A 40,385-nucleotide genomic window follows, 5' to 3' on the forward strand; every position below is an offset into this window, starting at 1 on the left:
GGCGACCGATGCACAGCGGCAGCCTGGTTCCACGATTAAGCCGATCGGCGTTTATGCGCCCGCGATCGAACTGGGGGCCATCAATTATTCAACGATCGTAGAAGATGCGCCATTGGAAAATTGGAACGGTGATAAGCCGGGTCCCAACAACTTTGACAACCGGTATTTAGGAAATATGACGGTGGAATTTGCGCTGGAGAACTCCAGAAACGCACCGGCGGCGCGTATCTGTAAGGAGATTACGCCAGAAGTTGGGTATACGTTCCTAAAGGATAAGCTCCATTTCACGAGCCTACAACCAGCGGATAACAACATCGCGCCGATCGCCATAGGCGGAATGAGCGAAGGCGTCACCGTGCGTGAGATGACGGCGGCGTTCCAGATTTTTGCGAACGGCGGGAAGTTTACAGAACCGTATACGTACTATTATGTAGAAGACCATGATGGAAACGTGATTCTGGACAACCGGAACAAGGAGCCTGTACAGGCGATTTCTTCCACAACATCGTCGATTATGCATCACTTGCTGAACCGCGTAATCACCGGTTCGCAGGGCAGCGGCCGCCGGGCGGCGATCTCCGGTTGGGAAGTGTTTGGTAAAACCGGCACGACAAACGACCAGAAGGATAGCTGGTTCATCGGCGGTACGCCCTATGCCCTTGCGGGCATCTGGACGGGGTATCGCGATACGCCGACAGCGATGAACAACACGGAAACCAAGTATGCCATCTCCATTTGGCAGGGAATCATGTCGCAGTACTTGGAGAATAAAGAGCCACTGGAATTTACCTATGACGAAAATGTTGTTTCGGCGACGTTCTGCCAGCAGAGCGGCAAACTGGCGACGGGGAGCTGTCCCAGAACGGGGACCGGTTGGTACAAAAAAGACGAAATGCCAGAAAGATGTGATATGGAACATCCTGTTGAAGGGGATGAGACCTCGTCGGCCGGGGACGAAGGTGAGACGCCGGAGGGAACAACGCCGACAGATCCCGCAACCTCCTCGCAGGTGACAGAACCATCAACGGATTCCAGTCTGCCGGAGGAAACAGAACCCGTGCCGGAAGCCCCCTCGCAGCCTGCCCAGGTTCCGTCCCAGGAACCGGAAGAGAATATGGACAATAATGTTGTGGTGACGCCCGGGGACGACACTTTACCGCCGGGAATTGTGCCTGTGGGCTGATGGAATGTTTGAGAAATCTGTGGGGATGCGGAAACGCATCCCCTCTTTTCGTTGCATTTTTGACAACAGTTTTATAAATTACTCTGTTAAAGCAAAGATTGTTGTGTTTTTTGATATTGAATGTCCGTTTAAAAAATGGTAAACTGTAAACATGTTTCTGTGCTCTTGGAGCGGGGAATCTGTTTTTGTATGTTTGCAGAACATCCCTTGAGGATAGCAAATGCCGGTGGCCTTTTTGAAGGGCGGTCGGGGAAAGAGCAGTAAAAATTTGCCCATTTACAAGTTGGTAAAGTTGGGCGAGAGTGACGAACATAGAGAATAGGGAGTGCTGGTGAAAAATGGTTCAGATAGCAGTTATGGGCTACGGTGTAGTCGGTTCCGGCGTGGTAGAGGTCCTTACGACGCATACGGAACACATTGCAAAGCGTGCAAAAGAAGAGATTGGGATCAAATATATTCTGGATTTACGGGAATTTCCGGACAGCCCCTTTGCGGATAAATTCACCAAATCGTTTGACGATATCATAAACGATCCAGAAGTCCGCGTGGTAGTGGAAGTGATGGGCGGCTTGCATCCGGCGTTTGAATATTCGATGCGCTGCATGGAAGCCGGCAAGAGCGTTGTGACGTCCAACAAGGAGCTGGTGGCAACGAAGGGCGCGGAGCTTTTGAAGGTAGCGCAGGAAAAGAACGTGAACTTCCTCTTTGAGGCCAGTGTGGGCGGCGGCATCCCGATCATCCGTCCGATCAGCCAGTGCCTGGCAGCCAACGACGTTATTGAAATCGCGGGTATTTTGAACGGTACGACGAATTTCATTTTGACCAAGATGATCCATGATTCAATGGATTTCCAGGATGCATTGGCTTTGGCGCAGAAGCTGGGCTACGCGGAGCGCAATCCCGCTGCGGATGTCGAGGGCGCCGATGCATGTCGGAAGATTTGTATTTTGGCTTCTCTGGCGTTCGGACGCCATGTGTATCCGGAGCAAGTCCACACGGAGGGCATTACCAATATTTCGCTCGCCGATGTCGAGTATGCTGAGCAGTGGGGCGGCGTGGTAAAGTTGATTGGCCGTGTGAAGCAGATGGAGAGCGGAAAGCTTCAGATTATTGTATGCCCGATGTTCATTCCGCGCGAAAGCCAGCTTGCCAATGTGGACGACGTATTTAACGGTATCATGGTACGCGGGGACTCCACCGGCGACGTGGTGTTCTACGGCAAGGGCGCAGGAAAACTGCCCACGGCTAGCGCGGTTGTGGCCGACGTGATCGATTGCGTCAAACATTTTAAGGCGAGAAAGTACCTCTTCTGGGGAGAAGGAAGCCCGGATTATGTGGAGGATTATCTCGACGACAAGGTAAGCATGTACGTGCGCGCACATACGGACAACGAGGCACTTGCCCTTGGCAATGCCAACCATCTCTTGGGGAAGATCAACCATTTGACGCGCAAGAATGCACCTGCTGGCGAAATCGCCTTTGTCACGGAAACCATGCCGGAGCGTGCCATTGTGGAGAAGCTGAAGAAGCTTTCCGAGCTGGGCGTGACCATCGAGAATACCATCCGCATCGGAGAACTGTAAATGACATATAGAATATAGGAGAGTCGTAGAGCATGATAAGAATACAGATTCCGGCAACCAGCGCCAACTTGGGCTCTGGCTTTGATTCCCTTGGGATCGCACTGACGATGTACAATCAGGTCTGGATGGAGGAGTCCGATACCCTGGATATTTCCTCCAAAGATGACGTAAAGATCCCCACGGATGAGAACAACCTCATCTTTTGGGCGGCGAGGCAGGTCTATGAGAAATGTGGGCGCAAGCTTCCCGGCCTGAAATTGATTCAACAAAACGACATCCCCATGGCGCGCGGCCTGGGGAGCAGCTCCGCCTGCATTGTGGCAGGTATTTTAGGAGCGAACCGCCTGCTGGGAAGTCCCCTCAGCACCACAGAATTGATCAACCTGGCGGCGGAAATTGAAGGCCATCCGGACAACACGACCCCTGCCATTGAGGGAGGTCTGGTTGCTTCTGCCATTGAGGCGGGCCGCGTCTACAGCGTGAGCGTCCCAGTCTCCGAAAAGATTCGCTTTGCCCTGTTTATCCCGCCGTTTGAACTCAAAACGGAGAAGGCCCGTTCGGTGCTTCCGGAGACATACGCCCGTGCGGACGCCGTATATAACCTTTCGCGTTCCGCGTTGATGACGGCATCCTTGTTCTCCGGTAAATTGGAAAATTTGCGTGTGGCGGTGCAGGATAAGATCCATCAGCCGTATCGTTCCGGCTTGATCGACCATTTGGACAGCGTATTCCGCTTGAGCTATGAATTGGGTTCCCTTGGCACCTATGTCAGCGGCGCCGGCCCCACGATTATCTCCATGATTGATGTGGCGGATACGGACAATTTTGTCAAATATGCGGCCAGCCATCTGGAAGAAAAAGGGATCACCGGTTGGCAGATCCGTATTTTGAATGCGGATTCCAAAGGGGCGCAAATTTCAATCGAATAAAAGCTTTGTTCGGGAGAATCGTGTGCCTTTTTCCGGCTTCTCTCGAGGAAGCTCTTTGCTTTTGCTTTGAGACGTTATCCTGAACGGGATGGCGCTTCACGTACTTTTATTGATAGAGAGATGGAGGATAAACCAATGAGCCTTATCGTTCAAAAATTCGGCGGCACTTCCGTTGCAAACGCCGAACGCCTGTTCAATGTGGCCAACATCGTTACCCAAACATATAAGCAGGGCAATGACGTGGTCGTGGTGGTTTCTGCACAAGGCGATACTACGGACGACCTGATTGCCAAAGCAAATGAAATCAATCCCAATGCCTCGAAGCGTGAGATGGATATGCTGCTGACCTCTGGCGAACAGATCTCTGCTTCCCTGCTGGCGATGGCGATTGAGAAATTGGGCTTCCCGGTGGTTTCCCTGCTGGGATGGCAGGCCGGCTTTTATACCAGCTCCGCCTATGGGACGGCGCGGATTAAGCGCGTGACGCCGGACCGCATTAAAAAGGAGATTGACAAGAGAAATATCGTGGTCGTGACAGGATTCCAGGGGGTCAACCGCTACGACGATATGACGACCTTGGGACGCGGCGGTTCGGATACCAGTGCGGTGGCGATTGCAGCGGTCATGAATGCCGACCTCTGCCAGATTTACACCGATGTGGAAGGCGTATTCACAGCCGATCCGCGCAAAGTGAAGGGTGCGCGGAAGTTGAGCGTAATCTCTTACGACGAAATGCTGGAGCTTGCTTCTTTGGGCGCGCAGGTTTTGAACAATCGTTCCGTAGAGATGGCGAAGAAATACAATATTGAGCTTGAGGTACTTTCCAGCCTGACAAAGGCGAAGGGCACCATTGTGAAGGAGGCAACCAAAGTGGAAAAAATGATGATTAGCGGAATTGCAAAGGACGAGGATGTCGCACGTGTATCGATCATTGGCGTGCCGGACCGTCCGGGCCTTGCCTTTAAAATTTTCTCAAAGTTGGCCGCTAAGAATATCAATGTCGATATTATTTTGCAGTCCATCGGCAGAAACGGAACGAAGGACATCAGCTTCACCGTCAGCCATGACAATCTCAAGGAGACTATTGATCTGCTGAACCCCTATGTGGATCTGATCGGCGCCACCAGCGTGGTCTATGACGAAAATGTTGCCAAGGTTTCCGCGGTTGGCGCGGGGATGGAAACCCATCCGGGCATCGCCGCAGAGATGTTTGAGGCCCTCTATGAGGCAAATATCAACATCAAGATGATCTCTACCAGTGAAATCAAGATCTCCGTCCTGATCGACAGCAAGGATGCGGATAAAGCGGTTGCTGCGGTGCATGACAAATTCTTTGGAAACGCTCTGGATGCTTAATTGAGAAGCAGGTCTTTTACATATTCGGGATTTTAGGAATACGTTTTTCCTGAGACTTCTATGGGAGGTTGAGGGCAAAAGCAATGTATCTTCGGATGGATTGCATAGATATAAAGTGTCTTCTTATCGTTCGGATAGGAAGGCACTTTTTGATTTGGGTGGAAGGCCCTACTCGTTCTGGAGATTTTCAAAAGCAAGGGAGGCATGAACCCGGTAATTCGCGCATATCTATAAAATGACAGATATGGAAATAGGAATGACAGGCTTCCTATTGGGATGCGGCTTTTCCGTCCTCAATTGCCGCATCCCATTCCATTTGTGCGCCGGTTGTAAGGCGAATGATCGATTTCAAGAATGGCGGTGGAAGATATGGTCATTGTGCTTCGGAAAAAATGGATTCTGGCTGGGCTGCTCTGCCTGCTGCTCTTGGCAGCGGTGCCAGGGATTTTTCATCATGTTACAGATGCAAGCGTCGCGGCATCCGCCTCGGCGAATACCAACTGGGGATTGAGCTTTCAGGAGGAGGGGAAAACGCCGGTCGGCAATGCCTCTGCTGCATCTTTAAAGCAATACGACGCTTACTATGCAGGGGACCCTTCACAGAAAACGATTTACCTCACCTTTGATGCAGGATATGAAAACGGGTATACCCCGGCAATTTTGGATACCTTAAAAAAGCACAACGTGAAAGCCGCCTTTTTTGTGGTTGGAAATTATATTGAGACCAGCCCCGACCTGGTCAAACGGATGGTCGCAGAGGGGCACATTGTTGGAAACCATACGTACCATCATCCGGATATGTCGAAGATTTCTGCAATGGAAGATTTTAAGAAAGAAATAACCTCCTTAGAGGCGCTGTATAAAGAGACCACGGGTCAGGAGATGGAAAAATTCTATCGCCCACCCCAGGGGAAATACAGCGAAAGCAATTTGAAACAGGCCCAGGAACTGGGCTATAAGACCGTTTTCTGGAGCCTGGCCTATGTGGACTGGTATGTGGATCAGCAGCCAAGCAAAGAGGAGGCGTTCAGTAAATTGCTCCCACGCATCCATCCGGGAGCGGTCGTCCTGTTGCACAGCACTTCCAAGACAAACGCGGAGATTCTCGATGAACTCTTGTGCAAATGGGAAGCAGAAGGGTATACGTTTGGGACATTGCACGATTTGTGCGTTTAAAGCGACGCCCCCGCTTCGCTATGAAAGCGTCGCGGGGGCAGTTCGTCTTTTATAGCTAGGTGTACAGTAAGAGGCGATTATAAACAAAAAGACCGGGCACTGAAACAATTCCTTTTTCAGTGCCCGGTTCGTTTATGCGGAAAGCAATGCCACGCAGATGCCCAATAGCGCGCCGCATAACACTTCAAACGGCGTATGCCCTAAGGAAACTTCCAAGGTTCCAATGGATTCTTTGATTTCTGCCATTTTTCCCGTTTTGTCTGTTTCTCCCAGATATTCTGTGATCTGGTTGATCGCTTTTGCCTGTTCTCCCGCTGCGCGCCGCACGCCCATTGCATCGTATAGGACGACGGCGGCGAACGATAGGGCAAGCGCGGCGATGGGGGAGGCAAAGCCGACCTCCTGTACCGTAGCGATTGCCACAGAGCACCCCAACGCAGAATGAGCGCTGGGCATCCCACCCGATTCAGACAACCGTTTTAGGTTGATTTTCTTGTTTTGCAATAAGAATATGCCCGTTTTAATCAATTGGGAGAGCATCCAGGAAATAAACCCCACATTGATAATCCGGTTGCTGATCAGGAGCTGCCAATTCATTGATTTTCCCTCTTTCCAGCTGAATGTATAGTAATTTTCCGATAGATTAAAAGGCCAATTCCACTGATGGCCGCGGTAAGGATAAAGACGGCAATTGCAAAGGTATAGTTTTGCAGGCCGAGCGCCTCTCCGCCGATGGTGGAGGAAATGACGGACGGAATGCGGGCGATGCTCGAAAGGATCAAAAAGGTGCGCAATTTCATCGGGGTCAGTCCGATGAAATAGGTAAAGAGATCCTTCGGCGTACCGGGTATAAAAAATAATATAAAAATAAGGATATTTAACTTTTTTGTGTTCTGAAGAAATTTCAAGGACTGGATCTTTTCACGCGAAACGAAGGCCTCTACCATCCGGATGCCGAACTGTTTCGTCAAACCATAGATGATCACGGAACCCAACGCCGCGCCTACCAAACAGAGAAGCATGCCGGGGATTGCGCCAAAAGCATACCCAGCGCCGATTTCCACGGCTTCCCCGGGGATGATCGCAATTACAACCTGTAACACCATGATTCCGACCAGCGTAAGCGGGCCTAGAATCCCTTGCTGCTCCACCCATGCGCGAAAAGCCTTGCCGTCCGCCAAGAATTCAATCAGTTTTTGCCCGATTGTAGCGGCAAATACGATGGAAAAGATCACAAACCCAATGAGAGATATAAGGCTGACAATACGCCTGCGCCGCAGATACGCAGCATCTTCCGCCTGTTGGACAGGCTTTTCCGGCTTGTCCTTGGAATGGGAAAACGAAGTATTGCAACAAAGTGGTCCTTCTTTCGTCATATTGATACGCCCCTTGCACTTTTTGATTCTGCGTGCTATTCTACAAGTAAAATCTTACAAGTCTACCCACGAATTTCTTAAAGAAATCTTACATGTGGAGAGGTTGCAAAGATATTTTGAGTGCAAAGAGGGAAAGAAATGGAGCATCCATTTCCGTATGCGGATGACAATAAACGGTATCACACGCTCGCATATCACCTGAAAAAGCGATTCGGAAGGCGGGTTTTTAAAGCTTCGATCGACGCCGGTTTTACGTGTCCGAATTTAGACGGGACGCGGGGAACCGGCGGCTGTACCTATTGCCAGGGTGGAAGCGGTGCATTTGCACCAGGGCCGTCGCTCTCCGTTTCCGATCAGGTACGGCAGGAGCAGGCCCGTATCCATTTAAAATGGAAAGACGCCCCTGTGATTGCCTATTTTCAAGCGCACACCAACACCTATGCGCCGTTGGATACCCTGAAAAGGAAGTACGAGGAGGCGCTTTCGGTGGACGGCGTGTGCGGGCTGAGCATTGCAACGCGCGCGGATGCCCTTCCAAAAGAAACGGTCGCGTATCTCGCGCAGCTCTCCCAGCAGACTTACCTCACCGTTGAGCTTGGCCTACAGACCATCCACGACGGGACAGCGGAGAGGATCCACCGGGGGCACTCCTATGCAGAGTTCCTTCACGCCTACCAAATTCTAAAAGGCCATGGGATCCGCGTTTGTGTCCATCTGATCGACGGCCTTCCGGGGGAGACGCAATCCATGATGTTGGAGACAGCGCGTGCGGTCGGCCGATTGAGGCCGGACGCCGTAAAGCTGCATCTCTTGCACATCCTGCGCGGAACGCCTCTTGCAGAGGAATTCACCGCCGGGAAACTGGAGCCCATGACGCGGGAAGCCTACATTTGCACGGTCTGTTCCCAGCTGGAGCGTTTGCCACCGGAGACGGTGATCGAGCGCGTGACCGGGGACGGGCAGCGCGAAATGCTGCTGGCGCCCTTGTGGAGCCTGGATAAAATCGCCGTATTGGGCGGCATCGACCAGGAGATGGCGCGCCGTGATACAATCCAAGGGACCCTTTTCTAAAGAAAAGGACTCCCCTCCAATATACGAGGGTTGGGAAAAAAAGTCAAGCAAATCGAGAGGAAAAGATGTAATTCAATGAAGAAAATGGAAAGTGAATGGGAGGGAGTGGACCATGGAACAAATTCGCCCGGGAAAATACCGCCATTTTAAGGGCGGCGAATATCGAGTGTTTTGTATGGCACGTCATTCTGAGACCGGCGAGGAAATGGTGGTCTATCAGGCGCTCTATGGGGAGCGGGGAATCTGGGTACGCCCGGCCTCCATGTGGAATGAAACTGTGGAGCGGGATGGAAAGACGTTTCAGCGATTTACTTATACAGGAGAATAGGAGGAGCATCATGCAAAAGACCATGTTGGCGGCAGTTTATCACGGGTTGGGCGACCTGCGTTTGGAGGAGCGCCCCGTCCCCGTGTTGAAAGAGCCGGGCGATGCAATAGTAAAAGTGACCCTTTCGACGATTTGCACCAGCGACCTGCACATCTTGAACGGAGCGGTCCCGCGGGCCGTACCGGGAACAGTGTTGGGGCATGAGTTTGTCGGAGAGATTGTCTCCGTTGGGGAAGGCGTAAAAAAGCGCAAGGTGGGCGAGCGTGTTGCGGCCAACTGCATCACCTTTTGCGGGGACTGTTGGTTTTGCCGCAAAGGGTTTATCAACAACTGTACGCATGGCGGCTGGGAACTCGGCTGCCGGATCGACGGCTGCCAAGCGGAATATGTCCGCGTGCCATATGCGGATACAGGGCTTACCCCAATCCCAGACCATGTGACCGACGACAATGCGTTGTTTTTGGGAGATATTCTATCCAGCGGGTATTTCGGCGCGGAGCTGGCGGAAATTCAGCCGGGGGATACGGTCGCCGTGATCGGCGCTGGACCGGTAGGGCTTTGTGCCGCCATGTGTGCGGGTTTGTTTGGCGCGGGGGATGTCATCCTATTGGACATTGACGCGCACCGGCTAGAGCTTGCAAAGCGGTTGGGGCTCGCTACATATACGATCAATCCTTCCACAGAATCCGCAGAGGAGGCGGTGCGCGCTTTGACGCAGGGGCGCGGCGCGGACGCTGTGATCGAAGCGGCGGGCGGTGCGGATACCTTCCAGACGGCGTGGCAGATCGCCAGGCCGAATTCCGTCGTGGCCCTGGTCGCCATGTACGAGCGGGCGCAGCCGTTTCCGCTCCCAAACATGTATGGAAAAAATTTGATCTTTAAGACGGGCGGCGTGGACGCTGTCCATTGCGACCGGCTGATGAAGCTCATCGCGTGTGGAAAATTGAACACGGATTTCCTGATTACCCACCGCGCCCCACTGAACGATCTTATGGAAGGGTACCGTGTGTTCGGCGGCAAACAGGAACATTGTTTGAAATGGGCGGTCACTCCGCCAGTAAACAAATAGAAAGGATGGAAAAACCATGATACCAACACTGGAACAGGCGCAAGCGCTATTGGAACAATATAACCAGGATGCCTTCCATCTCCGGCACGGGAAAATCGTATCGGGGGTAATGGGATGGTTTGCAAAGGAGTTGGCCCCGGACGAAGTGGACTTTTGGAAAGTGGTCGGCCTGCTGCACGACCTCGATTTTGAGAAGTACCCGGAGCAGCATTGTATCAAAAGCCAGGAGATCATGCGGGAAAACGGTATCGACGAGCGCATCATCCGCGCAACAGCCAGCCATGCATATCCGGCGGTGGACATCCGGCCGGAGCACATCATGGAAAAGGTCCTCTATGCGACCGATGAGCTCACCGGGTTGATCGGCGCAGTGGCGTTGATGCGCCCTTCGAAGAGCGTTTCCGACCTGGAAGTGAAATCGGTCAAGAAGAAGTTTAAGACCCTCAATTTTGCCGCAGGCTGTTCGCGTGAAGTGATCCAAGCGGGCGCGGATATGCTCGGTTGGCCGCTGGAAGAGTTGATCCAAAAGACGATCCTGGCTATGCGCAGCCTGATGGACGAAATGGAAATCTGAGGAGGAAAACCGCAATGGAAACAATGCCGACGCAGCGGCTTTATTATGAGGACGCCTATTTACAGCAGTTTACAGCGGTTGTCACCAGCTGTGAAGCGCAAAAAGATAGCTATGTTGTCACGCTCGACCGGACCGCGTTTTATCCGGAGGGCGGCGGGCAGCCTGCGGACCACGGCACACTTGGCGATGCCAAGGTGTTGGATGTCCAAGAAAAGGATGGAAATTTGTTACATACTACGGACCGCCCGCTTGCGGTGGGAACGAATGTGGAAGGGACAATCGACTGGCCGCGGCGCTTTTTGTTTATGCAGCAGCATACCGGGGAGCATATCGTTTCCGGGATCACGCATCGCCTGTTCCATTTGGACAATGTGGGGTTCCACATGGGGGCGCAGGCCGTTACGGTCGATTTTAATGGGGAGCTCTCTGCGGAGCAGATGGCCCAGGTGGAACGTTTGGCCAACCAAGCAATTTACGAAAATCTGCCGATTCTGGCGGAATGCCCGCCCAAAGAGAAGCTGGCGCAGATCGATTACCGCAGCAAAAAGGAGCTGACCGGGGAGGTCCGGATCGTGACGGTGCCTGGGTACGATTGTTGCGCCTGCTGCGGCCTGCACACGGCGCACACCGGGGAGGTGGGCGCGATCAAAGTGCTTTCCGTGCAGCGCTATAAGGGCGGCGTCCGCGTGACGCTTCAATTCGGCAGTCGGGCGATTCAAGACTACGATGAAAAGCTCAAGAGCGTCACGGCGATTTCGGTCCTGCTCTCCGCAAAGCCGGAGGAAGTAGTTGATGCGGTCGAGCGCTTACTCGCTGAGCGGGACGGCCTGCGCCAACAGGTCTACCAGCTGCAACAGGAGATTTTTACGCAAAAAGCCGCGGCTGTACCGGAGGGGCAGGAGCGTGTTTGCTTCTTTGAAGAGGGATTGTCCCCGGACAGCCTGCGCCATTTTTGCCTGGCCCTTGCGGAGCGCGCTGGGCTGGCGGCGGTGTTCTCTGGAAGCGATGCAGAAGGCTGGAAATATGCCGTTGCAGGCCAGGAGGACGTCCGGCCGTTGGGAAAAGCGCTCAACCAGGCGTTTGCTGGCCGCGGCGGTGGAAAGGCCGCGCTGGTCCAAGGGTCGGTGCAGGGGACGCGCGAGGCGATCGAATCGTTTGTTTTGCATACGGCGATTTGACCAATAGAAAGAACAGAATGATAAAGTGTTTGGGTTGTGCCCTCGGAGGGATTTTCCTTCCGAGGGCCTTTTTTGTTCTAAGAAGTGGCCCTTGTCCATAGATATGTATGGAAAGGAGGACAAGAGATGGAAAACAACTATGAAAGCAGATTCGATTCGGCGGCGCGTGCGGTCTGCGACCGTCTGCGGAACTATCTGTTCCTGCTGCCGACCGACATGAAGGAGCAGGCGCAGGAGATCCGCTTCCGGGTCAACCAGCCGGTCTCCATCTGTTGTACGGGCGGCGTATATTTTTTGAATCGGAACGGACGGCCTTCCTGCCGGCCAGAGCCGGACGGGATGCGGGCAACCCGCGAGGACATCGATGAGACCTTCCGGGGAATCTGTAGCTATTCGGTATACAGCCACCAAAATGAGATCAAGAACGGCTTTATCACCCTCAGCGGCGGGCATCGCGTGGGCCTTTGCGGGACGGCGGTGATCTCCAACGGAAGCATCGGCAGCCTGCGGGACATCAGCTCCATCAATATCCGCATTGCGCGCCAGGTGTATGGATGCGCCAGCGCCGTGCTGCAAGCGGTGGGGAAGAATCTGCGGGAAGGGGTGCTGATTGCCGGGGCGCCTGCCAGCGGAAAAACAACCATTCTGCGCGACATGGCCAGGCAGCTGTCCTCCGGCCTGTGCGGAGATGTGCGAAAGGTGGCGGTGGTGGATGAACGCGGGGAACTGGCGGGGACGTATCGCGGGGTGCCGCAAAACGATTTGGGGCCTTGCTGTGATGTACTGGACGGTTATCCAAAGGGGGAAGGGATTCTTCAAGCCATCCGGTCACTTTCCCCGGAGTTTATCATCTGTGACGAGCTGGGAGGTCTGGCCGATGTGGAAGCCGCCGCCCAGGGCCTGAATGCGGGCGTCGGCATGATTTCAAGCGTCCATGCGGGAAATGTGCGGGAACTTCTGCGCCGGCAGCAGGCGGTCAGCCTCCTTCATACCGGGGCGTTTGGCTATGTGGTGCTCCTGGAAGGAAGCCGGGAACCCGGCCGTGTGGCGGAGGTATACAAGGCAGGTGAGTTGCTTGCTCAAGGTTCTGGGAATTCTGTTGCTGATCGCGGCCGGGACCATAGCGGGATATGTACAGTCGCATAGGCTCTCGCAGAGGGTTGCACAGCTTGAGGAGATGCTGCGTTTCCTGAACGCGGCGCAGACGGAGATCCGCTATTCAGCGGCGTCCGTTGTGGAGATTCTCCAGAGGCACGGGAGTAGTCTTGCCTGTTTGCAGCAGTGTTTGGCCTATTGCAGAGCGGGAGAGGATTTCCACACCGCCTGGGAAGAGGGGGTGCGCACAGGGGCGAAGGGGACGGGCCTGACCGAGGAGGACCAGACCTTGTTGCGCGACTTTGGGAGCGGCTTTGGGGCCAGCGACGTGGAAGGGCAGCTTTCTCATTGCCGCCTGTACGCGGAGCTGTTCCAAGACCGGTTGGAGCGTGCGCGGCAGGAAAAGGCACGCAAAGGAAAGCTCTACCTGATGCTGGGATCGTTTTCAGGCATTGCCGTCGCTTTATTCCTATGCTGAACGGCGGAATATCAAACACAGCCCTGGTTCGAACCAGGGCGATGGGGAGGAAAAGAAAATGGATGTGGATCTGATCTTTCGAATTGCCGCGATTGGCATCATCGTCGCCGTGCTCAACCAGCTTTTGGTTCGCTCCGGAAGGGAGGAACAGGCCATGATGACGACGCTGGCCGGGTTGATTGTCGTACTGATGATGATTATCCAGCAGATCGACGTGCTGTTCCAGTCCATCAAATCCATTTTCGGGCTGTGACGGTGCAATGGATCTGCCCCAGTGGGGAGGTGCGGGGATGAACATCATCGGCATTGTGGGCACGGCGCTGATTGCAGCAATCTTCGCGGTGACACTCAAGCGGTATAACCAGGAATATGCGGTCATCATCAGCATCATCGCCGGGGTGGTGATCCTGGTGGAGATCCTGCGGAATATCTCTCCGGCGGTTCGGGAGATCACGACCCTTCTTTCGGGGGTGGGGCTCACACAGGAGTATGGATTGATTCTGTTTAAGACGCTGGGCATCTGTTTCTTGGCGCAGTTTGCGGCCGATTCCTGCCGGGACGCCGGGGAGAGCGCCCTGGCGTCCAAGGTGGAGCTTGCAGGGAAGATCTCCATTCTTGTGCTCTCCCTGCCGCTGTTTGAGGATATTGCGCAGACGGCCCTTGGGCTGATCGGCGGATAGAAAAAGGATGGATGTCGATTGAAACGGATGGTTTGCCTGGCGTTGGCGCTCGTCCTAACGGTGTTGTTTGCGCCCATTGCGTGGGCGGAATCGACGGAGGACTACTATACGGAACAATTGGAAGAGAGCGGTGCGGCCGACTTGCCGGAGCAGCTTCCGCAGGAGACGCAACATACGCTTGAGGAACTCGGAATTGACGGGACGGATTGGCAGGCGTTGACTTCGATCACGCCGGAGGCTCTCTTTTCGGAAATCGGCGGCATGGCGCAGGAAAACGCCCAAGGGCCGCTGCAAGCGGCAGCCTCGGTCATTGCCGTTATGTTGCTTTGCGCTCTATGCAATGGGATGAAACTGTCCCTGGGGGAAAAACAGCTCGGCGGAGTGATCGGCATGGTTGGCGCGCTCTGCGTGTGCACCACGGTGGTGGGGCCGGTGGTGGCGTGCATTGAGCATGCGGCACAAGTGGTGCAGGCCGCAGCGGGCTTTCTTCTGGCCTGTGTGCCGGTCCTCGCCGGCATCATGCTGGCCGCAGGGCAGCCCGTCTCCGCCGGGTCGTACAATTTACTGATGATGGCGGTCGGGAATGTCATTTCTATCCTTTCTGCCAGCATTTTGGTCCCCTGCCTCAACATTTTTCTGGCCCTCTCCATTGTGTCCGCTATTTCCCCAGGGGTAAACCTGAGCGGCATCTGCAACGCGTTTCACAAGGTGGTCAAATGGGTACTCGGCTTTTGCATGACGGTTTTCGCCGGCCTGCTGACGGTACATAGCATCGTGGCGTCCTCCATGGATGAGACGACGGCAAAGGCTGCCAAATTTGTGGTCAGCAGTTTTGTACCCGTGGTGGGGAGCGCTTTGGGAGACGCTTTACAAACGGTGACCGGCTGTGTAAAGCTGCTGAAATCCGGCGTGGGAGCCTTTGGCCTTCTGGCGGGCGCACTGATCTTTTTGCCCGTCATCCTGCAATGCCTGCTTTGGATGGTGACGCTCAACGTCTGTGCAGGGGCGGGGGATGTCTTTGAGCTTAAGGAGATCACCTCGCTGTTGCGGGCGGTTGCCAAAGCGGTCGAGTTGATTTTGGCGATTGTGCTGTGCTGTATGACCATCCTGACGGTTTCTACAGCGATTGTACTGCTGATGGGAAAGGGGGGAGGATGATGGGGGCGGTCCGCGAATGGAGCGCGGCCATCTGCCTGGCGGCTTTAGCGGCCGCCCTGTTACAGGGATTGGCGCCGAGCGGCGCAATGGAACGGATGGTAAAGCTTGTGCTCGGGGCGTTTGTCCTTTGCGCGCTGGCCATGCCCTTGAAAAACCTGGGGATGCAGATCGCCTGGACTTTCCCCATCGAAGGGCAAGTACAGGAGAATACCCAATTGCAAAGCACAGTGGAAAACCAGATGGAGACCGCGGCGCGTGCCAGTATTGAGAACCTCGTTGCGGCAGAGCTGAGCAGAATGGACATAAAAAGTGAAAAAGTTGTGGTGTGGATGGATACAAACGCGGACAACAGCATAGGTATTAACAGGGTGGAGGTCACGCTGGCCGAAGAATACGGCGGGGACTGCGCCCGAGCGCAAGCGCATCTGCGGGAGACGCTTGGGCTGGAAGTGGAGGTAACGGCGCATGGCGACGAAGGATCGTGAAGAAAAGAGTTGGTTTGAAAAGTTTGCGGAGAACGAAACCTGCCGCAAATGGGTTGTGATCGCAGGGGTGGCGGGCATTGCGCTGATCTTTCTGTCCGGGCTGTTCAGCCCGGGAAAGGAGGAGACGCAGGAGGCGTCCTCTCAACCGGCGGCGCAGTCCGCGCAGGCGTATACGCAGGAGCTGGAGCAGAGCCTTGCCGAATTGGTCACCAACATTCAAGGGGCGGGCAACGCCAAGGTGATGGTGACGGTGGAACGCAGCGCGGAACAGGTGTATGCACAGGAGGAAAAACGCAGCACCCAGACCACTGAGGATCGCGGCTCCAACAACAGCACAGAAACCAACTACATCCTGGTGAAAGACGCCGATGGCTCCCAGCGGGCGCTGGCCGTGACCGAGGTGCAGCCGGTTGTCAAGGGGGTGGTAGTGGTGTGCGACGGCGGGGACGATCCGGTGGTGCAACAGCGCGTGATCGATGCCGTGACCACGGCGCTGGATATCACATCGGTCCGGGTCTGCGTGGTCAAAGCCGCGGATACAGGGTAGGCCCGGCCGGATCACTGCTGTGCCCGGCGTTGCAATACAGGGCGAAAATTAACAACAGGAGGAGTACATACGTATGGGTATTGGAAAACGTCAGCTTGTTCTTGCGGCCTTGGTCGTCGCGCTGGGGGCAGCCGTCTATTTGAATTGGCAATTCTCAGGGGATAATCAACTGCTTGCAACGAATACGGTCACCTCGCAGAAGGAACTCGGAGAAGCACAACTGGTCAATGCCTCCGTGCCGTCCTCCTCGGCGCCGGCAGAGTCGTCCAACGCACCGGTTTCCTCCGAGGCGGGACAGGGCGCGGATGCAAACGATTATTTCACACAGGCGCGCTTGAGCCGTCAAAAGGCGCGGGATGAGGCGGTAGAGCTTTTGGAAAAGGTCTTACAGGACGCGGAACAGAGCGACGCAGCCAAGAAAGATGCGGTTGCACAGGCGGCGGTCGTGGCGCAGAATGTCCTGAAGGAGAGCAACATCGAGAACCTCATCAAGGCCAAAGGGTTTGAGGACTGCGTGGTATTCCTGCAAAACGGGGAATGCAATGTGGTGGTGAAGGTCAAGGAATCGGACCCGAACAACGCGGTGGTCATCAAGGACATTGTGGCTGGGCAGGCGGGCGTCACCTACGATAAGATCAAAATTGTGGAGAACCAGTAGGATTTCTTCTGCGGCTCCCTTGTGCTTTTCTTCCAGACTGTGGTATAATAACCGCGTGGAAGTTTGAAAACCGAACGAACCTTTTGAACCCTCCACAATTGTGGAGGGTTTCTTATTTTGACAAGTTACGCGGAGGAAGCTTATGAAACGAAGCGAAGCCAGAGAGCAGGCGTTTGCCCTGACCTTTGAAAGAACCATCAACCGGGAGTCGGTCAGCCGGATCATCGACGCGGCCGGTTTGTCCAAGGATATGATTGTAGACGATTTTGCAGAGCGCCTTGCCGAGGGTGCGGAGCAGCATGAGGCGGAGATCGACGCACAGATTGAGAAGAATATCCGGGGCTGGAAGATGAACCGCCTGTCAAAGGTTTCCCTGTCCCTATTGCGCCTGGCGATTTACGAGATTTTGTTTGAAGACGAGATCCCGGTCAGCGTTTCGATCAACGAGGCGGTCGACCTCGCAAAGAAATATGGGACAGCGGAGGACGCTCCATTTGTCAACGGGGTCCTTGGATCGGTTGCAAAGGAATTCGGTGAAAAACATGCATAAGGTTCTGGGCATCGATACGAGCAACTACACGACCTCCGCTGCGCTCTATACCGGCGGCAAGATCCGGCAGGAAAAGCAGTTGCTGCCGGTGCGGAAAGGCGAACTTGGCCTGCGGCAGAGCGACGCCGTTTTCCACCACGTGCAGCAACTTCCTCAGATCCTGGAACGGCTGTTCCACGGAGCTGGCGGCGAAGGTGCAATCGAAGCGGTGGGGGCGTCCGCGCGTCCACGCGACCAGGAGGACTCTTATATGCCCTGTTTCACAGTGGGAATAGGCACGGCGAAGGCGGTGGCAACGGCGCTTTCCGTGCCTTTCTTTTCGTTCTCCCATCAGGCGGGGCATATTGCGGCGGCGCTCTATTCCGCGGGGAAGCTTTCCTTTTTGCAGGAGCCGTTTTTGGCGTTCCATGTCTCCGGCGGAACCACCGAGGCGGTGCGGGTCACGCCGGACCGGGAGCATCTTTTCCAGGCGGAGATCGTCGCACGTTCGCTCGACTTAAAAGGGGGACAAGCGGTTGACCGCGTGGGCGGAATGCTAGGGCTGCCGTTTCCCGCGGGGAAATTCCTGGAGGAATTGGCGTTGCAGTCGGATGCTTCGTTTAAAATCCGTCCGTCTATGAAGGGGGCGGATTGTTCCCTCTCCGGCGTGGAGAACCAATGCAGGAAAATGCTCGATCATGGCAGCCCGCAGGAGGACGTGGCGCGCTATTGCCTCCTTTCCATCCTGGCGGCGCTGGACGGCATGGCCTCCGCGTTGCAAAAAGAGTACGGCGGATTGCCGATGCTGTTTGCGGGCGGCGTGATGTCCAACCGTCTCATTCGAGAGGCGCTTACGGAAAAATACGGCGCAGTGTTTGCGGAGCCCGCGTTTTCCAGCGACAACGCGGCCGGCATCGCCGTGCTCACCGAGATGAAACGCTGCGGCGCATGCTAGACGGACTTTGGAATTCTGTTTCTCCGGGAGGAATCGGATCATGGTGGAACCGGTGCTTTTGACCGTTACACAATTGAATACGTATATCAAATCCCTGCTGGAGGGGGACCTAAACCTCACAAGCGTCTTCGTCAGCGGGGAGATTTCGAATTTTACCAATCACTACCGGTCCGGACATTTTTATCTCTCGCTGAAGGATGAGAAGAGCGTGGTGAAATCGGTTATGTTCGCCACCTATGCGCGGCGCTTGCGTTTTTTGCCCGAGGATGGCATGAAAGTGATTGCGCGCGGGCATATTGGCGTATATGAGCCCACCGGCCAGTATCAGCTTTACATTGAGGATCTACAGCCGGATGGCGTGGGCGCTTTAAATTTGGCTTTTGAACAGCTCAAAGAAAAACTGGGCGCCGAGGGGCTGTTCCGCGCGGACCGAAAAAAACCGTTGCCGCCCTTTCCTACACGCATCGGCGTGATTACCTCCCCAACCGGCGCGGCGGTGCACGACATTGTGACCATTTTGGCTAGGCGGTGGCCGTTGGCGGAGGTCATATTCTGCCCTGTGTTGGTGCAGGGGGAAGGCGCGGCGCCGCAGCTGATCGACGCTTTAAAGCGGATGAACCGTCTCCGCTGTGCGGATGTCATCATCCTGGGGCGCGGCGGGGGGGCGCTGGAGGACCTCTGGCCCTTCAACGAGGAGGCGCTTGCGCGCGCAGTGGCCGCATCCAAAATCCCGGTGATCTCCGCGGTGGGGCACGAGACGGACTTTACGATCTGCGACTTCGTAGCGGACCTGCGCGCGCCAACCCCCTCGGCCGCGGCGGAGCTGGCCGTGCCGGATCAAGCGGATTGGCTTTCCACCATCCGAAATCAGGAGGCGCGGATGGCCTCGTTGCTGCGCGCAAGGGTAGAACAGCTGCGCCAGCAGGTGGATTCCCTGGCGGGTAGTCGCGTCCTGCGCAATCCACAAGAACTTCTGGCGGTCCAGCGCATGCGCATCGATGGGTTGTCCACGCGGCTTTCCGACGGCATCAAACGAAGGCTGACGGAGGATGAAGCGCGGCTGGCTGCACTCAGTGGTCGGCTGCACGCGCTGAGTCCGCTGCAAGTGCTTTCCCGCGGTTATGCAATCGCCAGCGCCGCGGGCGGCGAAGTCGTTTCCAGCGTGGAGCAGGCGCAAAAGGGGGATAAGCTCTCCCTGCGGCTTTTGGATGGACAGATTGCATGTTTGGTCGAACGGACAGAACGTTTTTCGGAACAGGAGGAATCGGGAGATGGCAAAAAAGGCGACGACGTTTGAGGCTGCGGTCACCCGGCTGGACGAAATTGTCAAACAGCTGGAAGAGGGGGGAGAATCGTTGGATTCTTCCATGAAATTGTTTGAGGAGGGGTCCGCCCTGGCAACACTCTGTTATGAGAAACTGAAACAGGCGGAGCAAAAGATCACCCAACTCTCTGCACTGGAAAAGGAGGAACAAGCATGAAGCTTGACACATATCTTCCCATGATCGAGCAAAAATTGGAGGAACTTCTCCCAAAGGAACACTGCCGGTATGAGCGGTTGATTGAGGCCATGCGCTACAGCCTTTTGGACGGCGGCAAGCGCGTGAGGCCAACGCTCGTTTTGGAGTTCTGCCGGCTGTGCGGCGGGGACGTGCAGGCGGCGTTGCCATTCGCCTGCGCAGTGGAGATGATTCACACCTATTCGCTCATCCACGACGATCTCCCCTGTATGGACAACGACGACCTACGCCGCGGAAAACCCTCAAATCACAAGGCCTATGGGGAAGATACCGCGTTGCTGGCTGGGGACGGCCTGCTGACGCTGGCGTTCGCAACCATGCTTTCCCCGGAGAGCCTCGCGACAGTGGGGGCGGGCCGAGCGGCGGAAGCGGCATTTCAGTTGGCGTCCGCAGCGGGCATCCATGGGATGGTCGGCGGGCAGGAGATCGATCTGCGCTCCGAGGGCAAAGCTATTTCCCTGGAAACGCTCCAGGAGATGGACGAAAAAAAGACGGGCGCTTTAATTCTGGCCTCTGCGCGGGTGGGCTGTGCGCTCGCCGGGGCGGATGAACGTCAAAGAGACGCTGCTGAGCACTACGCGCGTGCCATCGGTTTGGCGTTCCAGATTGTGGACGACATCCTGGATGTGGAAGGCGACGCGGCGACGCTCGGCAAGGCGACCGGCAGCGATGCGGAAAACCAGAAGTCGACATATGTGTCCCTTTTGGGGTTGGAAACGGCAAAACAGCGCGTGAAAGAGATCACCCATACAGCCGTGCGCGCATTGGAGCCCTTTGGGGAAGAAGGAAAGGCTTTGGCAGATTTTGCAAAAAGCTTGGCTTCCCGCCGCAGTTAGCAGGGAAAAGGATTGACTTTTTTGACAGGATATGCTAATATGGATAAGCCGCATATTACGGGCTATAAGTGGGTCTTCCCGCCCGATAGTAGCGAGACTAAAGTAAAGGTAGGAACAGGAATTCATGTTTGCAGTGATTGAAACAGGCGGCAAGCAGTACAAGGTCCAGGCTGGCGACACTATTTTTGTCGAGAAGCTTGCTGTGGAAGCAGACGCAACCGTTGACTTCAAGGTCATCATGCTGGACAACGACGGCGACATCAAGGTCGGCGCACCGTATGTGGAGGGTGCGTCCGTATCCGGTAAGGTTTTGAAGAACGGCAAGTCCAAGAAGATCACGGTCTTCACCTATAAGCCCAAGAAGGGTGAAAAGCGCAAGATGGGCCACAGACAGCCCTACACCAAGGTGCAGATTGAAGCCATCAATGCGTAATGATCTGCGCTGAATTTTTCACCAGGCCCGACGGCGACTTGGTGGGGTTCCGCATCAGCGGTCATTCCGGTAGCGGGGAAGAGGGCAACGACATCATCTGTGCGGCGGTATCCTCCGCGGCATATATGACGGCCAACACGGTGACGGAGATTATCGGTGTGGAGGCGCAGGTGGCAGCTGAAGAAGGCTACATGCTTGTGCGTATCCCGGCCAAAGCAGCCAGGGACTGCCGCGTTTTGTTCGCGGGTTTCAAGCTTCATATGTTGGGGCTTGAGGAGCAATATTCAGAAAATATCAATGTAAGTTATGTGGAGGTGTAAGGTATGTTGAAGATAAATATTCAGCTGTTCGCACATAAAAAAGGAATGGGTTCCACCAAGAACGGCCGTGACTCCGAGTCCAAGCGTCTTGGTGTGAAGCGCGCAGACGGCCAGTTTGTGTTGGCGGGCAATATCCTCGTCAAGCAGCGTGGCACGCACATTCATCCGGGCGAGAACGTGGGCAGAGGTTCCGACGATTCCCTCTTTGCATTGGTGGATGGCCGCGTTAAGTTTGAGCGTTTGGGCCGCGACCGCAAAAAGGTCAGCGTTTACGCTGTGGAGCAGTAATTTTACCAGAATGACAAATCCCTGCCGGAACCGTTCGGCAGGGATTTTTTCGGTTTCTGCGGGGAGATTGGTATACAAAAAGAAGGAGCGTGGAAAGATTTATCTACGCCCTATGCTGTCCAACGGGCAGCCCAATATAAGGGAAGTGATACAAGATGTTTATCGACCATGCAAAAATCACCGTCAAAGCGGGCAAAGGCGGCGATGGAGCCGTTGCATTCCATCGGGAGAAGTATGTGGCCTCCGGCGGGCCGGACGGCGGCGACGGCGGAAAGGGCGGCAATGTTGTCTTCCAGGTGGACGACAACCTCTCCACGCTGGCGGATTTCCGCTATAAGCGCAAATATGTAGCCCCGAGTGGGGAAAATGGCCGCGGTGCGCGCTGCAATGGCAAGAGCGGCAAGGATCTCATCGTCCGCGTGCCGCGGGGCACTTTGGTCAAGGAAGCCGAGACCGGACGCATTCTTGCGGACCTCTCCAGCGATGAGCCGCAGGTCATCGCAAAGGGCGGCCGCGGCGGTTGGGGGAATATCCATTTCGCCACGCCAACCCGTCAGACGCCGCGTTTTGCGAAACCGGGCACGCCGGGAGAAAGCTTTGAGCTAATCCTGGAGCTGAAGCTTTTGGCAGACGTCGGGCTGGTTGGCTATCCGAATGTGGGCAAATCGACCCTGGTTTCCGTCGTGAGCGAGGCGAAGCCGACCATTGGCAACTATCATTTTACGACCATTACACCGGTGCTCGGCGTGGTGCGGCTGAAAGATGGCCGCTCCTTTGTGATGGCGGACATCCCCGGCCTGATTGAAGGCGCGGGCGAAGGGGTTGGGCTGGGGCACCAGTTTCTCCGTCACGTGGACCGCTGCCGTCTTTTGGTCCACATTGTGGATGTTGCAGGAAGCGAAGGCCGCGATCCCAAACAGGATTTTGAGATCATCAATACGGAACTGAAAAAGTTCAATCCGGAATTGGCAGAGCGTCCCATGCTGGTAGCGGGCAATAAGTGCGACCTTGCCACGGATGAACAAATTGAGGACTTTAAGAATTATGTGGAGGGCAAGGGATACGAGTTCTTTCCCATCATGGCGGCGATCCGCTACGATGTGGACCCGCTTCTCAACCGTATCTCCGAGCTGCTGAGTAAGCTGCCGCCGGTCAAGCGCTATGAGCCGGAGCCCCTGCCGCAGAAGCCGGTGGAGGACTTTGAAAAGAATGCCGTCAAGATCACCAAACAGGACAACGTTTATATGGTGGAGGGCGAATGGCTGTTGCAGGTCATCAACTCCGTCAATTTCGACGATTACGAATCGCTGCAATATTTCCAGCGTGTTCTTATCCAGACTGGCGTGATTGACGCCCTTCGGGATGCGGGTATCCAGGAGGGCGATACCGTCAGCATTTATGAAATTGAATTCGATTTTGTGGAGTGATACGTTTGGAACGGTTATTTGGTGCCCAGTGCGACCCAAAACAGCTTAGCCCTTTGACGCTGGCGTTTGTGGGGGACGGTGTGTTCGAACTTTTCGTACGGGAAAAGCTGGTTTGCCAGGGCAATTGCCCGGTTAACAAGCTGCATAAGCGCTCGGTGGAGCAGGTCTGCTGCGGCGCCCAGGCTGCCGCGGCCAAAAAGCTTCTTCCCATGCTGACGGAGGAAGAGGCAGCGTTATACAACCGCGGACGGAATGCGCATGTGGGGCATGTGCCGAAGAATGCCAAGGTTGCGGATTACCATGCGGCTACGGCCTTTGAAGCGCTGTTCGGTTATGTCTATCTGACCGGCAACTTACAGCGCCTTCGCGAGCTGTTTCAGCTTGCATGTGAGGCGTTGGATGAGGAGGATGGGCAGCATTTGATGGAAAAATGAGACGTTGACATGAGAGGAGGGGGTGCTATGAAGATTTCGTGGAGACAGGAGCGATCCAAAGCGCTTGCCAAGGATATCTTGTTTTTTGTAGCGGGAAGCTTGGTCTATGCAGTATCGGTGAAAATGTTTACTGCGCCGAACCAAATTGCCTCTGGAGGGGTGACGGGCTTGTCCATCGTGTTGAACTATTTGTTCCACACGCCGATCGGTACGACTGCTTTCCTCATCAATATCCCGATATTCCTTTGGGCGGTTACGGAAATTGGCTATAAGATGGTGGCGAAAACCTTCGTGGCGACGTTGTTATCCTCTGCGGCAATTGATCTGATAGGATATGTAGTGCCCCCCTATGAAGGAAACCCCATGCTGGCCGCCATATTTGGCGGTGTGCTGGAGGGAACAGGCCTTGCTTTGGTCTTCATGCGCGGTGGGACTACGGGTGGCACAGACATGGTGGCGCGCCTGTTAGGGCGGCATTTCCGCCACCTCTCCATGGGAAAGCTCATGCTTGGCGTGGACTTTGTTATTATCACATTTTCGGGTTTTGCATTCCAGAGCATGGAAAGCGCATTATATGCGCTGATTACCATTTTTGTCTCAACCCGGCTGATTGATACCATCCTCTATGGTACGGATATGGGGAATGGCAAGGTGCTGTTTATCATTTCAGAAAAAAACCAGGAAATTGCCCAACGGATTTTGATCGAGCTCGATCGCGGCGTTACAGCGCTAAAATCCCGCGGCCTTTACAGCGGGCGCGAGGGGGAAATGCTGCTTTGCGCGGTGCGGCGTTATGAGGTGTGCAAGGTCAATGATATTGTGCATGCGGTGGACCCAAACGCATTTGTGATCGTAGGCGAGGCGGGGGAAATCACAGGGGAAGGATTCCGGGAAGAAAAGCCGGACGACAAATCTCTGCGGCAAATTTTAAAAGATAGCCGTAAAAAAAGAGAATCCTCTCACAAAAGGACATGAGAAAACAGGCGGCCTTGTCGTGTAACAAAGCCGCCTGTTCTTACATATAGCCTGGGGATTTCTCGCACCCATTCCCGCAGATGCAGCTTGCACGGCAAGCGGCATCTGTGAAAAATGGGCGATCGTCAGAATGGAACGTTAGTTGTTGCTGTTCTGGCTGTTGTTCTGACCGCTGCACTGATTGGTGCCATTCTTGCAATTCTGGCTGTTCTGGCTAGAGCGGTTCTGCGTGCTGTTCTTGGCATTCTGGCTGGAACGGTTCTGGGAATTGTTCTGCAAGCTGTTCTGGCTAGAGCGATTCTGGGAACTGTTCTGACTGTTATTGTAATTGCTGTTCATGTGTATTCACCCCCTTTGCGCACTTATTATTGGTTTTGGAAAGAGGAATTATGCGATTTTGCTTTCAAAAAATGTGCGAAATCCAATGATGCGAACTATGCAAGGAGGTGACGGCATTGAGAAAGGCCCAAAATAGGGTTCCGCCCTATGGGAAAAGAAGGGGAACCGGCCAGACAACGAAGAGGAACGGACGCATGTGGAGAACGGTGCGCCTTGTACATGCTGCGGGGATCGAACCATTCCCAGCCACAAAGATATGATTTCCTACATTTGTCCGATTTGTTATTGGGAAATCGATGTGTTCTTATCCGGGGAAGAAGAGCCCAGCGACGAAAACCATGGTTTGACCCTGAAAGAGGCGCGGGAAAATTTTGAGCAGTATGGCGTGGTGTTGCCATCCTGAAAGCGGTATTGCCGGATGCCCACGAAAAGCGAGAAAAGATGGAAAGAAAGAGACGTTCAAGAAGGGAAGAAACAGACATGACAACATTGCCACAGGCATTTTGCGACCGCATGAAAGAGACATTAGGCAGGGAATATGAGGTCTTTCTCGCCTGTTATGAAAAGCCGCACTTGCGGGGAATCCGCTTGAATCCCCAAAAATGTGGGGAAGATCTTCTCCGCTCGGCCCTGCCGTTTCCGGTCACAGCGGCGCCGTTTTCGCCGCTTTCCTATTATGTTCCAAAGGAGGCGGAGCATCTGGGCGTGTTGCCGTTGCACCATGCGGGTGCATTTTATGTGCAGGAACCGTCCGCGGCTTCGGCTGTCACTGTGTTGGCTCCGCAGCCCGGTGAGCGGGTGCTGGACCTCTGCGCAGCACCGGGAGGAAAGTCCACACAGATCGCCGCTTTATTGGCGGGGGAAGGCTTGCTCTGGAGCAATGAGATCGTCCGAAACCGGGCAAATGCGTTGCTCTCCAATGTGGAGCGAATGGGTGTGCGAAATGCGGTCGTATCCTGCTGCCGTCCGGAGGTGCTTTGCGGCGCGTTGGCGGGTTTCTTCGACAAAGTGCTTGTGGACGCCCCCTGCTCCGGTGAAGGAATGTTCCGGCGCGACGAACGGGCGATACAGGAATGGAGTCCCGAGCATGTAAAGACTTGCGCTGTGCGCCAGCTTGCGATTTTGGAGAGTGCGTCGCAGGCCCTGCGGGAGGGTGGCATTCTGGTCTATTCGACCTGCACATTCTCCCCTGAGGAAAACGAAGGGGTGATCTCTGCGTTTTTGGAGGAACATTGCGATTTTGCACTGGTGGATTGCGGCGTCTCTTTCGGACGGCCGGGCACGATTCCACAAACACGGCGCATCCTGCCGCTGGATGGCGGCGAGGGCCATTTTGTGGCGAAGTTACAGCGGATATCCGAAAACGGCGATGCGCCGGCGCCCTATTCCTATCAAAAGCCGAGTAAGGAGGCGCGAGCCTGCTGTGAGCTGATCTATCGAGAAGCGCCCAAGGGGGCAATGGAACAGATCGGCGACAACCTCTTGCTTTTGCCAAACGGCCTTCCCCAGATGAAGGGCCTCGGGGTGTTGCGGGCTGGCGTGCTGTTGGGCACCTTTCAGAAACGAATCGAACCGGCACATGCGGCGTTTATGGCGGCAAAGCCCCAGGAACTGCGTGTGGTACTCGAGCTATCCCACAGTGACCCACGGATCGCTGCATTCCTGCACGGGGAAGAGCTGGAAGCGCCCGATTCCTATAAGGGCTATACCGGCGTGGCGGTGGACGGCATTGTCACCGGGTTTGGAAAATGCTCGGGAGGCCGTTTGAAGAATCGCTATCCCAAGGGGCTGCGTAACCATGGAACAGCATTTATGCAGGATATTTGATGCTTCTGTGCAAAATGAAAATAGCGATGGAGAAATGCAAATTTGATAGATAAGATTGTAGCAAGGGGAAGAATTTGGAGTTCCCTCTAAAAAACAGATCAAATCTTATCAAATCTGTGGAGAAATTTGCTGTGCCTTTCGCACAGTAACAGCTTGAAATCCCCGAAAAATGATGGTACAATAAACGGGAATAATCAGAAAGAGGGCATTTACCATGCAGGAAATCAGAGTGGAACTTACAAAAAATCCGAAACAAAAGCCGGCTCCGGGCGCGCCCCTTCCGTTCGGAACCATTTTCACCGACCACATGTTTATTATGAACTACGACGAGGGGCAGGGTTGGCACGATCCCCGCATCGTTCCTTATGGGCCGATTGAAATGGATCCTTCCGCCATGTGCCTGCATTACGGCCAGTCCGTATTTGAAGGCATGAAGGCTTACCGCGCGCAGGATGGCAGAATTTTGCTGTTCCGTCCGGATAAAAACATGGCCCGCCTGAATGTTTCCAATGACCGCCTGTGCATTCCTCCGATCGACGAGGAGCTTGCGAAGGCAGCGATTGAAAAACTCGTCTCCGTAGAAAAGGACTGGGTGCCCAGTGAAGAGGGGACGTCCCTCTATATTCGCCCGTTTATCATTGGCGTCGATCCTCACATCGGCGTACATCCGGCGCACCATCTGTTGTTCATGGTCATCTGCTGCCCGGTAGGCGCGTACTATCCGGAAGGGCTCGATCCGGTCAAGATTTATGTGGAGACCAATTATGTCCGTGCGGTGCGCGGCGGCATGGGCTTCACGAAGACGGCGGGCAACTATGCAGCTTCCTTGAAGGCGCAGGATGAGGCGGAGAAGCAGGATTATACCCAGGTGCTGTGGCTCGACGGCGTGGAGCGCAAATACATCGAAGAAGTCGGCACTATGAATGTCTTCTTTGTCATTGACGACGAAGTGGTCACACCCGCGTTGCAGGGTTCGATCCTGTCCGGCATTACCCGTATGTCCTGCATTGAGATGTTGAAGTCCTGGGGGATGAAGGTTTCGGAGCGGAGGCTTTCGATCCAGGAGGTTGCGGATGCAGCGGCAGAAGGCCGCCTGAAAGAGGCGTTCGGTACTGGTACGGCGGCAGTTATCTCCCCGATTGGCCACTTGAAGTGGGGCGACGACATCATGGAGATCAACAATGGGGAAATCGGTCCGCTCTCCCAGAAGTTGTACGATACCCTCACTGGAATCCAGTGGGGTAAAATTAAGGACGAGTTTGGTTGGACCGTCGAAGTAAAATAAATCGTTTTGTGGGACAGAACGGCGGTGTGCGGATGGGCTTGCCGCCGTTCTTTTTGTCTACCCGCGGGGAGGTTCCATGAGAAAACTGACGTTCACAGTGCCGGAAGCATACGATGCTGCACAGTTAAAAGGGTTTTTGCGCCATTTTTGCGGGGTATCCGCCCGGCTTTTGACCGATCTCAAGAAGGAACCTCTGGGAATTACAGTCAATGGCGTCCATGCGACGGTACGAAAGGTTTTGCAGGCTGGCGACCAAGTACAGCTTGCGCTTCCCGCGGACGGTGCCTGTCCGGAACCGGTGGATCTTCCTTTGGCCCCACTCTATGAGGACCGGGATCTCTTGGCGGTTGACAAGCCAGCGGCGATGCCGGTGCATCCCTCTCCTGGGCACGACCGGGACAGCTTAGCGAACGCCGCCGCCGCATATTTTCAGAAAAAAGATGCATGCTGCGCCTTCCGGCCGGTCTACCGGCTGGATCGGGATACCACCGGCGTATTGGTTTTGGCGAAGAACACCTATGCAGCAGCGCGCTTGGCGCATGGGATCGAAAAAGTCTATTTGGCAGTATGCGAAGGTATCCTGACGGGAAGCGGGACGGAAAACGGCCCAATTGAGCGATTGCCGGGACATACGATCCAGCGCTGTGTTTCGGAAAACGGAATCCACGCGGTGACGCATTGGCGTGCTTTATGCTGCTCAAAGAGTCATACATTGGCGGCTTTCCGGCTGGAAACCGGTCGGACACATCAAATCCGCGTGCATATGTCCAACAGAGGGAACCCTTTAGCAGGGGACGATCTGTATGGCGGGAGCCGGGAATATATTGGCCGCCAGGCACTTCACTGTGCACAGGCAACCTTCCAACATCCGGTGACTGGGGAAAGAATGTGCATAATCGCGCCAGTTCCAGAGGATTTCTGTATACTTTTGGAGTCTTGCGGCTTGCAAGTTCCACAAAATTATTCGAATTTTATCTAGTAAGTTATTAAATCTTCTGAAATTTCGAAGACCGCATAAGTATGCTTGAAATATGAATATTTATGCGATAGAATGAGAGAAGATTTCAGTAACGAATTTGGGGGTACGATTTATGAAAACAGGGAAGAAGATTTTAGCATTCCTTCTGGCGGTGTCCATGATGGTTCCGATGTCTGCTTGCGGCAGCAAAGTCAAGACGCCGGAGGACATTCAAAATGCAGGAACGCTGTACATGGCAACCAATGCGGAGTTTGAGCCGTTTGAGTACAAGGATGGCGACGAGGTCGTTGGCATCGACATTGAGATTTCCCAAAAAATTGCCGATAAGCTGGGCGTAGAGCTGGAAGTCAGCGACATCGCATTTGACACATTGATCACAGCGTTGCAGTCCGGCAAAGCGGACATCGTTGCAGCGGGTATGACTGCGAGCGAGGACCGCAAAAAGAACGTGGATTTCTCCGATCCGTATTTCGACGCTTCCCAGGCGATCATTGTGACGAATGACAGTGACATCACTTCCCGTACCGATCTGAACGGTAAGACGGTCGGCGTCCAGCTGGGCACCACGGGCGACCAGTATTGCACCAACGAGGACGGAGAGAACGACATTTCTGTGGCAGAAGTGAAGCGTTACAGCAAGGGCATGGAGGCAGTTTCCGACCTGCTCGCTGGCCGTATTGACGCGGTTGTCATCGACGATTTCCCGGCTGAAAAGCTGGTGGAAAAGAACAGCGATAAGATCAAGAAGCTGGATGAGGCGCTCACGAGCGAAGAATATGCAATTGCCATGCCGAAGGGCAGCACGGAATTGCAGAAGCTGGTCAACGAAGTCCTTCAGGAGATGAAGGACAGCGGCGAGATGGATGAGATCGTCAGCAAGTACATCAGCGCTGAATAAATTTAGAAGAAACAAGAGACAGCAGAAGAGCGGCTGGACCCTTTGATAGGAGCAGCGGCTTTTCTGCCTGCTTCTGTTTTATGGGGAGGTCGTCATGCAGACACTTTTCGCATCGCTTCCGCTGTCCTTTTTCTCCGATCTGGGACAGCAGTTCTATGATGATTTTATTTTAAAAGACCGGTATATGTACATCGTACAGGGATTTGGCAACACGGTGGCAATCACGTTGGTGGCTGTCATCATCGGTATCATCCTGGGTACGTTGGTCGCCCTGGTGCGCATCACGCATCAGAATAACCCAAAGAAACTGCGCATCCTCAATAAAATTTGCGGTTTATACTTGACGGTTATCCGCGGCACCCCTGTGCTGGTGCAGTTGATGATTATGGTGTACTTCATCTTCGCCAGCGGGGAAACGCTTCTGGTGGCAATGCTGTCGTTCGGTATCAATTCCGGCGCCTATGTTGCCGAGGTCATTCGAAGCGGCATCCAGTCCGTGGACCGTGGCCAGATCGAGGCTGGGCGCTCCCTGGGGTTGAACGGCCGGACAACCATGAGCAAGATCGTTTTGCCGCAGGCATTTAAAAATGTCGCTCCCGCGGTCTTCAATGAGTTTATCGCCCTTTTGAAGGAGACTTCCGTCGCCGGCTATGTCGGCATTCAGGATCTGACCAAGGGCGGCGATATTATCCGCAGTATTACATACGATGCATTCCTGCCCCTGTTCCTGGTGGCGGCGGTTTATCTGGTGCTGGTCATCCTGTTGACTACGTGCCTGTCCAAGCTCGAAAGGAGGCTGCACCAGAGTGATAAACGTTAAAATGATAAGCGTTAAAAATTTGGAAAAGACGTTCCATACCCTGCGGGGCGACCTTCATGTGCTCAAGGGGATCAACCAGGAGATTCAAAAAGGGGAAAAGGTGGTGATCGTGGGGCCGTCCGGCTCCGGAAAGAGCACCTTTCTCCGCTGCCTGAACCTGCTGGAAATGCCCACCGGGGGCGAGGTGTGGTTTGAAGGGACGCAGATCAACGCTCCCGGCTGCGATGTAGACCAGCTCCGCCGCAAAATGGGCATGGTGTTCCAGCACTTCAATCTGTTTCCGCACCTGTCCGTGTTGAAAAACATCACGCTTGCACCTGTGACGCTCAAGATCAAGACGCAGAAAGAGGCGGACGATAAGGCGATGCAGCTTTTGAAGCGCATTGGTCTGGAGGATAAAGCAAACGCCTATCCCTCCCAGCTCTCTGGCGGCCAGCAGCAGCGCATTGCCATTGTGCGCGCACTTGCGATGGAGCCGGATGTGATGCTCTTTGACGAACCGACCAGCGCCTTGGACCCGGAGATGGTCGGGGAAGTGCTTCAGGTCATGAAAGAGCTTGCGCACGAAGGGATGACCATGGTGGTCGTCACGCATGAAATGAACTTTGCCCGCGAGGTAGCCACGCGTGTCCTCTTCATGGATGAGGGTCAGGTCTTGGAAGAGGCCAAGCCGGACGAGTTCTTCACACATCCAAAGAATCCGCGTCTGCAGGACTTTTTGTCCAAAGTCCTTTAAAAAGAAAATCGATTGTGCTACAATAGGAGACATCTTTTGGGATGTCTCCTATTTTTATGAATGGCGGAGACGGAAAGCGAGGGATGCATATGCCTGCGGCAATCACACATTACTACCACGTCCTGCGGGTGCTGGAACTCTGGAAACCAGATACGGCCAACCGCGATGCGCTTTTGTGGGGCGCACAGGGACCGGACTTCCTTTTTTATCACCGTGTTTTGCCTTGGCAAAAAGGGGAGAGTCTCTCTGTTTACGGGGAACGATTGCACCAGGAAGAGGTCGTTCAGACCTTATCCATTTTGCGCGGTTATGCGGAGTCCCACCCTTCGGAGATCGTAAAAAGCTATATCGCGGGATTCCTCTGCCATTATGCGGCAGACCGGACCTGTCACCCGTTTGTGCGGGCGCATGCGCGCGAACTGTTACAGGTTCAACCGGAGCAAGATGAGCAGATTGCACACCACGAATTGGAGTCGGCGCTCGACGTGATCCTGCTGCGCTATGAGGCCGGGGCGCTTCCAATTGAGTTTTCCCTCAAAAAGACGCTCCCGAAGGACCCACAGGTGGAGGCAGAGATTGCCACACTCTATGCGTTTTTGCTGCATGTACGGTTTGGCGTATCGAATGCGAAACCCCTGGTGGAGCAGGCAATCCGAGATGCGCACACAGCATTGGGATGGTTGAACGACCGTACCAGCTTGAAAAAATCGCTGGTGGAGCGTTGGGAAAAGAAGCATGGCGGGAAGCATCTCCTTTCGTGCCATATCCGCGGCGTGGGCGAAGGGGATGATTTCGATTACGCCAACACGTTGCTGGGAACATGGCGCTGGCCGGAGAATGGAGAGCCCAAGAACGAAAGCTTTTTCGATGTGTATGAACGGTCCATTCAGGATGCTTTGGAACTGATCAACGGATTTTTTGCAGGGATAGATCTGGATAAGCTCACGGGAGGCCGTTCCTTTGGCTGAGATCCAATCATCTGATTCAAACAAAAATGGAGGAAATCGTATGGATAAAATTGCAAGCTTTTGCATTGACCACGACAAATTGGTACCCGGCATTTACCTCTCCCGCATCGACGGGGACGTGAAAACGTATGACATCCGTATGCGCCGCCCCAATACGCCGCCCTATTTGGAAAACGCGGCGCTGCACACCCTGGAGCACCTGTTCGCGACCTTTGCGCGCAATTCGGAGTGGAAGGACCATGTGATCTACTTTGGGCCGATGGGCTGCCGGACGGGCTGCTATTTCCTGCTCAAGGACATGGAGGAGGCGGACGCGGTGCGCCTGATCCGCTCGATTTTCCGGCAGATTGCAGAGTATGAAGGGGAGATCCCCGGGGCGACGGCCAAAGAATGCGGCAACTACTTGGAGCACGATCTGGCAGGAGCGCGAAAAGAGGCGCAGGACTTCCTGCCCATCATCGAAGATTGGGACGAGCGGAACCTGGTTTACCCGGCATAACTGGTTCTGGAGATCCTTTCGATCAGCCGCTGTGGAGCCGATCCTTCACGGCGGCTGTTTCTGTCGGAATCCGTCATACGGTTTTCATGGCTTTCTTCCGCAGTTTGATGTATAATCCAAGTAGAGAATGGCGCGGCCGATGAAGTATATCGGCCGCCATGGACGGTATCAATACAGGAGAACCCGATATGAAAAAAGCAAAGTATTACCGGAAGAATCCCCGCCCATTACCGGTGCGCATGGGGACGGTCATTTTGCGGATGTCCACAGCGGGCTTAGCTGTTTTGCTGTGCGTTGCTGCTTTCCTTCTGCTGACCACCACGGGGCGGATTCAGAATACAGAGCAGATCCCACAAGAGAGCGTTTCACAGCCAGCGGAGGAACCGTTCGAACCGTCACAGGAGCTGGAGCCGGAAACGCCGTCTGCACCGCCTCCGGACAAGCCTTTGGAAAGCGAACCTTTGCCGGAGCCGGAGACCGCCTCGATCACAATCCTCGGGGTGGGCGACAACCTAATCCACGACGGCATTTACAAACAGGCCAACCGGCGCGCCGGCGGGACAGGCTATGACTTTTCCCCGGTATATGAGCGGGTTGCCCCCTATATCCAACAGGCGGACGTCGCGGTCATCAACCAAGAGACGCCGCTGGCGGGCGATATCCTGCCCTTATCCGGATACCCGCGGTTCAATTCGCCGGCGGAATTGGGGGACGAGCTGGTGAAGATCGGTTTTGATGTCATCAACCATGCGAACAATCATATACTGGATCAGGGCGAACAGGGGCTGCGCGCCACGTTGGACACTTGGGACAAAAAGAATGCCGCCGTGGTGGGGGCGTACCGAAGCGATGCGGACTTGGAAAACATCCGCATCATAGAGAAAAACGGCATCAAGACAGCGCACATCGGTGTGACGGAGATGACCAACGGCCTGTTTCTGCCGAAGGATTCCCCCTATCACATCCTCTTGACCAAGGAGACGGACCTTCTGAAGCGGTTGGTCCAGAAGGCGAAATCCATGGCGGACGTTGTAGTGGTGTCCGTCCACTGGGGGACAGAGTATACCCATACCCCCACCCAGAAGCAGCAGGAGCTGGCCCAAAATCTGGTGGATTGGGGCGCGGATATTATTTTCGGAAACCATGCGCATACCTTACAGCCGGTGGCTATGTTGGAACGCGCTTCGGATGGCGCGCAATGTCCGGTGGTCTATGCCCTGGGAAATTTTGTCTCGGCGCAGGATCGCGCGATGAGCATGGTGGGCGGGATGCTCCAGGTGACCGTGGAGAAAGAGCTGCAAAGCGGGAAGACCTCCATAACGGACGTCCGTTTCGAACCGATTGTCACCCATTACGGCGACTATTTCCGGGATATAACCATTTATCCGCTCGAACAATATTCGGAGGCATTGGCGCAACAGCACGGCGTGCGCCAATACGATTCTTCCTTTAGCTTATCTTACATACAAAACATGGTGGAGCAAGTAATTCCGGAAAAATATCGTTCTAAGGATTGACAGACGCATGGAAGAGCGTTATAATATTAACAAATTTAAGAGCTGTCTTCGGGGCGGGGTGCAATTCCCCACCGGCGGTAATGCGGCGTTAGCCGACAAGCCCGCGAGCGAAAGCTGATTTTGGTGAGATCCCAAAGCCGACGGTATAGTCCGGATGGAAGAAGAACCGCGCGTTATGCGTATTTAGGCCCCGTGGCGTTATTGCCGCGGGGCTTTTTTCGTAGACAGCCCACAAAAAGGAGAGGTATCTATGAAAACAAACACCAAAGACAATGTGATCCGCATGGCGCAAATGGGAATGCTCGCCGCAATTGCAATCGTTCTTGTAACGGTCACCCAATTCCCGATTATCCCTGCCGCACCGTTCATGAAGTACGACATGGCGGATGTGCCGATCCTATTGGGGACGCTGTTGTTTGGAACCGTACCGGGACTGGTGATCCTGCTGGTGGTTTCCCTGATCCAGGCGTTCCTTTTAGGTGGTGATGGCTGGATTGGGCTGGTGATGCACGTCGTCGCGTCCGGTGCGCTGGTGGTCCTGGTGGGGCAGTTCAGCGGATGGCACCACAAATTCCGCGATACGGTCGTCGGTATGGTGCTGGGGACTTTGGCGATGACCGCGTTGATGATCCCGCTGAATCTGGTATTGACCAGCTATTTCCAGGGCGTGCCGATGCAGGCGGTCGTGGATATGATCATCCCAGTCATTATCCCGTTTAATCTCATCAAGGCGTCGGCCAACTGTGTGATTACAGCGATTGTCTTCAAGGCATTGCAGCCGTTTGTCCGCCGTCATAAGGATCTTGTTGGCCAGTCCTAAGACACATTTTATAGGAATTTTTCTTATTTTGTCCCTTTACAGGGATACCAATCCGTGCTATAATACATCTGCTAACAGAATATGTCCTTATCAAGAGTGACGGAGGGAACAGGCCCTGTGATGTCCGGCAACCTGCTTTTAAAAGCAAGGTGCTAATTCCTGCGGGTAAACCGAAAGATGAGGTTGCTTTATAGGCCGCTCGGTTTTCCGGGCGGCTTTTTTATGACCTGGAATCTTGAATCAGGGGGCAATCGCGCTTCCAAGGACATGGACAAGAATGGCAATTTTCAAACAGGAGGACAAACACAACATGGCAAAGTATTTTTTCACTTCCGAATCGGTGACCGAGGGGCATCCCGATAAACTCTGCGATCAGATTTCTGACGCGGTATTGGATGCGATTTTGGAGCAGGACCCCCGTGCGCATGTTGCCTGCGAGGTGGCGGCGACAACCGGGATGCTGCACATCATGGGTGAGATTTCTACAGAATGCTACGTGGATATTGCGTCGATCGCCCGCAATGTGGCCATCGACGTCGGCTATAGCAACAACAAATATGGATTTGACGGCAATACCTGCGGCGTTATCACATCGATCGATATGCAGTCGCCCGACATCGCCATGGGCGTCAATAAATCCTATGAGGCGCAGAACGGCGCGACCGACGCCCTCGACAGCGTCGGCGCGGGCGACCAGGGGATGATGTTTGGCTTTGCCTGCGACGAAACACCGGAGCTCATGCCCCTGGCGATCTCCCTGGCGCATAAGGTGTCCAAAAAGCTGAGCGACGTGCGCAAGAGCCGCGAGCTGCCCTATCTGCGTCCGGATGGGAAGACGCAGATTACTGTGGAGTACGAAGACGGCGTCCCGGTGCGCGTGGATACGGTCGTGCTGTCCACGCAACACAGCCCGGATGTCACGTTGGAACAGATTCGCGCCGACGTGGTGGAGCATGTGATCAAGGCAGCGATCCCGGCCAAGTGGTTGGATGAGAACACCAAATTTTATGTCAATCCGACCGGCCGCTTTGTTGTGGGTGGCCCGGCGGGGGATACCGGCTTGACGGGGCGCAAGATCATTGTGGATTCCTATGGCGGGTATGGCCGTCATGGGGGCGGCGCCTTCTCCGGAAAGGACCCGACCAAAGTGGACCGTTCCGGTGCTTACGCGGCGCGCTATGTCGCGAAGAACATTGTAGCGGCGGGTTTGGCAAAGAAATGTGAGGTGCAGCTTGCTTATGCCATCGGTGTAGCGCGGCCCATCTCGGTTGCGGTGGATACCTTCGGGACGTCCGATTATACCAGCGAACAGCTGGAAAATGCCGTGCGCAAAGTGTTTGACCTGCGCCCGGCCGCGATCATCCAGAATTTCGACCTCTGCCGCCCAATTTACCGCCAGATTTCCAACTATGGTCATATGGGCCGCGAAGATCTGAACCTGCCGTGGGAACAGCGGGACCGGGTAGAAGCGCTCAAGGCGGCGCTTAACGCTTAAATAGTACGATTTTCGAAAAAAATATGCGCGGAAATCACCTTGTCACATAAACTGTGATGAGGTGATTTTTTATGTGGGGAATTCTATTTAAGACCATTCTGATTCTTTTAGCGATTGTTGGGCTGACAGAGGTATTCCGGCTTTTGGCCTTCCATTTTTTGCGCACCCGCCATCGGGGGAAGCTCTTTTGGGTGCTCTCCTTCCAAGGGCACGACGGTGAAGCGGAGCTCGCACTGAAGAACGCCTTGGAGCATTTGCGCTGGTTGGACAGCACGCAGGAGAAGCTGGTGCTCTGCGTCGACCGAGGAATGGACGAAGAAACGCGGGAGGTCTGCCGTGTTGTCAGCCGTGAAAACCTGGATGTGCGCATTTGTACGCCGGAGGAAGTCGCGGAAATCCTGGAACAATAGTTTACAAATACATACAAAATCGTCTATACTAAAATTACGCCTTATACCGGCCGAACGGACAAACGGCCGGTATAAGCCCTGTTGGAATTGGAATTTTGTCGGATGACGGCTGCCAAGCGGTGCAATTGGCATGCCAAAAACCGACATATGGGAGGAACCAACATGTATGAAGAGACCCTTCTGGAGATGACCGGCTCGGTGGAGCGGGTTGTCTTTCGGAATGAAAAAAATGGATATACGGTATTGGAGCTCAACAACGGCCAGGAGCTGGTCACCGTGGTGGGGACCATCCCCTGGGTGAGCGCCGGAGAGGAGCTCCGGGTGATCGGCAACTGGAGCAGCCATCCGAATTTTGGCACGCAGTTCAAGGTGGAGGCGTTTGAGCGCTCCAAGCCGGCCACTGCAGTGGCAATGCTGAAATACCTGTCCTCCGGAGCGATCAAGGGAATTGGAGCTGCCACCGCCGCCCGGATTGTGGATACCTTTGGGGACAACACCCTGCACATTTTGGAAGAAGAACCGGAGCGCCTGAGCAGCATCAAGGGGATTACACGCGACAAGGCGCGGAAGATTGGGGAGGAGTTCCAGCGCGTGCACGGCATCCGGGAGATGATGCTCAGTTTGGGTCAATACGGCATTTCCCCGGAGGAAGCGGTGCGCATCTGGAAACAGTTCGGCCCGCAGGCCGTGGAACGCGTCCAGGAGAATCCCTATTGCCTATGTGACGGCGGACTGAACATCGGCTTCAGCCGGGCGGACGACATCGCCGCCTCTTTAGAGCGCCCGCAGGACGACATCTGCCGCCTCCGCGCCGGGCTGGTGTATGTTTTAAAGCACAACATCGGGAATGGGCATACCTGTCTGCCGGAGGAAAAGCTTCTGGCTGCGACGGCCGGAATGCTGGGCGTCGATGTGACGCTTACCCAGGAGGCGCTGGAACAGCTCAAGCAGGACGGTTCCGTCATCTCCCAGCTCTTTCACGGCAGGGAATTTATTTTTACCCCAAAGCTGCACCGCTCCGAAGTTTACGCGGCAGCGCGCATCGGGATGCTGCTGCGTTATCCGGCACAGTCGATCGTCGGGATCGACCATTACATTGCGGTGATGGAGCAGGAGCTCTCGATCCACTATGCGGAGATGCAAAAGCAGGCCATCCGCAAGGCGCTGTCCCAGGGCATGTTGATTTTGACCGGCGGCCCCGGCACCGGAAAGACTACCACGCTCAACGCAATCATCAAGATTTTGGAGCGCAAGGGGGAAAAGGTGCTTTTGGCAGCGCCGACGGGCCGCGCGGCGAAACGGATGTCCGACCTGACCGGCAAAGAGGCCAAGACCATCCACCGCTTGTTGCAGGTGGAATGGGATGAGAACGACCAGCCCACCTTTGCTAAGAACGAAAAGAACAATCTGGACTGCGACGCACTGGTGATCGACGAGCTTTCCATGGTGGACGTCACCATTTTTGAGGCAGTGCTGCGGGCGCTTCCGCTCGGCTGCCGCTTGATCCTGGTGGGCGACAGCGACCAGCTTCCCAGTGTCGGGCCCGGCAATGTGCTGGGCGATCTGATTGCCTCGGAGATGCTTCCGGTGGTGCGTTTGAACGAGATTTTCCGGCAGTCCATGCAGAGCTTGATTGTCACAAATGCCCACCGGATCGTGGCGGGGGAGATGCCCGACCTCTCCGTGCGGACAAGCGATTTCTTCTTTTTGCCCAGCAGCAATGCCGCAGATGTGGCGGAGACCATCGTCGGCCTCTGCGCCAAGCGCCTGCCCGCCAGCTATGGATATTCCCCCATGGCGGACATTCAGGTCCTTTGTCCCGGTAGGAAGGGCGATCTGGGAACCAATGAGCTGAATAAGCGCCTACAGGCTGCGCTGAACCCGCCGGACCGCAAAAAGAATGAGATTACGGTCAATGGGGTGTTGTTTCGCGAAGGCGACAAGGTGATGCAGGTCAAAAACGACTACAACCTCCCTTGGAACAAATCGGACGGCACCACCGGCGAAGGCGTGTTCAACGGGGACATGGGCGTGTTGTGCGGGGTGGACCGCCGCGCTTCTGTCCTGACGGTGCTGATGGACGACGACCGCCTCGTCCTGTACGAATTGGATGCCGCCTCCGAGTTGGAATTGGCCTATGCTATGACGGTCCATAAAAGCCAAGGAAATGAGTTCACCGCGGTGGTGATGCCCATGTTTCCCGGGCCGCCGCAGTTGTGCTATCGCAATCTCCTTTATACGGCCATCACGCGCGCAAAAACGCTGCTGGTGATGGTGGGGATGCGGCGCACCGTGCAGGCAATGGTGGAAAACGCCCGCAAGACCCGGCGTTACTCCGGCCTTTTATATTTTTTGACGGGCGCCGGTCAGGAGGAATAGAAGGGAAGGAACCATGGGCTTAAAGGCTGTTTTTCAAACATTGGGGGACATGCTGTTCCCTCCGCGATGCCTATTTTGCGACGAATTAATCTATCCAGGGTGGGAGATCTGTGAAGCGTGTGAAAACGAGATCGCGGCTTCTCCCGCGATTCGCCGCATGAAACCGGGCGTAAGCGGGGAGACTGTATGGTGTTTGACGCCCTTCCGCTATGAAGGCCCGGTCAAAGAATCGCTCATGCGGTTCAAGTTCCAGGGGCACCGGGAATACGCGCCCTATTATGGCCGGAAAGTTGCCGAAGGGCTTCGGGAGCAATGGAGGGAGGAAGCTTTTACGGTTGCAACAGCGGTCCCTCTTTCGAAACGACGCCTGCGCGAGCGTGGATACAACCAGGCGGAGCTGATTGCGCGGGAGGCTGCAAAATGGCTGGGACTGCCCTATGTAGAAACGCTCCGAAAGGCGAAGGAAAACCAGGTGCAGCACGAACTCTCCGGCGAAGAACGCCTGCGAAATGTGCAGGGCGTATACCGGGCTTGCAACGGGATACGGCTGGCGGGAGAGTCCATCCTGCTCATCGATGATATCGTCACGACGGGCGCAACGCTCTGCGAATGTGCGCGTATCTTGTTGCGGGAAGGGGCGGCGCGTGTGGTCTGTGCGGCGGTGGCGGATGTTCACTGGGATGAAACACAGAACATGTAGGTTTGTCAAACATCTTGTACAGCGAGAGATTCAAAGAAAGCAGCAAGTTTTTCTTTCGGGGAGAGCCAGGCA

General features: G+C 54.8%; 47 protein-coding genes and 2 riboswitches (1 of these 49 cut by a window edge). Of the genes, 44 read left to right on the forward strand and 3 right to left on the reverse strand.

All coding sequences use genetic code 11. From position 1 onward, the window contains the following. The 5 genes from I2G69_RS10655 to pdaA form a co-directional block, all read left to right on the forward strand. Positions 1–1,183, forward strand: partial view of a PBP1A family penicillin-binding protein gene (locus tag I2G69_RS10655; RefSeq protein ID WP_195560754.1) — the final stretch only. Its footprint begins 1,187 nt before the window's first position; 1,183 of the gene's 2,370 nt are visible here — the last part of the coding sequence; its start codon lies beyond the left edge, outside the window; it ends in the stop codon at positions 1,181–1,183. Between the two features lie 338 nt (positions 1,184–1,521). Then, positions 1,522–2,766 (forward strand): homoserine dehydrogenase, encoded by a 1,245-nt coding sequence (locus I2G69_RS10660; RefSeq protein ID WP_195560755.1) that lies wholly within the window; start codon positions 1,522–1,524, stop codon positions 2,764–2,766. 32 nt (positions 2,767–2,798) lie between these two features. After that, a complete protein-coding gene (thrB, locus tag I2G69_RS10665) occupies positions 2,799–3,695 on the forward strand; it encodes a homoserine kinase (RefSeq protein ID WP_087231735.1) in 897 nt (298 codons plus the stop codon). Between the two features lie 135 nt (positions 3,696–3,830). Then, the gene (locus I2G69_RS10670; RefSeq protein ID WP_087231738.1) at positions 3,831–5,051 is read left to right on the forward strand and encodes an aspartate kinase; all 1,221 of its coding nucleotides are present in this window, start codon (positions 3,831–3,833) and stop codon (positions 5,049–5,051) included. A gap of 369 nt (positions 5,052–5,420) precedes the next feature. After that, on the forward strand, positions 5,421–6,227 hold the full coding sequence (gene pdaA / locus I2G69_RS10675) for a delta-lactam-biosynthetic de-N-acetylase (RefSeq protein ID WP_087232261.1): 807 nt from the start codon (positions 5,421–5,423) through the stop codon (positions 6,225–6,227). Between the two features lie 132 nt (positions 6,228–6,359). On the opposite strand, the gene I2G69_RS10680 is transcribed toward pdaA, so the two are convergent. Together I2G69_RS10680 and I2G69_RS10685 are read right to left on the reverse strand one after the other, a co-directional pair. Further along, positions 6,360–6,824 carry a divergent PAP2 family protein gene (locus I2G69_RS10680; RefSeq protein ID WP_087231739.1) on the reverse strand — a complete coding sequence of 155 codons (465 nt, stop codon included), beginning with the start codon at positions 6,822–6,824 and terminating at the stop codon, positions 6,360–6,362. Further along, positions 6,821–7,603: a TVP38/TMEM64 family protein gene (locus I2G69_RS10685; protein WP_087231742.1), complete on the reverse strand. Its 783-nt coding sequence runs from the start codon at positions 7,601–7,603 to the stop codon at positions 6,821–6,823. Before I2G69_RS10685 ends, I2G69_RS10680 begins: the two co-directional genes overlap by 4 nt. Positions 7,604–7,741: 138 nt before the next feature. On the opposite strand from I2G69_RS10685, the gene I2G69_RS10690 reads away from it, so the two are divergent. From I2G69_RS10690 to I2G69_RS10800, 24 genes are all read left to right on the forward strand, one after another. Continuing rightward, positions 7,742–8,674 (forward strand): TIGR01212 family radical SAM protein, encoded by a 933-nt coding sequence (locus I2G69_RS10690; protein ID WP_195560756.1) that lies wholly within the window; start codon positions 7,742–7,744, stop codon positions 8,672–8,674. 112 nt (positions 8,675–8,786) lie between these two features. After that, complete coding sequence (locus I2G69_RS10695) at positions 8,787–9,002, forward strand: DUF1653 domain-containing protein (RefSeq protein ID WP_195560757.1); 216 nt, start codon at positions 8,787–8,789, stop codon at positions 9,000–9,002. A gap of 10 nt (positions 9,003–9,012) precedes the next feature. Further along, entirely contained in the window at positions 9,013–10,071 is a 1,059-nt protein-coding gene (locus I2G69_RS10700) for an alcohol dehydrogenase (RefSeq protein WP_195560758.1), read from the forward strand. A gap of 16 nt (positions 10,072–10,087) precedes the next feature. Beyond that, positions 10,088–10,645 carry a hydrolase gene (locus I2G69_RS10705; protein WP_195451320.1) on the forward strand — a complete coding sequence of 186 codons (558 nt, stop codon included), beginning with the start codon at positions 10,088–10,090 and terminating at the stop codon, positions 10,643–10,645. Positions 10,646–10,659: 14 nt separating this feature from the next. Beyond that, positions 10,660–11,823: an alanyl-tRNA editing protein gene (locus I2G69_RS10710; protein WP_243254945.1), complete on the forward strand. Its 1,164-nt coding sequence runs from the start codon at positions 10,660–10,662 to the stop codon at positions 11,821–11,823. Positions 11,824–11,949: 126 nt separating this feature from the next. After that, positions 11,950–12,969: a stage III sporulation protein AA gene (locus I2G69_RS14090; RefSeq protein ID WP_191405716.1), complete on the forward strand. Its 1,020-nt coding sequence runs from the start codon at positions 11,950–11,952 to the stop codon at positions 12,967–12,969. Further along, complete coding sequence (locus tag I2G69_RS10715) at positions 12,899–13,396, forward strand: stage III sporulation protein AB (RefSeq protein ID WP_207740583.1); 498 nt, start codon at positions 12,899–12,901, stop codon at positions 13,394–13,396. The genes I2G69_RS14090 and I2G69_RS10715 overlap by 71 nt, the downstream gene beginning before the upstream one ends. 58 nt (positions 13,397–13,454) lie before the next feature. Next, positions 13,455–13,649: a stage III sporulation protein AC gene (spoIIIAC, locus tag I2G69_RS10720; RefSeq protein ID WP_087231759.1), complete on the forward strand. Its 195-nt coding sequence runs from the start codon at positions 13,455–13,457 to the stop codon at positions 13,647–13,649. A 37-nt stretch (positions 13,650–13,686) separates the two neighbouring features. Beyond that, positions 13,687–14,076: a SpoIIIAC/SpoIIIAD family protein gene (locus I2G69_RS10725; RefSeq protein ID WP_087231762.1), complete on the forward strand. Its 390-nt coding sequence runs from the start codon at positions 13,687–13,689 to the stop codon at positions 14,074–14,076. A gap of 27 nt (positions 14,077–14,103) precedes the next feature. Then, entirely contained in the window at positions 14,104–15,234 is a 1,131-nt protein-coding gene (locus I2G69_RS10730) for a stage III sporulation protein AE (RefSeq protein ID WP_243254948.1), read from the forward strand. Then, positions 15,231–15,719 (forward strand): stage III sporulation protein AF, encoded by a 489-nt coding sequence (locus tag I2G69_RS10735; protein WP_087231768.1) that lies wholly within the window; start codon positions 15,231–15,233, stop codon positions 15,717–15,719. Before I2G69_RS10730 ends, I2G69_RS10735 begins: the two co-directional genes overlap by 4 nt. Beyond that, entirely contained in the window at positions 15,700–16,266 is a 567-nt protein-coding gene (locus tag I2G69_RS10740) for a stage III sporulation protein AG (RefSeq protein ID WP_087231771.1), read from the forward strand. The genes I2G69_RS10735 and I2G69_RS10740 overlap by 20 nt, the downstream gene beginning before the upstream one ends. A gap of 73 nt (positions 16,267–16,339) precedes the next feature. After that, positions 16,340–16,924, forward strand: coding sequence for a SpoIIIAH-like family protein (locus I2G69_RS10745; RefSeq protein WP_195560760.1), 585 nt, complete (start codon positions 16,340–16,342; stop codon positions 16,922–16,924). Between the two features lie 142 nt (positions 16,925–17,066). Next, the gene (nusB, locus tag I2G69_RS10750) at positions 17,067–17,474 is read left to right on the forward strand and encodes a transcription antitermination factor NusB (protein WP_087231777.1); all 408 of its coding nucleotides are present in this window, start codon (positions 17,067–17,069) and stop codon (positions 17,472–17,474) included. Continuing rightward, the gene (locus tag I2G69_RS10755) at positions 17,467–18,408 is read left to right on the forward strand and encodes a peptidase M22 (protein WP_195560761.1); all 942 of its coding nucleotides are present in this window, start codon (positions 17,467–17,469) and stop codon (positions 18,406–18,408) included. The genes nusB and I2G69_RS10755 overlap by 8 nt, the downstream gene beginning before the upstream one ends. A 40-nt stretch (positions 18,409–18,448) precedes the next feature. After that, positions 18,449–19,705 carry an exodeoxyribonuclease VII large subunit gene (gene xseA / locus I2G69_RS10760; protein ID WP_195560762.1) on the forward strand — a complete coding sequence of 419 codons (1,257 nt, stop codon included), beginning with the start codon at positions 18,449–18,451 and terminating at the stop codon, positions 19,703–19,705. Further along, positions 19,680–19,889 (forward strand): exodeoxyribonuclease VII small subunit, encoded by a 210-nt coding sequence (locus I2G69_RS10765; RefSeq protein WP_087231786.1) that lies wholly within the window; start codon positions 19,680–19,682, stop codon positions 19,887–19,889. Before xseA ends, I2G69_RS10765 begins: the two co-directional genes overlap by 26 nt. Then, complete coding sequence (locus I2G69_RS10770; protein WP_195560763.1) at positions 19,886–20,764, forward strand: polyprenyl synthetase family protein; 879 nt, start codon at positions 19,886–19,888, stop codon at positions 20,762–20,764. Before I2G69_RS10765 ends, I2G69_RS10770 begins: the two co-directional genes overlap by 4 nt. A 124-nt stretch (positions 20,765–20,888) precedes the next feature. After that, on the forward strand, positions 20,889–21,197 hold the full coding sequence (rplU, locus tag I2G69_RS10775) for a 50S ribosomal protein L21 (protein ID WP_191362864.1): 309 nt from the start codon (positions 20,889–20,891) through the stop codon (positions 21,195–21,197). Continuing rightward, the gene (locus tag I2G69_RS10780; RefSeq protein WP_087231795.1) at positions 21,197–21,517 is read left to right on the forward strand and encodes a ribosomal-processing cysteine protease Prp; all 321 of its coding nucleotides are present in this window, start codon (positions 21,197–21,199) and stop codon (positions 21,515–21,517) included. Before rplU ends, I2G69_RS10780 begins: the two co-directional genes overlap by 1 nt. 3 nt (positions 21,518–21,520) lie before the next feature. Continuing rightward, positions 21,521–21,805 carry a 50S ribosomal protein L27 gene (rpmA, locus tag I2G69_RS10785; protein ID WP_050698087.1) on the forward strand — a complete coding sequence of 95 codons (285 nt, stop codon included), beginning with the start codon at positions 21,521–21,523 and terminating at the stop codon, positions 21,803–21,805. Positions 21,806–21,960: 155 nt separating this feature from the next. Then, positions 21,961–23,232, forward strand: a complete 1,272-nt coding sequence (gene obgE / locus I2G69_RS10790) for a GTPase ObgE (protein WP_195451316.1) — start codon at positions 21,961–21,963, stop codon at positions 23,230–23,232. A 5-nt stretch (positions 23,233–23,237) separates the two neighbouring features. Beyond that, on the forward strand, positions 23,238–23,666 hold the full coding sequence (locus I2G69_RS10795; RefSeq protein ID WP_195560764.1) for a Mini-ribonuclease 3: 429 nt from the start codon (positions 23,238–23,240) through the stop codon (positions 23,664–23,666). A 27-nt stretch (positions 23,667–23,693) separates the two neighbouring features. Beyond that, entirely contained in the window at positions 23,694–24,641 is a 948-nt protein-coding gene (locus tag I2G69_RS10800) for a YitT family protein (protein WP_195560765.1), read from the forward strand. A 138-nt stretch (positions 24,642–24,779) separates the two neighbouring features. Here I2G69_RS10800 and I2G69_RS10805 read toward each other — a convergent pair whose 3' ends face one another. Continuing rightward, positions 24,780–24,980: a hypothetical protein gene (locus tag I2G69_RS10805; RefSeq protein WP_087231805.1), complete on the reverse strand. Its 201-nt coding sequence runs from the start codon at positions 24,978–24,980 to the stop codon at positions 24,780–24,782. A gap of 196 nt (positions 24,981–25,176) precedes the next feature. On the opposite strand from I2G69_RS10805, the gene I2G69_RS10810 reads away from it, so the two are divergent. The 15 genes from I2G69_RS10810 to I2G69_RS10880 all read left to right on the forward strand — a co-directional run bounded on the left by I2G69_RS10810 (position 25,177) and on the right by I2G69_RS10880 (position 40,313). Further along, the gene (locus I2G69_RS10810) at positions 25,177–25,383 is read left to right on the forward strand and encodes a CPCC family cysteine-rich protein (protein ID WP_195560766.1); all 207 of its coding nucleotides are present in this window, start codon (positions 25,177–25,179) and stop codon (positions 25,381–25,383) included. 77 nt (positions 25,384–25,460) lie between these two features. Further along, the gene (locus I2G69_RS10815; RefSeq protein WP_195560767.1) at positions 25,461–26,807 is read left to right on the forward strand and encodes an RsmF rRNA methyltransferase first C-terminal domain-containing protein; all 1,347 of its coding nucleotides are present in this window, start codon (positions 25,461–25,463) and stop codon (positions 26,805–26,807) included. A gap of 214 nt (positions 26,808–27,021) precedes the next feature. Next, positions 27,022–28,092 (forward strand): branched-chain amino acid aminotransferase, encoded by a 1,071-nt coding sequence (locus I2G69_RS10820; protein WP_087231814.1) that lies wholly within the window; start codon positions 27,022–27,024, stop codon positions 28,090–28,092. A 76-nt stretch (positions 28,093–28,168) separates the two neighbouring features. Next, entirely contained in the window at positions 28,169–29,071 is a 903-nt protein-coding gene (locus tag I2G69_RS10825) for an RluA family pseudouridine synthase (protein ID WP_191441366.1), read from the forward strand. 112 nt (positions 29,072–29,183) lie between these two features. After that, complete coding sequence (locus I2G69_RS10830; RefSeq protein WP_191362858.1) at positions 29,184–29,969, forward strand: basic amino acid ABC transporter substrate-binding protein; 786 nt, start codon at positions 29,184–29,186, stop codon at positions 29,967–29,969. A 94-nt stretch (positions 29,970–30,063) separates the two neighbouring features. Beyond that, complete coding sequence (locus I2G69_RS10835; protein ID WP_087231822.1) at positions 30,064–30,789, forward strand: amino acid ABC transporter permease; 726 nt, start codon at positions 30,064–30,066, stop codon at positions 30,787–30,789. Position 30,790: 1 nt separating this feature from the next. After that, the gene (locus I2G69_RS10840; protein WP_087231824.1) at positions 30,791–31,525 is read left to right on the forward strand and encodes an amino acid ABC transporter ATP-binding protein; all 735 of its coding nucleotides are present in this window, start codon (positions 30,791–30,793) and stop codon (positions 31,523–31,525) included. Between the two features lie 56 nt (positions 31,526–31,581). Next, entirely contained in the window at positions 31,582–32,493 is a 912-nt protein-coding gene (locus tag I2G69_RS10845; protein WP_195560768.1) for a zinc dependent phospholipase C family protein, read from the forward strand. Positions 32,494–32,533: 40 nt separating this feature from the next. Beyond that, on the forward strand, positions 32,534–32,992 hold the full coding sequence (locus tag I2G69_RS10850; protein ID WP_087231830.1) for an S-ribosylhomocysteine lyase: 459 nt from the start codon (positions 32,534–32,536) through the stop codon (positions 32,990–32,992). Between the two features lie 188 nt (positions 32,993–33,180). Then, entirely contained in the window at positions 33,181–34,509 is a 1,329-nt protein-coding gene (locus I2G69_RS10855) for a CapA family protein (protein WP_195560769.1), read from the forward strand. A 40-nt stretch (positions 34,510–34,549) separates the two neighbouring features. Further along, positions 34,550–34,679: riboswitch (FMN riboswitch) on the forward strand. Between the two features lie 80 nt (positions 34,680–34,759). Continuing rightward, complete coding sequence (locus I2G69_RS10860; RefSeq protein ID WP_087231836.1) at positions 34,760–35,329, forward strand: ECF transporter S component; 570 nt, start codon at positions 34,760–34,762, stop codon at positions 35,327–35,329. 84 nt (positions 35,330–35,413) lie between these two features. After that, positions 35,414–35,513, forward strand: a riboswitch (SAM riboswitch). A gap of 126 nt (positions 35,514–35,639) precedes the next feature. Then, entirely contained in the window at positions 35,640–36,824 is a 1,185-nt protein-coding gene (metK, locus tag I2G69_RS10865) for a methionine adenosyltransferase (protein WP_191362854.1), read from the forward strand. A gap of 71 nt (positions 36,825–36,895) precedes the next feature. Next, entirely contained in the window at positions 36,896–37,234 is a 339-nt protein-coding gene (locus tag I2G69_RS10870; protein ID WP_191405249.1) for a hypothetical protein, read from the forward strand. A gap of 162 nt (positions 37,235–37,396) precedes the next feature. Next, positions 37,397–39,613, forward strand: coding sequence for an SF1B family DNA helicase RecD2 (recD2, locus tag I2G69_RS10875; protein WP_191395361.1), 2,217 nt, complete (start codon positions 37,397–37,399; stop codon positions 39,611–39,613). A 13-nt stretch (positions 39,614–39,626) separates the two neighbouring features. Beyond that, a complete protein-coding gene (locus I2G69_RS10880) occupies positions 39,627–40,313 on the forward strand; it encodes a ComF family protein (protein ID WP_195560770.1) in 687 nt (228 codons plus the stop codon). Positions 40,314–40,385 lie beyond the last annotated feature (72 nt).

The organism is Anaeromassilibacillus sp. D41t1_190614_C2, from assembly GCF_015558525.1.
GTDB classification, from domain to species: Bacteria; Bacillota; Clostridia; order Oscillospirales; family Acutalibacteraceae; genus Anaeromassilibacillus; species Anaeromassilibacillus stercoravium.

Coding starts and splice junctions, on each gene's coding strand:
- I2G69_RS10705 (WP_195451320.1), top strand. CDS start 10,088: ATGATACCAACACTGGAACAGGCGCAAGCGCTATTGGAACAATATAAC.
- I2G69_RS10660 (WP_195560755.1), top strand. CDS start 1,522: ATGGTTCAGATAGCAGTTATGGGCTACGGTGTAGTCGGTTCCGGCGTG.
- I2G69_RS10855 (WP_195560769.1), top strand. CDS start 33,181: ATGAAAAAAGCAAAGTATTACCGGAAGAATCCCCGCCCATTACCGGTG.
- I2G69_RS10745 (WP_195560760.1), top strand. CDS start 16,340: ATGGGTATTGGAAAACGTCAGCTTGTTCTTGCGGCCTTGGTCGTCGCG.
- I2G69_RS10680 (WP_087231739.1), bottom strand. CDS start 6,824: ATGAATTGGCAGCTCCTGATCAGCAACCGGATTATCAATGTGGGGTTT.
- I2G69_RS10860 (WP_087231836.1), top strand. CDS start 34,760: ATGAAAACAAACACCAAAGACAATGTGATCCGCATGGCGCAAATGGGA.
- I2G69_RS10800 (WP_195560765.1), top strand. CDS start 23,694: ATGAAGATTTCGTGGAGACAGGAGCGATCCAAAGCGCTTGCCAAGGAT.
- I2G69_RS10735 (WP_087231768.1), top strand. CDS start 15,231: ATGATGGGGGCGGTCCGCGAATGGAGCGCGGCCATCTGCCTGGCGGCT.
- I2G69_RS10880 (WP_195560770.1), top strand. CDS start 39,627: ATGGGCTTAAAGGCTGTTTTTCAAACATTGGGGGACATGCTGTTCCCT.
- I2G69_RS10850 (WP_087231830.1), top strand. CDS start 32,534: ATGGATAAAATTGCAAGCTTTTGCATTGACCACGACAAATTGGTACCC.
- spoIIIAC (WP_087231759.1), top strand. CDS start 13,455: ATGGATGTGGATCTGATCTTTCGAATTGCCGCGATTGGCATCATCGTC.
- I2G69_RS10815 (WP_195560767.1), top strand. CDS start 25,461: ATGACAACATTGCCACAGGCATTTTGCGACCGCATGAAAGAGACATTA.
- I2G69_RS10845 (WP_195560768.1), top strand. CDS start 31,582: ATGAATGGCGGAGACGGAAAGCGAGGGATGCATATGCCTGCGGCAATC.
- I2G69_RS10670 (WP_087231738.1), top strand. CDS start 3,831: ATGAGCCTTATCGTTCAAAAATTCGGCGGCACTTCCGTTGCAAACGCC.
- I2G69_RS10685 (WP_087231742.1), bottom strand. CDS start 7,603: ATGACGAAAGAAGGACCACTTTGTTGCAATACTTCGTTTTCCCATTCC.
- I2G69_RS10840 (WP_087231824.1), top strand. CDS start 30,791: ATGATAAGCGTTAAAAATTTGGAAAAGACGTTCCATACCCTGCGGGGC.
- I2G69_RS10700 (WP_195560758.1), top strand. CDS start 9,013: ATGCAAAAGACCATGTTGGCGGCAGTTTATCACGGGTTGGGCGACCTG.
- I2G69_RS10830 (WP_191362858.1), top strand. CDS start 29,184: ATGAAAACAGGGAAGAAGATTTTAGCATTCCTTCTGGCGGTGTCCATG.
- rpmA (WP_050698087.1), top strand. CDS start 21,521: ATGTTGAAGATAAATATTCAGCTGTTCGCACATAAAAAAGGAATGGGT.
- recD2 (WP_191395361.1), top strand. CDS start 37,397: ATGTATGAAGAGACCCTTCTGGAGATGACCGGCTCGGTGGAGCGGGTT.
- pdaA (WP_087232261.1), top strand. CDS start 5,421: ATGGTCATTGTGCTTCGGAAAAAATGGATTCTGGCTGGGCTGCTCTGC.
- I2G69_RS10805 (WP_087231805.1), bottom strand. CDS start 24,980: ATGAACAGCAATTACAATAACAGTCAGAACAGTTCCCAGAATCGCTCT.
- I2G69_RS10690 (WP_195560756.1), top strand. CDS start 7,742: ATGGAGCATCCATTTCCGTATGCGGATGACAATAAACGGTATCACACG.
- rplU (WP_191362864.1), top strand. CDS start 20,889: ATGTTTGCAGTGATTGAAACAGGCGGCAAGCAGTACAAGGTCCAGGCT.
- metK (WP_191362854.1), top strand. CDS start 35,640: ATGGCAAAGTATTTTTTCACTTCCGAATCGGTGACCGAGGGGCATCCC.
- I2G69_RS10755 (WP_195560761.1), top strand. CDS start 17,467: ATGCATAAGGTTCTGGGCATCGATACGAGCAACTACACGACCTCCGCT.
- I2G69_RS10730 (WP_243254948.1), top strand. CDS start 14,104: ATGGTTTGCCTGGCGTTGGCGCTCGTCCTAACGGTGTTGTTTGCGCCC.
- I2G69_RS10695 (WP_195560757.1), top strand. CDS start 8,787: ATGGAACAAATTCGCCCGGGAAAATACCGCCATTTTAAGGGCGGCGAA.
- I2G69_RS10825 (WP_191441366.1), top strand. CDS start 28,169: ATGAGAAAACTGACGTTCACAGTGCCGGAAGCATACGATGCTGCACAG.
- I2G69_RS10820 (WP_087231814.1), top strand. CDS start 27,022: ATGCAGGAAATCAGAGTGGAACTTACAAAAAATCCGAAACAAAAGCCG.
- thrB (WP_087231735.1), top strand. CDS start 2,799: ATGATAAGAATACAGATTCCGGCAACCAGCGCCAACTTGGGCTCTGGC.
- I2G69_RS10725 (WP_087231762.1), top strand. CDS start 13,687: ATGAACATCATCGGCATTGTGGGCACGGCGCTGATTGCAGCAATCTTC.
- I2G69_RS10770 (WP_195560763.1), top strand. CDS start 19,886: ATGAAGCTTGACACATATCTTCCCATGATCGAGCAAAAATTGGAGGAA.
- nusB (WP_087231777.1), top strand. CDS start 17,067: ATGAAACGAAGCGAAGCCAGAGAGCAGGCGTTTGCCCTGACCTTTGAA.
- I2G69_RS10710 (WP_243254945.1), top strand. CDS start 10,660: ATGGAAACAATGCCGACGCAGCGGCTTTATTATGAGGACGCCTATTTA.
- I2G69_RS14090 (WP_191405716.1), top strand. CDS start 11,950: ATGGAAAACAACTATGAAAGCAGATTCGATTCGGCGGCGCGTGCGGTC.
- I2G69_RS10765 (WP_087231786.1), top strand. CDS start 19,680: ATGGCAAAAAAGGCGACGACGTTTGAGGCTGCGGTCACCCGGCTGGAC.
- xseA (WP_195560762.1), top strand. CDS start 18,449: ATGGTGGAACCGGTGCTTTTGACCGTTACACAATTGAATACGTATATC.
- obgE (WP_195451316.1), top strand. CDS start 21,961: ATGTTTATCGACCATGCAAAAATCACCGTCAAAGCGGGCAAAGGCGGC.
- I2G69_RS10870 (WP_191405249.1), top strand. CDS start 36,896: ATGTGGGGAATTCTATTTAAGACCATTCTGATTCTTTTAGCGATTGTT.
- I2G69_RS10835 (WP_087231822.1), top strand. CDS start 30,064: ATGCAGACACTTTTCGCATCGCTTCCGCTGTCCTTTTTCTCCGATCTG.
- I2G69_RS10740 (WP_087231771.1), top strand. CDS start 15,700: ATGGCGACGAAGGATCGTGAAGAAAAGAGTTGGTTTGAAAAGTTTGCG.
- I2G69_RS10780 (WP_087231795.1), top strand. CDS start 21,197: ATGATCTGCGCTGAATTTTTCACCAGGCCCGACGGCGACTTGGTGGGG.